Source organism: Rhizobium sp. B230/85, from assembly GCF_019355735.1.
In the GTDB taxonomy this organism is placed as follows: domain Bacteria; phylum Pseudomonadota; class Alphaproteobacteria; order Rhizobiales; family Rhizobiaceae; genus Rhizobium; species Rhizobium rhododendri.
Map to the genome: position 1 here is coordinate 2,173,135 of NZ_CP072156.1, position 55,851 is coordinate 2,228,985.

Sequence of the window (55,851 nt, forward strand, 5' to 3'; positions counted from 1 at the left end):
CATTCAAGGACGATCCCGACGCACTCTTCGATGCTTTTGCCACCGGGCCGACTCATCTTGTGCTGACGCCACATGAAGGCGAGTTCGGCCGTCTTTTCCCGGATATCGCCAAGGATGAGGCTCTCGGCAAGGTCGAGAAGGCAATCGCAGCCGCAAGGCGCTCGCATGCGGCAATCGTCTATAAAGGCGCTGACACGGTGATCGCCGCGCCAGACGGGCGGGCACTGATCAACTGCAATGCGCCGCCATGGTTGGCAACTGCCGGCTCCGGCGATGTGCTGGCGGGGATCATCGGCGGACTTCTGGCGCAGGGCATGCCGGCCTTCGAGGCCGCGGCTGCCGGTGTCTGGCTGCACGGCGAAGCGGGAAACCGGGCCGGCAAGGGCCTGACGGCCGAAGAACTGGTCGGCCACGTGAGGCCGCTCTGACCCGTACTAGGATTTGGCAAGCACGCCCTGCAGGGCAATGGCGCCCTGCGGTGCGTTGACTTTTCCATCGTGGATCATAAAGGCGAAGACATCCCGCGGCTGGACTTTCACCTTGCGCGCAGAATCGATCAGCGGCAGGTCGGCGGGCAACTTGCCTTCTGCCCAGGTCTGAAGGCGCTCCGCCCACTCTTTCAGTTCCTTCGGCGGATAGCAGGTCTTGATTTCATCGGAGCCCTTCTGCAGGCGGCTGTAGACGAAATCGGCGGTCACATCGGCGATCATCGGATAGTCATGATGGTCGGCACAAACCGGGGCCACCTGGTATTTCTCCAGCAGCGCGACGAACTCCGGCACCTTGAACGAATCGTGGCGTACCTCAACGACGTGCCGCAGCGACAGTCCGTCCTGCTTCAGCGGCAGGAGCTTCAGAAAGCCTTCGAAGTCTTCAGCATCGAATTTCTTCGTTGGTGCGAACTGCCAGAGCAGCGGACCCAGCCGGTCGCCGAGCTCGCTGATGCCGGACTTCAGAAACCGCTCCATCGATTCCCCGGCTTCCGCCAGTATCTTGCGATTGGTGACGTAACGCGTCGCCTTCAGGCTGAATATGAAGCCATCCGGCACCTCGGAGGCCCATTTTGCAAAGGTCGCCGGCTTCTGCGTCGCATAGTAGGTCCCGTTGACCTCGATCACCTTCAGCTTGCTGCTGGCGTAGCGCAACTCGTCCTTCTGCTTGAGATCGTCGGGGAAGAACGTCCCGCGCCAGGGCTCGAACGTCCAGCCGCCGATGCCGGTGCGAATGGTGCCTGCCGCTGTCATATGGTTCCCCCGTCTATTTATCGTACCGGTATCCGGCGCTTCGAGTGTCTGTTCGCCGGGAGATCACTCTGCCGCAGCCACGGCCTTCTTGACGGGCCGCCGCTCCAGCAATTCCTTGAGGAAGTGTCCGGTATAGGACCGCTTCTCCTTGACGATTGTCTCAGGCGTGCCAACTGCCACGATCTCGCCGCCGCCGTCGCCACCTTCGGGGCCGAAGTCGAGCACCCAGTCGGCGGTCTTGATGACCTCGAGATTGTGCTCGATGACGACAACCGAATTGCCTTGGTTGACCAATTCGTGCAGCATTTCCAGCAGCTTGGCAACATCGTGGAAATGAAGCCCTGTCGTCGGCTCGTCGAGGATATAAAGCGTGCGCCCGGTCGAGCGCTTCGACAATTCCTTGGCCAGCTTGACACGCTGCGCCTCGCCGCCGGAGAGCGTGTTGGCCTGCTGTCCGACCTTGATATAGCCGAGACCGACGTCCTTCAGCGATTGTAGCTTGTCACGCACCGCAGGCACCGCAGCAAAGAAATCGACGCCTTCTTCGACGGTCATGTCGAGCACGTCGGCAATCGACTTGCTCTTGAAGGTGACGTCGAGCGTCTCGCGGTTATAGCGCTTGCCGTGGCAGACGTCGCAGGTGACGTAGACGTCGGGCAGGAAGTGCATCTCGATCTTGATGACGCCATCGCCCTGGCAGGCCTCGCAGCGTCCGCCCTTGACGTTGAACGAGAACCGGCCCGGCTGGTAGCCGCGCGCCTTGGCTTCCGGTAATCCGGAAAACCAGTCGCGGATCGGCGTGAAGGCGCCGGTATAGGTGGCCGGGTTGGATCGTGGCGTCCGGCCAATCGGCGACTGGTCGATGTCGATGACCTTGTCGATATGCTCGAAGCCATCGATGCGGTCGTGCTCGGCCGGCGTTTCGCGGGCGCCCATGACGCGGCGGGCCGCAGACTTGTAGAGCGTCTCGATCAGGAAGGTGGACTTGCCGCCGCCCGAGACGCCGCTGACGGCGGTGAAGACGCCGAGCGGGATCGCAGCCGTAACGTTCTTCAGATTGTTGCCGCGGGCGCCAAAAATCTTGATTTCCTTGCCCTTCTTCGGCTTGCGTCGCTCTGCAGGCACGGGCACGCCGAGATCGCCGGACAGATAGCGGCCTGTCAGCGAATTCGGGTTCGCCATGATCTGCTGCGGCGTGCCATGCGCAATGACCTCGCCCCCATGGATACCGGCTGCAGGGCCGATATCGACGACATCGTCTGCCTGCATGATCGCATCCTCGTCGTGCTCGACGACGATGACCGTGTTGCCGATGTCACGCAGATGCTTCAGTGTCTCCAGCAGGCGCGCATTGTCGCGCTGGTGGAGGCCGATGGAAGGCTCGTCAAGGACGTAGAGCACGCCCGTAAGGCCGGAGCCGATCTGGGAGGCGAGCCGGATGCGCTGGCTCTCGCCGCCCGAGAGCGTTCCTGAATTGCGGGAAAGGCTCAGATATTCCAGCCCGACATCGTTGAGAAACCGCAACCGGTCGCGGATTTCCTTGAGGATGCGGACCGCGATTTCGTTCTGCTTGGACGTGAATATCGCCGGCAGCGTCTCGAACCAGTCGCGGGCGTTGCGGATCGACATCTCCGAGACCTGGCCGATATGCAGCGTGGCGATCTTCACCGCCAGCGCTTCCGGCTTCAGCCGGTAGCCGGCGCAGACGGGACACGGAGCCGCTGACATATAGCGCTCGATCTCCTCGCGCGCCCAGGCGCTGTCTGTTTCCTTCCAGCGGCGCTCTAGGTTGGGCACGATGCCTTCGAAATTCTTGTGCGTCGTGTAGGCACGCGCACCGTCGGCGTACTGGAACTCGATCTTGTCTTCCGTGCCGTGCACGATCACTTCCTTGGCCTTAGCAGGCAGGTCGCTCCAGCGGCTCGAGAGCTTGAAGCCATAATGCTTGCCGAGCGCCTCCAGCGTCTGATTGTAATAGGGAGACGTCGATTTGGCCCACGGGGCAATCGCGCCATCGCGAAGGGTGCGCTCATGCTCGGGGACGATCATCTCGGGATCGATCTTCTGCAGCGAGCCGAGACCGTCGCAGGAGGGGCAGGCGCCGGCTGGATTGTTGAACGAGAACAGGCGGGGTTCAATCTCTGGAATGGTAAAGCCGGACACCGGGCAGGCAAACTTCTCTGAAAACAGCACCCGTTCGTGGGTCTCGTTCAGCGACTTGTTGGCGGAACCGCCGGCAGAGGTTTCCTCGGGCGGCAATGGCTTGTCGGCAAACTCCGCCACGGCCAGTCCGTCCGCCAGCCGCAGAGACGTCTCGAAGCTGTCAGCCAGACGCGCCGCGACATCAGCGCGCACGACAATGCGATCGACGACCACGTCGATGTCGTGCTTGTACTTCTTGTCGAGGGCAGGCGCATCGGCGATCTCGTAGAACTGTCCGTCGATCTTGACGCGCTGGAAGCCCTTTTTCATGAGCTCGGCAAGCTCTTTCTTGTATTCGCCCTTACGCCCGCGCACCATCGGCGCCAAAATATAAAGGCGGGTGCCGTCGCCAAAGGCGAGCACGCGGTCGACCATCTGGCTGACGGTCTGGCTCTCGATCGGCAGTCCGGTGGCTGGCGAATAGGGCACGCCGACGCGGGCAAACAGCAGGCGCATGTAGTCGTAGATTTCCGTAACGGTGCCGACCGTCGAGCGTGGGTTGCGCGACGTCGTCTTCTGCTCGATGGAGATCGCCGGGGACAGGCCCTCGATCAGGTCGACATCGGGCTTCTGCATCATCTCGAGGAACTGACGCGCATAGGCCGACAGGCTCTCGACATAGCGGCGCTGGCCTTCCGCATAGATCGTATCGAAGGCGAGCGACGACTTTCCCGAGCCCGACAGGCCGGTCATGACGATCAGCTTGTTGCGCGGCAGATCGATGTCGATACCCTTGAGATTGTGCTCGCGCGCACCCCGGATGGAGATGGTCTTCAGTTCGCTCATCGTTTTCCGCTAAATCCCTGTTCAGCCCTTATCTAGTGATGAAGGCCGGCGAGTCGAGGTTGAAATGCGACTCTCCGCCCGCTTTTCGATTCGGTTGACAAAATCATAGCCGCTGACTAGAACAAAGAAAGAACAAAATTCCTTGTGGATGACCGCCGCTTAGATCGCACCGGGCGGGGCCGATGGTTTAAGGTGCGTGCAATTATGTTCCAGGGCCGCCGGTGGGCGCGGCGAGCAGGGTGATTGGTATGGCGGGCAGCGTAAACAAGGTAATTCTGATTGGGAACCTCGGGGCTGATCCGGAAATCCGCCGGACCCAGGATGGTCGCCCGATCGCCAATCTCAACATTGCCACCTCCGAAACGTGGCGGGACAAGTCGTCCGGCGAGCGCAAGGAAAAGACCGAGTGGCACCGCGTGGTGATCTTCAACGAGGGTCTGTGCAAGGTTGCCGAGCAGTATCTGAAGAAGGGTGCCAAGGTTTACATCGAGGGCGCCCTGCAGACCCGTAAGTGGACTGACCAGGCCGGTATCGAGAAATACTCGACCGAAATCGTCCTTCAGGGCTTCAACTCCACTTTGACCATGCTCGACGGACGCGGTGACGGCGCTGGCGAAGGCGGCGGTCGCGGCATGCAGCGCAGCGGCGGTGGTGGCAATGATTTCGGCGGCGGCGGTTCGGGCTACGGCGACGACTACAACCAGTCTTCGCCATCGTCGTCATCCGGTCGCGGCAATGCCGGTAACGCCGGCAATAGCGGCGGTGGCGGAAACTTCTCGCGCGAACTTGATGACGACATTCCGTTCTGAGATTGGACTATCCGATGCACCCTGCGGGGTGCATCTTTCGTTTTGCGGCCGGAATAACAGGGACTTCAGCAATGTCAGACGCACTCGTGCCAAGAAATCCGTCGACATGGAGACGCGTGCTGGCGCTTATCCTCGACCTGATCACCGCTTTTTTCGGCCTGGGTTACCTCGTGGCGCTGCTGACGGGCGGCATGACTGAAGATGGTTTCCAGCTGAACGGCTGGCCGGCAATGCTGCTGTTCGCGCTGGTCATCGCCTATTTCGTCATTGCCAATCGATTTTTCGGCGGCACGATCTGGAAATACATATTGAAGGCGCGCACCTAACCCGCGCACACCCGGTCAGATCGCAAAGGCCGATCGGATGCCATCGACGACGAACTGTGTGGCAAGCGCTGCCAGGATAACGCCGAGGAGGCGCGTCAGGATCGCACGTCCCGTCATGCCCAGGAAGCGGTCGAGACGCTCGGCAATCAGCAGGGCTGCAAATGTCAGTACCAGGCAGGCCGCGATCACGACGATCAACTGCGAGCGATCGACGGAGCTCTGCAGCGATCCAGAAAGCAGGATCGTCGCAGAGATGGCGCCGGGCCCCGCGATCAGCGGCAATGCCAGCGGGAAAACCGAGATGTTATGGATATGATCCCGGGTGATTGCCACCTCGGCCGTCTTTTCCTTGCGGTCCTGGCGTTTCTCGAAGACCATCTCGAAGGCGATCCAGAATAGCAGCAGTCCGCCAGCAATTCTGAATGCACCGATCGATATGCCGAGTACGCCAAGCACGCTTGAGCCGAACAGCGCGAAGGCGGCGAGGATACCAAAGGCAATCAGCGAACCGCGCAAAGCGACCTGCGTCCGCTGGCTGCGGTTCATGCCTGTCGTCAGCGCCAGGAACAGCGGTGCCAGCCCGGGTGGATCGATGGTCACCATCAATGTGGTGAAGGCATTGATGAGACTGTCTACGCTCGCCATAATTTCCCCCGGATCGTCAACTTCACTTATGAAACTGACCCTTAAGCGCTGATCGCCGTTTGGCAAAGCGTTCGCAGCGACGAGCTTTTCCCACATGTCGCAAAAATGTGCTATTGAAACGTTCCAGAGGCTAAAAGCCTGTTCAAAACCGTTGGCGAAATTAGCGCCTTTGTCCGCTTTCCGCTATAAATTCCACAGTGATTCTTAAAGAGATCGTGATCTGTTTTGACTGAGCAATCCACACCCGGTGGCGGGAAGCTCCCGCCTGGTATCGAGCCAATTTCCATCATCGAGGAAATGCAGCGGTCCTATCTCGACTACGCCATGAGCGTTATCGTCAGCCGCGCCCTTCCGGATGTCAGGGACGGTCTCAAGCCTGTTCATAGACGCATCCTTTTCGGCATGTCCGAACTCGGGATCGACTGGAACAAGAAATACGTAAAATGCGCCCGCGTGACCGGGGATGTGATGGGTAAATTCCACCCGCACGGCAACTCGGCCATTTACGATGCGCTGGCCCGCATGGCGCAGGACTGGTCGCTTCGGTTGCCGCTCATCGACGGCCAGGGCAATTTCGGTTCCGTCGACGGTGATCCGCCGGCAGCCGAACGCTACACAGAGTGCCGGCTGCAGAAAGCTGCTCACGCGCTGCTCGACGACCTCGACAAGGATACGGTCGACTTTCGCGAGAACTATGATGGCACGCTCAGCGAGCCGGTCGTGGTGCCCGCAAAATTCCCCAACCTGCTGGTCAACGGCGCTGGCGGCATCGCCGTCGGCATGGCCACCAATATTCCGCCGCATAATCTGATCGAAGTGATCAATGCCTGCATCGCGCTGATCGACGACCCGGCCATCGAGCTCGCCGATCTGATGCAGATCATTCCGGGCCCCGATTTCCCGACCGGTGCCAAGATCCTCGGTCGTGCCGGCATCCGCTCGGCTTATGAGACCGGTCGCGGTTCGGTCATCATGCGCGGCGTTGCAGCCATCGAGCCGATGCGCGGCGATCGCGAACAGATCATCATCACCGAAATTCCCTTCCAGGTGAACAAGTCGACGATGATCGAGAAGATGGCCGAACTGGTGCGCGAAAAGCGCATCGAGGGCATCTCCGACCTGCGCGACGAATCCGACCGACAGGGCTACCGCGTCGTCGTCGAGCTGAAGCGCGACGCCAATGCAGAGGTCATCCTCAACCAGCTCTATCGCTACACGCCGCTGCAGACGTCCTTCGGCTGCAACATGGTGGCACTGAACGGCGGCAAGCCGGAACAGATGACGCTGCTCGACATGCTGCGCGCCTTCGTTTCGTTCCGCGAGGAAGTCGTTAGCCGGCGTACGAAGTACCTGCTGCGCAAGGCCCGCGACCGCGCCCATGTCTTGGTCGGTCTCGCTATTGCAGTTGCCAACATCGACGAAGTCATCCGTGTAATCCGCCAGGCGCCGGATCCGCAGTCTGCCCGCGAAGAGCTGATGACGCGCCGCTGGCCTGCATCGGATGTCGAAAGCCTGATCCGGCTGATCGACGATCCGCGCCACCGCATCAATGAAGACCTGACCTACAATCTGTCAGAAGAACAGTCCCGCGCCATTCTCGAATTGCGCCTTGCCCGCCTGACAGCCCTCGGCCGCGATGAAATCGGCGACGAACTGAACAAGATCGGCGACGAGATCAAGGATTACCTCGACATCCTGTCTTCCCGCGTTCGCGTCCAGACCATCGTCAAGGACGAACTGACGTCTGTGCGCGACGAATTCGGCACACCGCGCCGCACCGAGATTATCGATGGCGGCCTCGAGATGGATGACGAGGATCTCATCTCCCGTGAGGACATGGTCGTAACCGTCTCGCATCTCGGCTACATCAAGCGCGTCCCGCTGACCACCTATCGCGCCCAGCGCCGCGGCGGCAAGGGCCGCTCCGGCATGGCCACCCGCGACGAGGATTTCGTCAACCGGCTTTTCGTTGCCAACACCCACACGCCGGTGCTGTTCTTCTCCTCGCGCGGCATCGTCTACAAGGAGAAGGTCTGGCGTCTCCCCATCGGCACGCCACAGTCTCGCGGCAAGGCGCTGATCAACATGCTGCCGCTCGAAAAGGGCGAACGCATCACCACGATCATGCCGTTGCCCGAGGACGAGGCGAGCTGGGAAAACCTGGACGTCATGTTCTCGACAACGCGCGGTACGGTTCGCCGCAACAAGCTGTCGGACTTCATCCAGGTGAACCGCAATGGCAAGATCGCCATGAAGCTGGACGAGGACGGCGATGAAATCCTGTCCGTCGAGACCTGCTCGGAACATCAGGACGTTCTGATGACCACGGCGCTTGGCCAGTGCATACGCTTCTCCGTATCCGACGTCCGCGTCTTTGCAGGCCGCAACTCCATCGGCGTCCGCGGCATCACCATGGCCGAAGGCGACCGCATCATCTCGATGACGATCGTCAGCCATGTCGACGCCGAGCCGTGGGAGCGGGCTGCCTATCTGAAACGGGCCGCCAATGAGCGGCGCCTGACAACGGGCGAAGCCGAAGATATCGCACTTGTCGGCGAGGAAGTCGTGGAGGAAGGCCAGTTGAGCGACGAGCGCTACGAGGAACTGAAGGCGCGCGAACAGTTCGTGCTGACGGTTTCCGAAAAGGGCTTCGGAAAACGCTCGTCTTCCTACGATTTCCGCATATCTGGCAGAGGCGGCAAGGGCATCCGTGCCACCGACACGTCAAAGACCGGCGAGATCGGCGAACTTGTTGCGGCCTTCCCTGTCGATGACGGCGATCAGATCATGCTTGTCTCCGACGGCGGCCAGCTCATCCGAGTTCCCGTCGGCGGCATCCGCTTCGCCAGCCGCGCTACCAAGGGCGTGACGATCTTCTCCACCGCCAAGAACGAGAAGGTCGTGTCGGTCGAGCGCATCAACGAGCCGGAAGACGATGAGGAAATCGTCGATGTCGCGGAAGATGGCACCGTAGCGCCTCTCGATGCTGAAACTTCAGACAGCGAGACGCCGCCAGCCGGTTCGCCGGATGAAGGCAGTCCCGAATAGCAGCCGACAAGATATGCCACCGATACCAAAAAACCGGGCGCAGCTTTTGCGCCCGGTTTTTCGTTGAGGAAGGGTAATAAAACAATGAAGCCGAACGATGGGAGGATCGTTCGGCTTCATTGTTTGATAATTATTGATGATGAGAGCGTGTGAGAAATCTACTGCAGACTTCCAGATGCAGCAGGCGTTCAGAACGCCTTGTGCTGCTTGGTGATCTGCTTCATCTCTTCGCTTTCGCGACGCAGTGCCGAAACGGTTGACGCCACGGACACGACGAACATGACGCTGATAACGGCAGTGAGCAATGTCAAAATCGTGAACATGGTTGTTTTCCTTCTTCGCAACTCCGTGCGATCAGATCCTTAATATTGGCTCGCCACGTAGGAGTGAGCCGATGCATATGGACCATAGACAGGAGACTGATCGGTCTTCTGACCGTAGAGAGCAACTGTGAAAGCCAGCATGCCGGTAATGACTGTCATCCAGACGACGTTGATGAGGATGACTTTGTCCGGCATGGCTTTTTTCCTTCGTGTTACTGTGTTCATGTCTGTGTTCCGATCTGATAACGTGTCCTTTGGAAATTGGTTCCGCCGGATGTTGACAACTATTTAACGAAGGTTCGCTGAAGCAACTTTGAATAGGTCGTTCATTTACCGTTCATGTTTGCGGCCGCCCGCCGAAGTGTCGCCACGACGTCCAAAGCGAGTGCATTTTCGGGGACTGGAGTGGCCGTCGGCCATTCGATTTCGTAGGTCGAGTTGAACCGGCGAACGAGCATCTCGACGATCAGCGAGCCGATGATGGTGGCGGTAGCGAGAAGGATCAGCATGATCGTCAGCCTCGAAACGGAGCGTTGAACTCACCGTCCTCGTTGCTTTCGACGGTATGGCCCTTTTAATCACGGCCTGCCTGAAACGGCCTTGAACGCCGCATTCATCTTCCATTCAGCCGCCGGTTGCCGTGCCGCAAATGACTTGCGATAGCGCCCCATCCATGACAAAAGGCCAGCGAAACAACCGGCCGGTAGAGAATGACGATAGCTTTCTATCCCGGATCCTTCGATCCGATGACAAACGGACATCTCGACGTTCTCGCCCAGGCGTTGAACGTCGCGTCGACTGTTATCGTCGCGATCGGGGTGCACCCGGGAAAGACACCGATGTTCTCCTTCGAGGAGCGCGCCGAACTGGTCCGGCAGTCGCTGGCCGCCGCTCTTCCCGGCAAGACTGACGCCATTTCGGTGGTCTCGTTCGACAATCTGGTGATCGACGCCGCTCGCAGTCATGGTGCATCGCTGCTGGTGCGCGGCCTGCGCGATGGTACCGATCTCGATTACGAAATGCAGATGGCCGGCATGAACCGCCAGATGGCGCCCGAGCTGCAGACCATCTTTCTGCCGGCCGGCACCGCCTTCCGGCCGATAACGGCCACATTGGTTCGCCAGATTGCAGCCATGGGCGGCGATGTCAGCGCGTTCGTGCCCGCACCGGTTCTTGTCGCCCTGAAGGCCAAGGCGAAACGCTAGGCCCTAACGATTTTCCCAACGGAGCATTCCATGAAGTTCATCCACATCGCTTTCGCCGGACTTATGTACCTGGCATCCCTGACAGGCGCTGCTTCCGCTGCCGACGATAACGACATCACGATCCAGCTGAAGGACGGCCCGGTCGTCATCCAGCTCATGCCGGAAATCGCCCCGAAGCACGTCGCCCAGATCAAGGCGCTGGTCGCCAAGGGTGCCTATGACAACGTCGCCTTCCACCGCGTCATCGACGGCTTCATGGCCCAGACCGGCGACGTCAAGTTCGGCAACATGGCCAAGGGCTATAATGCCCAGCAGGCCGGCATGGGCGGCTCCGACATGCCCGACATCAAGGCCGAGTTTTCCAAGACGCCTTTCGTGCGCGGCACCGTCGGCATGGCCCGCTCGCAGGATCCCAATTCGGCAAACTCGCAGTTCTTTATCATGTTCAAGGACGGACCTTTCCTCAACGGCCAGTACACGGTCGTCGGCAAAGTCGTGTCCGGCATGGAATTCGTCGACAAGATCAAGAAGGGCGAGGGCGACAGTGGTTCCGTTACCGACCCTGACCGGATGATCAAGGTCACCCTGGGCAAGAAGTAAGAAGTTCAAAAGAGGAAAACACAATGGCTGAGATCAAAGATCCGGAAAACACCATCATCCTGGAAACCACCAAGGGCAAAGTCGTCATCCAGCTGCTGCCGGAAGTGGCACCAGAGCACGTTGCGCGCATCAAGGAACTGGCCCGCGAAAAGGCCTATGACGGCGTGGTCTTCCACCGCGTCATCAACGACTTCATGGCCCAGACCGGCGACGTCAAGTTCGGCAAGACCGGCGGCGCAGACTTCAACCCGGCCCGCGCCGGCATGGGCGGCTCGTCCAAGCCAGACCTGAAGGCTGAATTCTCTGCGACCAACCACACCCGGGGCATCTGCTCGATGGCCCGCTCACAGGCTCCGAACTCGGCCAATTCGCAGTTCTTCATCTGCCTTGCCGATTCACCGTGGCTCAACAAGCAGTACTCGGTCTGGGGTCAGGTCATCGAAGGCATGGATAACGTCGACAAGATCAAGAAGGGCGAGCCCGTCAAGGATCCGGATTCGATCGTCACCATGCGGGTTGCCGCCGACGTCTGATCGTGATTACTCCTGAAGCCCGCCCTTCGCGCTCCCGGCGCGGGGGCGGGTTTCACTTTGTCTGGAATTGCCCATGCGCGTAGACCTATTCGATTTCGACCTCCCGGATGAGCGCATTGCGCTGCGTCCCGCCGAGCCGCGTGACAGCGCCCGGCTGCTGATTGTCGATCCCCACGCAACACCCGAATTGTCCGACCATCTCGTCCGTGACCTGCCTTCGTTCCTGCGGGCTGGAGACGCTGTGGTGTTCAACGACACCCGGGTCATTCCGGCCCAGCTCGAGGGCATTCGTCACCGCGACGGCGCGACCAGCCAGCAGGTTTCCGCCACGCTCCACATGCGGATGTCGCCCGGCAGCTGGAAAGCCTTTGCCAAACCGGGCAAGCGCATCAAGACCGGTGACCGCATCCAGTTCGGCAGCGAAACCGCCGAGATCGCCCTTGAGGCAACTGTCGGCGAGAAAGGCGAGGGCGGTGAAATCACCCTGCATTTCGATTTCTCCGGTCCAGAGCTGGATGCAGCGATAGCGGCCGTCGGCCACATCCCGCTTCCTCCCTATATTGCCGCCAAGCGTCACGAGGACGAGCGCGACAGTACCGACTACCAGACGATCTATGCCCGGGAAAAAGGAGCCGTCGCGGCACCCACGGCCGGGCTGCATTTCACCCCGGAACTGTTCTATGCCCTGGACCGGATCGGCGTCGAGCGGCATTTCGTGACGCTGCACGTCGGCGCCGGAACGTTCCTCCCGGTCAAGGCCGATGATACCGACGACCACAAGATGCATCAGGAGATCGGCCATGTCAGCGCAGCGACGGCTGAAGCGCTGAATGCGGTCAAGGCGCGCGGCGGCCGGATCGTCTGCGTCGGTACGACATCGTTGCGACTGATCGAGAGTGCGGCCGCAGACGACGGCACCATCGATCCGTGGTCCGGGCCGACCGGCATTTTTATCACCCCAGGCTACCGCTTCAAGGCGGTCGATATCCTGATGACCAATTTTCACCTGCCGCGCTCGACGCTGTTCATGCTGGTTTCTGCTTTCGCCGGCTTCGAAACGATGCACGCGGCCTACGCCCATGCTATCGGCACCGGCTACCGTTTCTATTCCTATGGCGATGCCAGCCTCCTGTTCCGGAAAGACTAGATGAGCCAGACCTTTCAGTTCCAGTTGAAGAAGACCGATGCAGGCGCCCGTCTCGGTGAAGTCTCGATGCCACGCGGTTCGATACGCACACCGGCCTTCATGCCGGTTGGCACCGTCGGCACCGTCAAGGCGATGTATCTCGACCAGGTGCGCGACAGCGGCGCCGACATCATCCTCGGCAACACCTACCACCTGATGCTGCGTCCGGGCGCGGAGCGCGTCGCCCGCCTTGGCGGCCTGCACGAATTGATCCGCTGGCCTTATCCAATCCTTACCGATTCCGGCGGCTTCCAGGTGATGTCGCTGTCGGGGCTGCGCAAGCTCGACGAGCAGGGGGTCACCTTTAAGTCCCACGTTGACGGCAGTACGCATTACATGTCGCCAGAGCGCTCGATCGAGATCCAGGGCCTGCTGGACAGCGACATCCAGATGCAGCTCGATGAGTGCGTGGCGCTGCCGTGCGAGCCGAAAGAGATCCAGCGCGCCATGGAAATGTCGCTGCGCTGGGCGGAACGCTGCAGGGTGGCGTTCGGCGAACAGCCCGGCAAGGCAATGTTCGGCATCGTACAGGGCGGTGACATTCCCGATCTTCGCATCCGCTCGGCGCAAGGGCTGACCCAGCTGGACCTGAAGGGTTATGCCATCGGCGGCCTCGCCGTCGGCGAGCCTCAGGACGTCATGCTCAAGATGCTGGAGACGACCTTGCCGGTGTTGCCGACGGACCGGCCACGCTATCTGATGGGTGTCGGTACGCCTGACGATATCCTGAAGTCGGTGGCACGCGGCATCGACATGTTCGACTGCGTCATGCCGACCCGCTCCGGTCGCCACGGCCTCGCCTTTACCCGGCGCGGCAAGGTGAACCTGCGCAACGCACGCCATGCGGAAGATATGCGCCCGCTCGACGAACAATCGAATTGCCCGGCATCGCGCGACTATTCCCGCGCCTACCTTCACCACCTGACGCGCACCGGCGAAGCGTTGGGCGGCATGCTGCTGTCATGGCACAATCTCGCCTACTACCAGGAACTGATGCAGGGCATCCGGCAGTCGATCGAGGAGGGCCGCTTTGCCGATTTCATGGCGGAAACGCAGGAGAACTGGGCAAAGGGCGACCTCGAGCGGATCTGAGTATTAGATGCCCTTGCTCGTCGTGTTCGGCACGATCTGCACGCCGTTGATCTTGTAGCCGCCGTCAGGCTGACGAGCCAGCTGGTAGATCGCCGACCAGTCCTGACCGTCGCGGCCGGTGATCAGCACTTCCTGGTAGAGAACGGCATCGTCGCTTTCCGATTTGCTGCGACCGAAGGCATAGTTTCCGGGATGATAGACCGGCTGGTAGCTCTTCTTCACCATCGCGAAGAAGGCGTCCTTGTCCGGAAATTTAGCGGCAATGCCCGGCGCTGCAAAAGAGTAGGCCGCGTCCGCATCGTCGTGAAGAAAGGCCTGTATCTGCTTCTCGATGACCTGCTGGGCCGCCAGCGCAGCATCCGCCGCCGCAGCAGGCGTAAGACCCAAGCAGAAAAGGAAGGCTAGGAAAGCGTAAGGCAGCGTGCGCATGCAAGGACCTCCTGTAGCGGAAGCCCATAGAATAGCGCGTTCAGCGAATTTTAAAAGGGAACATACGTCGTCGCTTATTTAGCTCGTTCGAGCAAAGTACAAACAAGCGATGGTGCTGTACTTTAACATATTGATAGTAGTGAGAGTGACGGCTGACGCGAATGCAGGCCGTCACTCTTCAGTGACGTTTCAGGCTTGGGCGCCTTAGTTCTGGCAGTCCGAAACGATAACTCGGCAATTCGGGCAATCTTGCAGCGCCTTCTTTTCGGCTTCGCGCTTGGTGTCGCCGTAGCCTATGCCGTAGTTGACCTTGTCGCCGACATAGGCGCCGCACGTCTCGAACCAGACGGCAATTTCACAGCTGTCGTTGCCGGCTTCCTTGCAGGACTTCATCGCATCCCGCTCGGCTTCCTTGCGGGTCGAGCCCCAGCCCGTGCCATAGCCGACGTCGCTCGCCGATGTACCCTTGCTGTCGTTGACGGCGAAAGCGCCGAACGCGAATGCAGTGCTTGCCTGAACCGAAAGCAGAAGTGCGATCGACATGCCAAGTGCAGCTTTATAACTCATGATGAACCCCTACAAAAATGGTAACCGCCCTCTCGCGGCGGGGTATCATAGCATCTCACGGGTCATGAAGAACCGAGCCTATACTTCCAGCGCAGCCCATTTTTGGTAGGATTTATTAACCTTATATAGTTTGGAAAAAAACATTTTCCAAAAGTTCTTCAGAAAACTGGAGCAATATCTGGTTTTTCCTGTTCTGTTTGCCGTGAGAAGTAATTGGCAATCAATGCTCCGGAAATATTGTGCCACACGCTGAAGATCGCGCTCGGAACTGCGGCGATCGGCGAAAAATACGCATTGGCAAGTGCTGCACCCAATCCGCTGTTCTGCATGCCGACCTCGATGGCCAATGCCTTGCGTTTCGGCAGCGAAAGTCCGAACGCCTTGGCCGCGAAGAAGCCGAAAAGATAGCCGAGCCCGTTGTGGAGGACGACGACGGCAAAGATCAGCAGCCCGGATTGCGCAATTGCGCCCTTGCTGGCGCCAACGACGGCACTGACGATCAGGACGATGCCGACGACGCTGACCAGCGGCAGCACCGGAATGGCCGCCCGTACGAGCGACGGGACAAACTTCTGGAACAGCAGTCCCAATGCCAGCGGCAGCAATATGACCTGGACGATGCTAAGAAACATCGCGACGGGATCGACCGGCAGGTATTGGCTGGCAAACATCCAGACCAGGAACGGCGTGACAATCGGTGCGGCCAGCGTTGTCACGCTTGTGCAGGCGACGCTGAGGGCGACATCGCCTTTCGCAAGATAGGTCATGACATTGCTGGACGTGCCGCCCGGGCAGCAGCCGACGAGGATCACGCCTGCTGCGACCTCCGGCGGCATCGGGATGATGCGTGTCAGCAGAACTGCAAGTGCCGGCATGATGATGAAGTGCGCGAGGACACCGATTGCGACCTCCAGCGGACGCCTGACGAGCGCCTGGAAGTCATCGAGCGAAAGCGTCAGGCCCATGCCGAACATGATGATGCCGAGCAGGATGACGATGTAGGGCGCAATCAGCTTGAACGTGTTTGGAAACAGAAATCCAAGGACCGCAAACAGGATGACCCAGAGGGCAAACGTCCTGCCGACGAATGCAGACAGCGATACGAGTGTTTTCACGAGAAGCCTCCCAAATAGCAGGGTCTGGCTTGATCGGCATGCCTCCGCCTGTCAAGGTCAGGCCTGGACGGGTTGGTTCTGAAGCAGCACCAGCGACAAATTATGGGCCAAGCAAAAGCTTCACTAACAAAGCGTGGGCAGCGCTCAGATCCGGAAGTCAGTCGGGGACGTATTTGTTCTCGTAGCGGACGCGGAAATTACGCCGGTGAAAATCCTCGCGGAAACAGATGAAGACCAGCTCAAGATCGCCATCGTCATGATTGTGGCCGAGCAGGCTAAGGGCGATGACGATCGTGCCGCTGTAGCCCCGCGTCAAGCGGATGGCGGCATTGCGGATCTCGTTGGCTGTTACCGGGTCGTTCTCGGTGCGGCGATAGACGAGCCAGAAAGGAGCGGTTTGTTTGGCTTCCGCAAGCGCGACGTCCACTTGGTCGCGGAATTCGCCGGTATGCCGACCTCTTTCCGAAGCTGCTGCCCGTTCCATATCCTCGGTCATGACGTTCAGGTAGCCATCCCGGCCGCTGCCGTCGAGGATCGTGGCCTCGACTTTTTCCAACGCCTTGTCTTCACTTAACGCGGTCTTGAACAGGATCGCCATCGAATCGCCTATACTGCATATACGGGGTCAAATTAGCCAGTCTTATGGACCCGGGCCACCGCGAAGCACGAGGTCAGCCGCTCCGTGGACCTTATAAGGAATACAATGGTTCTCGCAATGCAAGGTGTGAGCAAGTCCTACCAGACGGTCGAGGGACCACTGGAAGTGTTGCATTCCATAGATCTCGGTCTGGACGCTGGCCGGAGCCTGGCACTCACGGGCGAATCGGGCAGCGGCAAGAGCACTTTGCTGCATCTCGCAGCCGGTCTCGACAGCATCGATGCCGGTAGCATTGCTATCGCCGGCAACGATGTGACGCATCTGCGCGATGTCGGCCGCGCCGCGCTGCGCCGCAGCGTGGTCGGTCTCGTGTTCCAGCAGTTCAATCTCATTCCCTCGCTCGACGTCGAAGCCAATCTTGCCTTCCACGCCCGTCTTGCCGGACGGCACGACACCGGCTGGCAGAAAGAGCTGACGGAGAGGCTGGGGCTGGCGGGCTTGCTGAAACGCTACCCGGAGCAACTCTCCGGCGGCCAGCAGCAGCGTGTTGCCATAGGTCGCACGTTGGCGGCACGACCAAAGCTGGTGCTGGCCGACGAGCCGACCGGTAATCTCGACGAGGCGACTGGCGACGCGGTGCTCGACCTTATGCTGTCGCTGGTGGCCGAGACGGGAGCCGCGTTGCTGATGGTCACGCATTCGCTGCGCCTCGCCGAACGCCTCGATGCACGCATCCATCTGCGCTCGAGGCGGATCGCCTGATGCTGGCAGTCAGCCTCTCCGCGCTGCTGTCCCACTGGCGCCGCCGACCGATGCAACTGGCCATGCTGCTGCTCGGCCTGTCCCTGGCCACGGCTTTGTGGTCAGGCGTGCAAGCGATCAACGCCGAAGCCCGTGCCAGCTACGACCGCGCGGCAGCCATGCTCGGCCAGGACCGGTTGCAGCAGATTGTCTCCGCCGATGGCGAACTGATGCCGCAGTCCGATTTCGTCGCTCTCCGGCGTGCCGGCTGGCTGGTGTCTCCCGTCATCGAAGGCGACATAAGGTTCGGCACCGTCAGGATACACGTCATAGGCCTCGATCCGGTCAGCCTTCCCGCAGAGGCGCAACAGGTGAACGTCAGCGCAGGCAATGACCTCCTGAGCTTCATCACGCCGCCGGGCCGCATGTATGTCGCGCCGGCAACTGCCACGCAACTGGCCGGCCAGCCGGCGCCGCCGCTGGAGACGGCTAGTGGCCTGCCGCCGGGAACGGCGCTTGTCGACATCGGCATCGCCCAATCCCTTCTGGATAAACACGGACAGATCAGCCGCCTGATCCTCGACCCCCACCAGCCAGCCGGTCTCGCACCGCTGTCGTCGATCGCACCAGGTCTCGTCGTTCACGCGCCGGACCCGCAGGGCGACCTCGTCCGGCTGACTGACAGCTTCCATCTCAACCTGACTGCTTTCGGGCTGCTGGCCTTCGCCGTCGGGCTGTTCATCGTCTATTCGGCCATCGGTCTTGCCTTCGAGCAGCGTCGCCAGACATTCCGGACGCTCCGGTCTCTGGGCCTGTCGGCCCGGGCCTTGATCGCCCTGTTGCTGGCCGAATTGCTCATCCTCGCGCTCGTTGCCGGCCTTGGCGGCGTGGTGCTTGGCTATTTCGTCGCATCGGCCCTGCTGCCTGACGTGGCGGCCACATTGCAGGGGCTCTATGGCGCCGCCGTGCCGGGCACGCTGACGTTGCGGCCGGAGTGGTGGGCAACGGGTATGGCCATTGCCGTCCTCGGCACGCTGGTGTCGTCGGCACAGAGCCTCTGGCAGGTCTGGAGATTACCGCTGCTGGCGCCCGCCCAGCCGCGTGCGTGGGCGAGGGCGTCGGAGGCAGCACTCAAGGTCCAATCGGGCCTGGCGCTCGGCTTTTTTGCGGTCGGCCTGACGCTGGCGCTCTGGGGCTCCGGTCTGGTGGCCGGGTTTGCGGTTCTGGCCGGGCTGCTGCTGGGCTCGGCACTGCTTTTGCCTGTGGTCATGACCTTGATGCTGGCGATCATGCAGCGCCTGGCACGCGGTCCCCTGACACAATGGTTCTGGGCCGATACCCGCCAGCAACTGCCCGGCCTGTCGCTGGCGCTGATGGCGCTGCTGCTGGCCCTGTCGGCGAATGTCGGCGTCGGCACCATGGTCGCGAGTTTTCGCCTGACCTTCATCGGCTGGCTCGATCAGCGTCTGGCAGCCGAACTCTACGTCACCGCGCGCAACGAGGGCGAGGCATCGGCCTTGCGCACATGGCTCGCCCCCCGCGTCGATGCCGTGCTGCCGATCTGGAATGTCGAAGGTACCGTCGCCGGTCGCCCGGCGCAGGTCTTCGGCGTCGCTAATGACCGTATATACCGGGACAACTGGCCGATGCTGCAGGCCGTCCCCGACGTCTGGGACCGGATCGCTGCAGGAAATACCGCGCTGATCAACGAGCAGATGTCGCGCCGCGAGAAACTCAGGGTCGGCGACCCCCTGGTTCTGCCGGGAAACTGGAAGACCACCATCGTCGGCGTCTACTCCGACTATGGTAATCCCATCGGTCAGGCCATTGTCGGTATCGATGGCTTGACGACCCACTACCCCAACGTTTCGCGGCTACGCTACGGCCTGCGTCTCGATCCGGCCAAGACCCCGGCGCTTGTGGATGCGCTTGAGGCGCAGTTTCACCTGCCGTCGCAGAATGTCGTCGACCAGGCGAGCATCAAGGCCAAGTCGCTGGAGATCTTCGAAAAGACATTCGCCGTCACCGGCGCCCTCAATGTGCTGACACTGGGCGTCGCCGGACTGGCGATGTTTGCCAGTCTCATGACCCTGTCAGGCATGCGGCTGTCGCAGATTGCCCCGGTCTGGGCGATGGGGCTGACGCGTCGGCATCTGGTGGCGCTCGAAGTGGCGCGCACCATGGTGCTGGCGGTCCTCACCCTCGTTGCGGCGCTGCCGGTCGGCATCGGTCTCGCCTGGGTGTTGCTTGCCATCGTCAACGTCGAGGCATTCGGCTGGCGCCTGCCGATGCACCTTTTTCCTTCGGACTGGCTGCGGCTGGCCGGGTTTGCGCTGGTTGCAGCGTTGCTGGCAGCGCTCATCCCACTCCGCCGACTGGCGACGCTGTCGCCGTCCGATCTGCTGAAGGTTTTCGCCAATGAGCGTTAGAGCATCGCTGTTTTGCATCGCACTCGCCGTCGGTTCTCAAGGCGGGATGGTCAACGCCCAGGGGTTCGCCGGTCTCGGCACCAGTGCCGATGGCTTCGCCGTCCCCAAGCCAGGTGTGCCCTTCAGCTTTCCGGCAGACCATGGCCCGCATCCGGACTACCGCATCGAGTGGTGGTACCTGACCGCGGATCTCAAGGGGGCGGATGGAAAGGACTACGGGGTGCAGTGGACGCTGTTCCGTTCGGCGCTGTCGCCCGGCGCGAAGGCGAACTGGTCCAGTCCGCAGATCTGGATGGGCAACGCCGCCGTGACCACGCCGACGCAGCATTTCGTCGCCGAAAAGTTTTCGCGCGATGGTTCAGGCGCTGCCGGGGTCACGGCGACGCCTTTTGCGGCGTGGATCGACGACTGGCAGATGAAGACGCGTCCGGATAAACCGGCAGGTGGCGACGCGCTGTCCCACATCGATCTCACCGCCACCGGTGCAAGCTTTCGCTACGATCTCACTCTCGACGCGAAGGGGCCCATCGTTGCGCAGGGCGATGGCGGCTATTCCGTGAAATCGGCCGGCGGTCAGGCAAGCGAATACTATTCGCAGCCGTTCTACGCGGCAAAGGGCACGCTGAAACTGCCGGGTGGCGATGTCGCCGTGACCGGGGATGCGTGGCTCGATCGGGAGTGGTCGTCGCAGCCGCTTTCGGCCGACCAGAAGGGCTGGGACTGGTTTTCGCTGCATCTCGAAAACGGTGAAAAGCTGATGGGTTTCAGGCTGCGCGACAGCGGCGCGGGTTTCACCTCGGCCACCTGGATTGCCGCCGATGGCAAGCCGACGCCGTTACCCAAAGGCGCCCTGACCATGACGCCGCTCAAGACAACGAACGTCTCAGGCCACACCGTGCCGATCGAATGGCGCCTGGATATCCCGGTCCGCAATTTCAGTGTCACGACCAGCCCGCTGAATGCGCAGGCCTGGATGGCAACGCGCTTTCCATACTGGGAAGGGCCGATCAGCTTCCAGGGAACGCAAAAGGGCCGCGGTTATCTCGAAATGACCGGTTACGACTAGCGGACAGCGCTGGCATCCAGATCGGCCTTGGGAACGTCGCGGTGAATGCGTAGCGGCTGTTCGGCGTCGTTGTATTCCTGCTCATCCTCCGCAAGCTCGACTTCGCGGATCCATTCGCGCCAGATCGCAACGATGATCGCCATCAGCACCGGACCGATAAACAGCCCGAGAAAGCCCATCGTCTTGACGCCGCCGACGAGGCCGAAAAACGTCGGCAGGAACGGCAGCTTGATGGGGCCGCCGACCAGTCTCGGTCGCAGCGTCTTGTCGACGATGAAAAGCTCGACCGTGCCCCAGACGAGCAGCGCGACGCCGGCGACCTGGGCACCGCTGCCGAGCAGATAGAGGGAGACCAGCGTGAACGACAGGGGCGCGCCGCCGGGAATGAGCGCCATCACGCCGGTGAGCACGCCGAGCGTCACGGGCGAGGGGACGCCGGCGATCCAGTAGGCGACGCCGAGGACGATGCCTTCACCGATGGCGATGACCGTCATGCCCATGACCGTCGAACTGATGGTGATCGGCACGACCCGCGAGATCCGCGCCCAGCGATTGGGAAAGATGCGCTCGCCGATCAGATCCAGCTGCCGCACGAAACCGATCCCGTCACGATAGACGAAAAACAGCGCGATCATCATGAACAGCAACGTCAGGATCACGTGGAATGCGCCACCGCCTGCCGCAAGGACCGCGCGGTAGATGTTGCCGATGTTGGCGCCGCTGACAACCTGCGCCATTTCGCCGATGGCACCGGGAACGCCGACATAATGCGTCCATTGCTCATTAAGCCACGGCCCGGCGATCGGCAGGTCCATGATCCACAGCGGCGTCGGAGCGCCGAAGCGATTGACGTGCAGCGCCCAGGTGAACCATTCCTTCACCTCGCCCGAGGTGTAGATCACAGCGAAGACGATCGGAAGCACGAGGAAGGCGATGATCAGAATTATGGCGATGGAGGCAGCGATCGTGCGGCGATTGCCGGTGCGGCGCAGGATATCGCGATAGATCGGCCAGGTCGCAAAGCCGATGACGAGTGCTGCCAGCACCGGAACGATGAAGCCGTAAAAGAAGTAGATAGCGGCCAGCGCGATAAGCAGCAGCAACCAGCGCGCGGCCGAGATCGACGGGATCAGCGCCATCCGTGCCTGTGTCGCTGGTCCCAGCCAGCTCGGTTCCCCCGGCTTTTGACGTTCGAACATACCCACCCGGACTTCTGTCTTCATTTCAGTTCAATTGGTTATGGGGCATGAACCAGGCTGATTCAAGGGTAAGGCCCGCAATGGCCTATATTACACCGCCGTGACAGCGATGCGACCGCAAGTGGTTGTGGAGGAGAAAAAGTCTACCTCGCGTCGCTCCCCGATATCGACCCTAGATATCGAGATTTTCCGCAAAGGCTGCGCGCTCCTGGATAAAGCGGAAGCGAGCATCTGGCTTGGTGCCCATCAAGGCATCCACCGCATCCCGGGTCCCCTCGAAGTCGACATCGTCGATCGCCACCTTCAGCAGCGTCCGCCGCGCAGGGTCCATCGTCGTTTCCTTGAGCTGTGCCGGCATCATCTCCCCGAGGCCCTTGAAGCGTCCGATTTCGACCTTCTTGCCCTTGAACACCGTGTTCATGATCTCGGCACGATGCGCGTCGTCGCGGGCATAAAGGGTTTTTGCACCCTGGGTCAGCCGGTAGAGCGGCGGTACGGCAAGGAACAGATGGCCGCCCCGGATCAGGTCCGGCATTTCCTGGTAGAAGAAGGTGATCAGCAGCGACGCAATGTGGGCGCCATCGACATCGGCGTCGGTCATGATGATGATGCGCTCGTAGCGCAGATCCTCGTCGCGATATTTCGCACGCGTTGCGCAGCCGAGGGCCTGGATCAGGTCGGAGATCTGCTGGTTGGCCGAGAGCTTTTCGCGGGTGGCGCTGCCGACGTTCAGGATCTTGCCGCGCAACGGAAGAATCGCCTGGTTGGAGCGGTTGCGGGCCTGCTTTGCCGAACCGCCGGCCGAATCGCCTTCGACGATGAAGAGTTCGGCACCGGCAGCCGTATTCTGCGAGCAGTCGGACAGCTTGCCCGGCAGGCGCAGCTTGCGGACCGCGGTCTTGCGGTTGACCTCTTTTTCCTTGCGGCGACGCAGCCGCTCTTCGGCGCGTTCGATCACCCAGTCGAGCAGCTTTTCGGATTCGGCCGGATTGTCGGCGAGATAGTGGTCGAAGGGGTCGCGCAAGGCATTTTCGACAATGCGCTGGGCTTCGGCACTGGCCAGCCGATCCTTGGTCTGGCCGACGAATTCGGGCTCGCGAATGAACACCGACAGCATGCCGACGGCTGAAATCATCACGTCGTCGGTGGTGATCGCGGCAGCGCGCTTGTTCTGCGTCAACTCCGCATAGTTCTTGAGCCCCTTCAGCAGCGCAATGCGAAGGCCGGCCTCATGGGTGCCGCCTTCGGCGGTCGGAATGGTGTTGCAATAGGAATGTACCTGCGGATCGCCGCCGTACCAGCTGATAGCCCATTCCAGAGAGCCGTGGCCGCTGGCCTTCTCCGACTTGCCGGCGAAGATCTCGCGGGTGACGGTGAACTCCTTGCCCATCGTCGCCTGCAGATAGTCTTTCAGGCCGCCCGGAAAATGGAAGACTGCCTTGTCGGGAATATCGGAACCTTCCGGCAGCATCCCGGCATCGCAGCTCCAGCGGATCTCGACGCCACCGAATAGGTAGGCCTTGGAGCGGGCCATGCGGAAAACACGCGCCGGATCGAACTTGGCGTGATCGCCAAAGATCTGCGGATCGGGATGGAAGCGCACGCGCGTGCCGCGACGATTGTGGATATCGCCGAGTTCCTCGAGACCGCCCTGCGGAATGCCGCGTGAAAAGCGCTGGCGATAGAGCTTCTTGTTGCGGGCAACTTCGACTTCCATGTCGTCCGAAAGCGCATTGACCACGGAGACGCCGACCCCGTGCAGACCGCCTGAGGTCTCGTAGGCCTTGCCATCGAACTTGCCGCCCGCATGCAGCTTGGTCATGATCACTTCGAGTGTCGACTTGCCCGGCACCTGCGGATGGTTTTCTACCGGTATGCCGCGGCCGTTGTCGCTGACGGTCAGGTAGCCCTCGACGTCGAGATGGACCTCGATGAAATTGGCATGGCCGGCGACAGCTTCGTCCATCGAATTGTCGATGACTTCGGCAAACAGATGGTGAAGCGCCTTTTCGTCAGTACCACCGATATACATGCCGGGACGCATGCGGACGGGTTCGAGGCCTTCGAGCACCCGGATCGCCGAGGCATCATAGCCGTCGGATGACGATTGCGTCGGCGGCGCCGGGCGAGGGGCGGCTGCGACTTCCGGCTTCTTTGGGGCATCTGCCTTCTTGGCGACTTCCGGGGCTGCGGCGATCGTCGAGACTGCGGAAAAGAGATCGTTGCTGTCATCCATAAGCGTGTTCAAATCTTAAAGTGAGAGTAATCCCCGCGAGCGGTGGCAGGCCAGAGCGAATCGATGGCGTAGCACGCTCGACTGATCCGGATTCTGGCAGAAATCTTGCAAAAAAGCGACGCAGGCAGATTCCGGGACCAATTGGAAAAAAGATTTGCGTCGGCCATCGCCGAATGGCAAGCCACAGTTCTTCAAAGGGTCCCATCGGCATGCCAATGTCCACAGTTCATTTCTTCAAGATCGCTGCCACCGTCGCGTTTATCGCCTTCCTGTCCACGAATGCGTCTGCCGTGCAATTGAAGCCGTTCAAGGACGAGCTGTTTTCCAGCCAGACCATTGTCGAGAGCCATGATAACGGTGCGTTCGAAACCATCGACTACCAGGAGATGCGCGACATCAACGGCCGGGACATCGTTCCAGAGCGCCGCGTCAAGCCGGCCTATCTCGGGCTCGGCGTCCGCTGGAAGCAGACGGACGAGACGCTTGCTCTCGGTGCACGCAAACTCGATGTCACCAGGGTGGGACCTGCGACCGGCCAGGCCTTCACAGTGATCTTCGTCCACGGTCGAGCCGGCGACCGGCGGCTGGGCTCGAACGACTATATGTTCGGCGGCAACTTCAACCGGCTGAAAAACCTCGTGGTCGACAATGGCGGCAGCTACTATGCGCCGACCATCGGGACGTTCGATGCCGAAGGTGTGGCCGATGTCGCCGCGCTGATCCGGGCAGTCTCCGAACAATCAGGCGGAAAGCCTGTCATCCTCTCCTGCGCCTCGATGGGCAGCATCGTCTGCTGGGGGATCACGCGGGATGTCGAGAGCGTCAAGCGGCTTTCCGGGATGGTGATGATGTCAGCCGTGACTGACCCGACCTTCGCCAAGAGCCCGTTCTACAAGGCCCGGCTGCCGATCTGGTTTGCCCATGGCAGCGCCGACAATGTCTATGCGGCTGCAGACCAGCAGGCGCAGTTCGAAAAGCTTATCAAGGCAAAGTATCCGGCCCGCTTCACGCTCTATACGAACGGCACCCATGGAACGCCATTGCGCATGCTGGACTGGCGGAAGACCCTCAACTGGCTGTTTTTACCCTCGCCATGATCGCAGTTTTTGCTTTCGGTCGGAGCGACGGCTGGCAATCGGGATGGCGTAATGGCGCGCAACTTTCATTTTGCCGATTCTTTTGCTAGGTCCGCATGCAAAGCGACGGGAGGAGAGGCGCCATGACACAGAAGATACGTCCGCTATTGGCGGGCAACTGGAAAATGAACGGCACGCGGGACAGCCTGACGGAGATAAAGGCTATTGGCGATGCGATCGATCAGGCCCAGGCGGAGAAGGTCGAGGCACTGCTCTGCCCACCGGCAACGCTGCTCTATGTGGCGACCGCACTCTGCGACGACAGCCCGCTGGCGATCGGCGCCCAGGATTGCCACCAGCACCGCATTGGCGCCCACACCGGGGATATTTCCGCTGAAATGATTGCGGATTGCTTCGGCACCTATGTGATCGTCGGTCACTCCGAGCGGCGCCGGGACCATGGCGACAGCAGCGAACTCGTGCGTGCCAAAGCGGAGGCCGCACATGCGGCGGGACTGACCGCCATCATCTGCGTCGGCGAGACTGCCGAAGAGCGTCAATCCGGCCATACCATCGATGTTCTGAAGCGGCAGATCGAAGCATCGGTCCCGCGCGGCTCGACGGCGGACGATACCGTCATCGCCTATGAGCCGGTCTGGGCCATCGGAACCGGTCTGGTGCCGCAGGAAGAAGAGATTGCCGCCGCCCATGCTTTCATGCGCGCCGATCTCGTGGCGCGGCTGGGACGGACTGGCAAGAGCATGCGGCTCCTCTACGGCGGCTCCGCGAACCCTGCCAACGCAGCTGTCCTCATCGGCATAGATAACGTCAATGGCTTGCTGGTCGGCGGAGCGAGCTTGAAATCGGTCGATTTCATCGCGATATACAACGCATATCTGAAACACACGGCCTGACGCTGGCCGCCTCCTGCCGTTTTTGGGCTGCAGGGGCGGGCCACGATGAAAAGGCTTGGAATAGGCGAGAGGCTCATGTAAAGAGCCGCGAGCTTTTCTTCTTATGCCCGTATACGCGGGCGGGACTGGACCTATGCAGACCGTATTGATTGTCATTCATCTCATGATCGTGCTTGCGCTGGTCGGAGTGGTTCTTATTCAACGCTCCGAAGGCGGCGGCCTTGGCGTCGGCGGCGGGTCGGGCTTCATGTCCGCCCGTGGCGCTGCCAATGCGCTGACCCGGACAACGGCGATCCTTGCGACGCTGTTCTTCATCACGTCGCTCGGTCTCGGCGTCCTGTCGCGCTATGAAGGTCGCCCGACCGACATTCTCGACCGGATCACGCCGGCTGGACAGACGAAGAGCGGCGGCATTCTCGACTCGCTCGGCGGCGCAAAGCCCGCGACAGGCACCGCGCCTGCTGGTACTGCACCGGCAGGAACCGCGCCAGCAGGAACGGCACCCGCTTCGCCTTCCGGCCAGGCTGCCCCGGCAACGCCAGCACCGGCGCCGACCGGCGTACCCACGGGTCAATAACAGACCCTGAAACAATCCTCCGGCAGGTATCAAAACCTGCCGGTTTTATTTTGTCCATCCTCCGCCTCGTCTTCAAAAGTTCTGGAAAAGAATTTTGGGGCTGGCGGAATCATTTGTTAAAAGGTAACCGGTGGCTCCCATGGCGCGATATGTATTCATCACCGGCGGCGTGGTTTCCTCTCTAGGCAAGGGAATTGCGGCCGCTGCTCTCGGAGCACTCCTGCAGGCCCGCGGTTATAGATGCCGCCTGCGCAAGCTCGACCCCTATCTCAACGTCGATCCGGGCACGATGAGCCCGACACAACACGGCGAAGTCTTCGTGACGGATGACGGCGCAGAGACCGACCTCGACCTCGGGCACTACGAGCGCTTTACAGGCCGCTCCGCCACCAAGACCGACAACATCACAACCGGTCGCATATACAAGAACATCATCGACAAGGAACGGCGCGGCGACTACCTCGGCGCCACCGTCCAGGTCATTCCGCACGTTACCAACGAGATCAAGGATTTCGTTACCGAAGGCAACGACGACTACGACTTCGTCATCTGCGAAATCGGCGGTACTGTCGGCGATATCGAGGCGATGCCGTTCATGGAGGCCATCCGCCAGCTCGGCAACGACCTGCCGCGCGGCACGGCCGTCTACGTCCACCTGACGCTGATGCCGTACATTCCGGCTGCCGGCGAGCTGAAGACCAAGCCGACCCAGCATTCCGTCAAGGAACTGCAGGCGCTGGGTATTCACCCCGACATCCTGCTCGTACGCGCCGATCGCGAGATTCCGGAAGCCGAGCGCAAGAAGCTTTCGCTGTTTTGCAACGTCCGCCAGTCCGCTGTTATCCAGGCGCTGGACGTTGCCAATATCTATGATGTGCCGACGGCCTACCACAAGGAAGGTCTCGACAACGAAGTGCTGGCCGCCTTCGGTATCGAACCGGCACCGAAGCCGCGTCTCGAAGCGTGGGAAGAAGTCTGCAATCGCATCCATACGCCCGAAGGCGAGGTGACCATTGCCATCGTCGGCAAGTACACCGGCCTCAAGGATGCCTACAAGTCGCTGATCGAAGCGTTGCATCACGGCGGCATCGCCAACCACGTCAAGGTCAAGCTCGAGTGGATCGAATCGGAAGTCTTCGAAAAGGAAGACCCGGCTCCCTATCTCGAAAAGGTGCACGGCATTCTCGTGCCCGGCGGCTTCGGCGAGCGCGGATCGGAAGGCAAGATCCACGCGGCCCGATTCGCCCGCGAGCGTGCAGTTCCCTATTTCGGTATCTGCTTCGGCATGCAGATGGCGGTCATCGAGGCGGCCCGCAACCTGGCCGGCATCGAGCACGCCTCGTCGACGGAGTTTGGCGCGACCAGCGAACCGGTCGTGGGCCTGATGACCGAATGGATCAAGGGAAACCAGCTGGAGAAGCGCGCGGCCTCAGGTGACCTCGGTGGCACAATGCGCCTCGGCGCCTACAAGGCGGCGCTCAAGAAAGGCACGAAGATCGCGGAGATCTATGGATCTTCGGATATTTCCGAACGCCATCGCCATCGCTACGAGGTCAATGTCGATTACAAGGACCGGCTGGAAAGCTGCGGCCTGGTATTTTCGGGCATGTCACCGGACGGCGTGCTGCCGGAGACAATCGAGTACCCCGATCATCCATGGTTCATCGGTGTCCAGTATCATCCTGAGCTGAAGTCCCGTCCTCTCGACCCGCATCCGCTGTTCGCAAGCTTCATCGAGGCAGCACTCGAACAGAGCCGCCTGGTCTGAGGCGACAAGGACATTACGGACAACATTCGAAGCCCGGCGAAAGCCGGGTTTCTTTTTGAGCCGCATCAGATTTTTCGCGGGGCTTACGTCATTTGCCTCTCGTCTCGCTTTTCTTTCCATGGCAGTTTGCGGTGCAGTGCCAGAGGAAAGTGAAGTTTGATGCCCAATCCGTTTGACGACCGGAAAGACCGTGCCCGGACGAAGATCACCATGACCTACATCCTGCTGATCGGCTTCAATATCGGTGCGTGGGTTTGGGCATGGTCGGCCTTTTCGGACCGCCCAGCCTTGCTCGGCACGGCGTTCCTTGCCTACATGCTTGGCTTGCGGCATGCCTTCGATGCCGATCATATTGCGGCCATCGACAATGTCGTGCGCAAGCTGGTGCAGGACAACAAGTCACCGGTTTCCGTCGGCTTCTTCTTTTCGCTCGGTCATTCCAGCATCGTCGTGCTGGCATCGATCGCCATCGCGGCAACTGCTTCGATGATGCCGCTCGGCGCTTTCCGCGATGTCGGCGGCATTATCGGCACATCCGTTTCAGCGCTGTTCCTGGTCGTTATCGGCGTTGCCAATTTCTTCGTGCTGCGCGGCATCTGGGCAGCTTTCCGTCGTGCAAGGCGCGGCGAAACGATCGTCGAGGAAGACTTGGATGCGCTGTTGTCGAACAGCGGCTTCCTCGCGCGCATCTTCCGGCCGATGTTCAAGATCGTCACGCGCTCATGGCACATGTATCCCATCGGCTTCCTCTTCGGCCTCGGCTTCGACACGGCTACGGAAATCGGCTTGCTCGGGATATCGGCGACGCAAGCCGCGCAGGGCATGTCGTTCTGGACGATCCTCGTTTTCCCCGCGCTTTTCACGGCTGGCATGTCGCTGCTCGACACCACCGACAGCGTCCTGATGACACGCGCCTACGGCTGGGCCTTCATCAATCCGATCCGCAAGCTCTGGTACAATCTGACAATCACCGCCGCCTCGGTCGCCGTGGCGATCTTCATCGGTGGCATGGAAGCACTTGGCCTTATTGTCGATAAGCTCGGGCTCGAGGGTGGCATCTGGCGCACCATTGCCGACCTCAACGATAATCTCGCCAATTTCGGCTATGCCGTCGTCGGTATCTTCGCCGCCAGTTGGTTGATTTCCACCTTGGTCTACAAGGCGCGTGGTTACGACGACGTGACACTGAACCTTGCCACTGGGCAATCCACCACGAACTGACGAATCCGCCTCATTCGTGAGTGCCTTCCGGGGCGGCTCCGGATCCACCAATATGGCAGACCCGGATATGACTGACCGACCGTCAGGCGGCCTTCGGCAATGGTCCTGTATAGCGCGACTGCGGGCGGATGAGCCGGCCGTCAAGCACCTGCTCGCGGGCATGGGCAATCCAGCCGACCATGCGGCCGATGGCGAATACGCCGGTGAATGCCTCCCTCGGGAAACCGAGCGAATCGAGCAGCATTGCCGTGTAGAATTCGACGTTGGTCTCGATAGGCCGGTCCGGCTTGCGTTCGCGCAATAACGCCAGTGCGGTCTGCTCCACCGCCTCCGCCAGCTCCATCCGCCGTCCATCCACCTGTCCGGCCGCAACGATCGGCTTAAGCGCCGCCTTCAGCGCATCGGCGCGCGGATCGCCCACCCGGTAGATGCGATGGCCGAACCCCATCAGCCGCTCGCCCTTGTCGAGTTCGGCAGCGATCCACGCACGGGCGTTGGCAGGCTCGCCGATGGCGTCCAGCATGTCGAGCACCGGCCCCGGCGCGCCGCCATGCAGCGGTCCCGTCAAGGCTCCGAGCGCACCGAGCACGGAGGAAGTGAGCCCGGCCTGGGTCGAGGCGATCACACGGGCTGCAAAGGTCGAGGCGTTCAATCCGTGGTCGGCGATTGTGACCAGATAGGCATCGAGTCCCGCCGTCTGTTCTGCGCTGGGCGTGATGCCGGTGAGCATTCTCAGAATATCCTCGGCCTGCGAAAGGCTGGGATCCGGGCGTATCGGCGGCTTGCCGTCCCGAAGTCGCAGCACTGCCGGCAGGAATACAGCGGGTGCTGCCATCAGCCTCACCGCCGTGGCATGGTCCGCGCCATCCGGTACGCGGGCAAGCAGCGCCCGGATAGCCTCGACCGGCGGCAACCTGAACAGGCCCGGTTCGCTCTCGGTTACGATATTGAACATTGACACCCGCGCGTCACCGATAAGTGACCTTCGTCCATCGACATCGGTCGTTTCCGGAAAAAGCCCCGAAAGCAACAGCTGGGCAACGTCCTCGTAGCGGCTCGTTGCCACGAGGTCGTCCAGCGACACGCCACGTATCACCAGTCGACCGGCGAGCCCGTCGACATCCGACAACCGGGTTTCTGCGGCAATGACATCGTCCAATCCACTTTTCATCGTCTTCTCCTTTGACTATGCGAGATGATCGGCGCCATTTGTATTGACGTCAATCTTGATGCTTTCGATCAATATGAGGATGCCATGTCGTGGCTGACTGCAGAGCAGGCGTTGCAACTGCTCGGAACGAAACAGCAGACCTTGTACGCCAATGTCAGCCGGGGTCGCATCCGTGCCAAGCCCGATCCGGCCGAGGGCCGCCGCAGCCTTTATTTTCGCGATGACGTGCTCCAGCTCGCCAACCGCCAGGCCGGTCGCCGCAAGAGCGAAACTGTCGCTGCCGAAGCAATCCAATGGGGCGATCCCATGCTGCCCTCGGCGGTCTCGACCGTTTCCGATGGCCGGCTGTTTTACAGGGGCAGGGATGTTGCAGCGCTGTCGGAGAATGCGACGCTTGAGGAAGTAGCAGCCTTGCTCTGGGATATGCGCCGTCCGCTGTCTTCCCTGGCACAGAATGGCGTCTCGAAAGACGGCGCGACAATCGCATCGGCTTTGGTTGCACTGGCAGGTCGGGCGACGCGGGATCTACCGTCCATGGAGAGATCCCAGTCCGCGCTGCAGGCCGACGCGCAGAGCGTGCTTGCCACGGTCGCAAATGTGCTCGCTCCCTGGTCCGCCGACCAGCCCCTGCATAGACGTCTGGCGGAAAGCTGGGGCCGCCCTGCCGCAGCGTCGATCCTTCGCCGCGCGCTGGTGCTGTTTGCCGATCACGAACTGAATGCCTCGACCTTTGCCGCCCGCGTCACAGCCTCGACAGGCTCCTCCCTGTCTGCGGCGGTCTTGTCTGGCCTGGCGACGCTGACTGGGCCGCTGCATGGCGGCGCCTGGCAGGCTGTGAAGGTACTCGTCGGCAACGCCGAAGAGCTCGGTGCCCACGAGGCGGTCAGCCGCTATCTGGCTCAGGGGCGCAAGCTGCCGGCCTTCGGGCATCGCCTTTATCCGCACGGCGATATCAGGGCCACCACGCTGCTCCGACATTTCGAGCTCCCTACTGCCTTCGCCGACCTGCAGGAGGCGGCCGAGAAAATCGTCGGCGAGCGCGTCAATGCCGATTTCGCCCTCACGGCGCTTGCCGTCGCCTACGACCTGCCACGCGATGCCCCGATGACCATATTTGCGCTGGCGCGGACGGTCGGGTGGCTGGCACATGCGATGGAGCAGGCTGTCGGTGGGCGGCTTATCCGACCACGCGCTCGTTACATCGGCCCCACATTGGAGGCTTGAGCCCGCGCCCCAATGGCAGTAGGAAGATGTAATTCAAACGATTAGGGTTGCTCACGTATTCTTGATGTTTCGCAGCTACGCTTGCCTGCTAACCCTCGACGCCGTAATTTGCGAGCACTAAGGCCTGTCGCAAAATCACCCTATACACTTGACCGGAGCGACCGCTCCAAAACCGTCCCAAGGAGACGTGACTATGCAGATTGGTATGATTGGCCTCGGCCGCATGGGCAGCAACATGGTGCAGCGGCTTATGAAGAGCGGCCACACGGCCGTCGTCTTCGACGCGCGCGCCCAGAGCGTCGAGGACCTCAAGGGCATGGGCGCCACCGGCAGCTCCAGCCTTGAGGACTTTGTCGCCAAGCTGGATAAGCCACGCGCCATCTGGATGATGCTGCCGGCAGCCATCGTCGACAACGAACTGACCAAGCTGGTGCCGTTGCTCGAAGAGGGCGACATCATCATCGATGGCGGCAACTCCTACTATCATGACGACATCCGTCGTGCGGCGATGCTGAAGCAGAAGGGCATCCACTATGTCGACGTCGGCACCAGCGGCGGCGTGTTCGGCCTGCAGCGCGGCTATTGCCTGATGATCGGCGGCGAAACGCCGACCGTCCAGCACCTGTCGCCAATCTTTGCAACGCTTGCGCCTGGCATGGGCGACGTGAAGTCGTCCGCCCAGCGCAGCGAAGTCGCTGCTGCCAAGAGCACGGCGGAGCAGGGCTTCCTGCATTGCGGTCCGCATGGCGCCGGTCACTTCGTCAAGATGGTCCACAACGGCATCGAATATGGCCTGATGGCTGCCTACGCAGAAGGCTTCAACATCCTGCGCCACGCCAATATCGGCATGCAGCAGGCCGAGGCCGACGCCGAGACAGCGCCGATGTCGAACCCGGAATTCTACCAGTACAATCTCGACATCCCGGAAATCGCCGAAGTCTGGCGTCGTGGCAGCGTCATCACCTCTTGGCTGCTCGATCTGACGGCAGATGCGCTGCACGAAGATCCGGCCCTGTCGCAGTATGCCGGCCGCGTTTCGGACTCCGGCGAAGGCCGCTGGACGATTTCCGCGGCTATCGACGAAGGCGTTCCGACACCGGTCCTGAGTGCGGCCTTGTTCAGCCGCTTCTCTTCGCGCGGCAATGACGGCTTTGCCAACCAGGTGCTGTCAGCCATGCGCGCCGGCTTCGGCGGCCACCACGAAAAGCCACCCGTCAAGTAAGCGGGCCGGCAACAGACGCACTTCCATCGGGCGGCGAAAGTCGCCCGATGTGATTCTGGCAGTTCGCTCGCGAGGGCGTCAGCCCTGCAGGTCCGGCCGCAGCAGGAGAATGGGGCAGGGCATGCCGGCCGGCATCGCCGGAGCATTTGGGGGCCGTACGATCAGGCAGTCTGCCTGGGCGAAGATCTTCATCATCGAGGAATCCTGCTTGCCGAAAGGCTCCGTAAGCCAGCTGCCATCGCTCGATTTGGAAAGCGTTGCGCGTAGATAGTCCTGACGCTGATTGTTCGCCGCAAGTGGTTTCGCCGTCAGCGAAGCTGCCGCGCGCTGGATCGGCGGCAGACTGGCAAGTTTGCGGATCAGCGGCTCCAGGAACAGGATGCCGCAGACAAGGCTCGACACCGGATTTCCGGGCAGGCCGAGCACATGTGCCGCTCCGAGGCTGCCGACCATCAGCGGCTTGCCCGGCCGCATGGCGATGCGCCAGAAGTCGAGTTGCATGCCGGATGCCACAAGCGTTGCCTGCACGAGGTCATGGTCTCCCACGGAGGCACCGCCAAGCGTGACGATAACGTCGGCACCGGCGTCGCGCGCACGTTCCACAGCCGCCGTGATTGCCGCGCTGTCATCCGGCGCAATGCCGAGGTCGAGGATATCGGCTCCGGCTTGTCGAGCGAGAGCTGCGATGCCGAACGTGCTTGAGGCCAGGATCTGCGATGGACCGGGGATTGCGCCGGGCGGCAGCAGTTCATCGCCGGTGGCAAGGATCGCCACCAGCGGTTTGCGGAAGACGGTCAGCGTCGCATGGTTCATGGCTGCTGCCACAGTCAGCCGGGTGAAGTCCATGACGGTGCCGTGCGGCAGCACGATCTCGCCATCGACGAAGTCCTGACCGCGTGGGCGCACATGCTGGCCGGAGCGTACCGGATAGGTCGAGCGGATGCTGCCGTCGGTCGCCTCGACATCCTCCTGCAGAAGTACGCTGTCGGCCCCCTCAGGCAGTGGCGCGCCGGTGAAGATGCGCACCGCCTCGCCACTGGCGACTGTGCCTTCGAACGCGTGGCCGGCGGCCGAGATGCCGATGACTTTCAGACTGGTATTCGGTGCAGAGAGATCGGCCTGCCGGATCGCGTATCCGTCCATCGCGGAGGCGTTGAAAGGCGGCTGGGTGAGGCGGGCGGGAAGGTCTGTCGCCAGTACACGGCCGGAGGCATCACTGAGGGTCACAGTCTCGTGCTCGGCGACAGGCCGCACCTTGTCCAGCAAGCGCGCCTGCGCTTCGGCAACAGGCAGCAAGCTCATGGGGATGGGCCTGCAAGCCGGAAGTCGCCGGATTTGCCGCCGGACTTTTCCTCGAGCCGGATGCCGCCGATTTCCATCAGCCGGTCGGCCGCCTTGGCCATGTCGTAGATTGTCAGGCAGGCAACAGAGACGGCGGTCAATGCTTCCATTTCGACGCCGGTGCGTCCCGTAAGCTTGGCAGTTGCCATCACACGCAGTCCGGGAAGGCTGTCGTCGGGCGTGATCTCCACACCGATCTTCGTCAGCATGAGCGGATGACAAAGAGGAATAAGGCTCGATGTCTGCTTGGCGCCCATGATCCCTGCCAGGCGCGCCGTGCCGATGACGTCGCCTTTCTTGGCGTTACCCTCGAGAATCAGCCGGAGTGTCTCAGGCTGCATCTTCACATGGCCCGAAGCCGTTGCACTGCGCATGGTCTCCGCCTTGTCGCCGACATCGACCATGTGGGCTTCGCCGGACGCATCGATGTGCGTGAGGCTGCCGTGCTCTGCCGCCATGCTATTCGGCCGCCAGCGCGGCGGGTTCGCCTGTCAGGAGGGTTCGCGTTGCCGCTGCCACATCGTCCTTGCGCATCAGGCTTTCGCCGACCAGGAAGGTATCGATCCGGCATGCCTGCAGCCTGAGGCAGTCGGCGTGGGTGAAGATGCCGCTTTCGCCGACGATTATCCGATCCGCGGGCACCATCGGTGCCAGTCTTTCGCTGGTGGCAAGGCTGACCTCGAAAGTGCGCAGGTCGCGGTTGTTGATGCCGATGAGCGGCGACGACAGTTTCAGCGCACGCTCCATTTCCGGCTCGTTATGCACTTCCACAAGCACATCCATCCCGAGTCCGAAGGCTTCGTCCTGAAGGCGCTCCGCATCCTCATCCGAAAGCGATGCCATGATCAGAAGAATGCAGTCGGCACCCCAGGCGCGAGCTTCCTGCACCTGGTAGGTCTCAAACATGAAATCCTTGCGCAAGGCGGGCAGGCTGCAGGCGGCGCGTGCGGCGGTCAGGAACGCCGGGGAGCCCTGGAAGCTGGGGGCATCGGTCAGCACGGAAAGGCAGGCAGCTCCGCCCGCGTCGTAGGCCGCAGCCAATGCCGGCGGATCGAAGTCGGCACGGATCAGACCCTTGGACGGGCTTGCCTTCTTGATTTCGGCGATGAGGCCGAACAGGCCAGCCTCATGCTTTGCCACGAGAGCCCGGTGGAAGCCGCGCGGCGGCGTCTGGTCCGCCTGCATGGCCTTGAGGTCGGCAAGCGAAACCGATGCCTTTGCGGTCTCGATTTCCTGGCGCTTGTAGATTTCGATTTTTTTGAGAATGTCGGTCATGGCGAGCGCCCTTCCTTCAGTCGCCGTCGTTCGAGACGGCAATCAGCCTGTCGAGAGCGGCAGCCGTAGCGCCACTGTCGAGCGATTTTGTGGCAAGCCGCATGCCGTCGATGACGGTCCCGGCCTTGCCGGCCACGACCAGAGACGCGGCGGCGTTGATCAGCGAGATATCGCGATAGGCATTTTTTTCGCCGGAGAGCACGGCACGCAAGGCGGCCGCATTGGCAACGCCGTCGCCGCCCTTGAGGTCGGCCAAGACGGCAGGCTGCACGCCAAAATCACCGGGGCGGAGTTCGAACGTCCTGATCTTGCCGTCTTCGAGTGCCGCAACCTGCGTCATCCCCGTCGTGGTGATCTCGTCAAGGCCGTCGCCATGGACCACCCACACATTTTCTGCACCGAGATCGCGCAGCACTTCGGCCAACGGCACCACCCATTGCGGTGCGTAGACGCCGAGCAATTGCCGGCGAGCGCCAGCGGGGTTCGACAGGGGGCCGAGAAGATTGAAGATCGTCCGGGTGCCGAGTTCCACCCTGGTCGGGCCTACGTGGCGCATCGCCGAATGGTGTATCTGGGCAAACATGAAGCCGATACCGGCGTCGCGGATGCAACGGCCTATATGCTCCGGCGAGATGTCGAGCTTCACACCCAGCGCCGAAAGGCTGTCGGCTGTGCCGGCTTTCGAGCTTTGCGCGCGGTTGCCATGCTTGGCAACCGTTACGCCGCAGCCTGCGACGATCAAGGCGGCAAGGGTGGAAATATTGTAGGTGCCCATGCCGTCGCCGCCGGTGCCGACGATGTCGATGGCATCGGCCGGAGCTTCCACAGGCAGCATCTTGGCGCGCATCGTGGTGACGGCGCCGACGATCTCGTCGACGGTTTCGCCTTTCATCCGCAGCGCCATCAGGAAGCCGCCGATCTGCGACGGCGTCGCCTCGCCGGACATCAGGATCTCGAAGGCCTGCCGCGCCTCGTCGCGCGTCAGACTTTCATGGCCGGCGACTTTGGCAAGCAGTGGCTTCAGATCGGCCATCGAGGTCGGTTCCCTAGCTTAGCGCTGCACGGCCTGAGCCGCGGCCTCGCGGTTTACGGTCACGCCGTATTTCGTCTGCAACTCGGCAACCATCTGGTCGAGGATATCGTCACCGGCAGCGTCTGCAATCCTGGAAATCTGCTGGTCCTGGTTGGCAAGGACATCCGTGGCTGGCGGCGTCGTGTTGACGTCGGTTACCTTCAGCAGGATCTGCGTCGTGTCGTCGCCGCCGACGGCGCTGGCAACCGTATCGACAGGTCCGGAGAATGCTGCCGACACACCGGCGCTGCCAAGGACGCTGTCGTCCATGTTGCGCGTCACGTTGGTCTTGTTTTCGACGGCAATGCCAAGCGGCGCGGCAATATCGGCGAGCGACTTGCCCTTCTTGGCCTCATCCTTCAGGGCGGTGGCCTTGGCGGCGAGGGCGACCTTCTGCTGTTCCGCGGTCCAGTCGGCAGCGGCCTTGTCATGCACCTCGGCAAGCGGACGATCGTGCTCAGGGGTCACGTCCAGTACGTCGAACCAGACATAGCCGTCGCTGCCGATGGGAACGGGAAGTGCCTGGACGCCGACATCGGTCTTGAAGGCTTCCGTGAGCAGCTTCTGGCGCTCGGGAATATCCTTGACCTCGTTGCCGGCCTTGTCGAGGCCGGTGGCGTCGACGGAATCGACCGTCACGGGCTTCAGTTTCAGTTGCTGCGCTGCCTCGACCAGTGTCGCGCCGGAGCCGCGTGCATCTTCGAACTTGTCGTGCAGGTCGGCGATCTGCGAGGATGCTGCAGCAATCGCCATCTGCTTGCGGAGGTCTTCCTTGACGTCCTCGAACGACTTGGCGCTTTCCACCTTGATGTTGGTGACGCGCAGGATAACCGGTCCGAACGATCCCTCGATGACGCCGGTCGTGCCGCCGTCCTTGGTGACAGCGAAAGCCGGTTCCGCGATGGCAGAATCCGGAACGCTCGCCTTGTTGAATGTACCGAGCATGACGTCGCTGGCGGTCTTGCCCTGATCGGTTACCAGCTGGTCGAAGGTCGTGCCGGTTTTAAGGGCGACGGAAGCCGCGTCCGCCAGGTCCTTGTTGGCAAAGCTCAGCTGTTCGATCGTCCGGGTCGCCGGGATCGTGAAGCTTTCCTTGCGCTTTTCGAATTCGGCGCGCACGGCATCGTCCGTGATGGCGGCGGTATCAGCAATGTCGGCTGCCTGCAGCTTCACGTAGGAGAGTTTGCGATACTCCGGCGCGCGGTACCGCGACTTTACGCCTTCGAACCACTTCGCCAGCACGTCGTCAGCCGGGGCCTTGACCGGATCGATGTTCGCATTTGTGAGGATCAGGTAGTCGATGCTGCGGCTCTCGTCGTGGAACTCCTTAAGGCCGGCAACCAGCGTTTGCGGTGCCTTGAAGCCGTTGGATATGGAATCGACGATCTGGCCGCGAACCGCGACCTTGCTGCGCTCATTGATATAGTCGTCCTGGCTGATGCCGGCATTGGCGAGGCGGCTTGTGAACAGGCCGCGGTCGAATTGACCTGTGTTCGACTTGAATGCCGGGTCTTCGCCGATCAGTTTGGCGAGCCGGTCCTGCGACAGTCCGAGGTTCATGTCGGCTGCCAGCTGGTCCAGCGAGGCGCCAGCGACGAGCTGGGAGTTGGTCTGCTGTTCAAGCCCGAAGGCGCGGGCCTGCTCCGGCGACAGCTGCGTTCCGAACTGCTGGCTCAGCGCCGAGAGCTGGCGTCGATAGGCGAGGCGGTATTCCGCAGCCCCGATCTGCTGGTCGCCGACACTGATGACGGTCGATCCGGTGCTGCCGCCGATCAAGGACCGCGACACGCCCCAGATCCCGAAGGATGCCACTAGCAACAGCATCAGGCCCTTGGCGACCCAGGTGCGGGCCAATTTTCTCAGCAGTTCAAACATCGGAATGCTAACCTCAATACGGAACGGCCTCGCAAATCAGGCGAAGCATTGGCTGTTCCTTAGAGCAATCCGCACGGGAATTGAAGAGCATCCGCCGAAATCGCAAAATGCGCGGAACCAATGCCGATACTCGGCGTTTATCGGGCACAAACAAAGGAGCTGAAAAATGGCTGAACTGAAAACCGCTTCCATCCAATCCGCAGCAGCACGTGTCGAAACAGAAGCAGCAGCGCAAGACCTTTCCGCGCAGATCACCGCGCTCAAGGAAGATCTGGCCAAGCTGTCCGAAAGCGTTGTGGCGATCAGCCAGGGTGCCAAGACGGTTGTGACAGAAGAAGCCGCTCTGGTGACCTCTCGCGTCCGCGACAAGGTCCGCGAAGAGCCGCTTTTCGCTCTCGCCGTGACCGCAGGTGTCGCCTACGTCGTCGGCCTTCTCAGCCGCCGCTAAAACAATCAAATCTAAGCTAACCAGAAAGCCGGCGGTAATCGCCGGCTTTCTTGCGTTTATGGCTTTTTTGAATACAGCTATAGCGATATAGAACGTTTGACTTATTATGTATCAGGGTATAGTAAGCATGCTACCGAATAGCAGGCTTTGCGCCCATGACAATCTTCTCTTTCCACGCTTTACCTGAATACGTTTCAGCCCGCCGCCAACTGTGCGAACCGGCTGTCGTCCTGAAATCCTGCTCCGACAGGCTGCCTGGCCATAACAGACCGGCGTCGAGGGGCAGTTGCAGGCATTTCCGCATCGTCCCGACTTCTTGACCAATCCCCGCACCAACCACGTTGCCAGCGGCCCTTCGGCCCTGTGCCAGCAAGAGACTTCCCATGGCTGAACGACTGCCTCTCCCCAGATCCGCCAAATTCGAAAAGACCATCCGTGTCGTCACGACGGACGAGATTGCCGAAGGACCCTCCGGCAATCCGACAGCGGCGCCGACAGCTATCGCTCCGCCTGCAGCAGCGCCCGTTGCGACGCGCCGACGCCGTGGTGCAACGCGGCTGATCCTGTTTGCGGCGCTCCCCATCGTGCTCGTCATCGGCGGCTATTTCTACGTCACCGGCGGGCAGGTGATGTCCACCGACAACGCCTACATCGGCGCCGACATGGTCGGGGTTTCCACCGATGTCAGCGGCTTCGTCGCTGCCATAGAGGTGCATGAAAATGAACAGGTGAAGAAGGGCCAGGTGCTGTTCAGGCTGAAGCCCGATTCCTTCCAGATTGCGCTGGAGGGTGCCAAGGCCCAGCTCGGCGTTGCCCGCAACCAGATCCTGAACCTGCAGGCCAGCTACCAGCAGACCCTGGCGGAGATTGCCCAGGCCGAGGCCGACCTGCCGTTTTACCAGACCTCTTTCGATCGCCAGCAGAGCCTGATCAACAGTTCCGCAGCCTCCAAGGCCGCCTTTGATTCGGCCAAGCACGACCTAGACGCCGCCAAGCAGAAAGTAGCGGTCGCCAAAGCCCAGGCCGCCACAACACTGGCTCAGATCGGCGGTGACCTTAATCAGCCACTCGAGCAGAACCCCACCTATCTTCAGGCAAAAGCCGCCGTCGACGACGCGCAGCGGCAACTCGACGACACCGTGGTTCGGGCTTCCTTCGATGGCACCGTCACCAATGTCGACAGCCTCCAAGTCGGTGGCTACCTCGCGGCTGCTCAGCAGGGCTTTTCCCTGGTGTCGTCGAACGACATGTGGATCGCCGCCAGCCCGAAGGAAACAGAACTGACCTACGTCAAGCCGGGCCAGAAAGTCTCCATCTCCGTTGATTCCTATCCGGGCACGGTCTGGACGGGCACTGTCGCCAGCATCAGCCCCGCCTCGGGCTCCAGCTTTTCGTTGCTGCCGGCGCAAAACACCACCGGCAACTGGGTTAAGGTGGTCCAGCGCATCCCGATGCGGGTGAACATCGACGATGCCGCCGGCAAACCGCCGCTTCGGGTCGGCATGAGCACGGAAGTGGACGTCGACACGGGCCACGCTCGTGGCTTGCCGGATTTTGTCGCAAAACTGCTGGGCCGTTCCGATGGCAAGGGTCATGAGTAACCCATCCGACGGCGCCGCGCCCGTCATCGCCAACCGCGGCGCAATCACCGCCTGTGTCATTCTCGCGGTCATCATGCAGGCGCTGGATACGACGATCGCCAATGTGGCATTGCCGTATATCCAGGGCAGTGTCGCAGCCAGTTCCGACCAGATCAACTGGGTGCTGACCTCCTACATCGTCGCTGCCGCCATCATGACGCCGCCATCGGGCTTCCTGTCCGCCAAGTTCGGCCGCAAGCGTGTGCTGCTGACGGCAATCGCCGGCTTCGTGGCCGCCTCTGTGCTCTGTGGCTTTGCCCAGTCTCTGGTGCAGATTGTTGGCTTCCGCCTGTTGCAAGGTCTTTTCGGCGCGGCTCTCGTGCCGTTGTCGCAGGGTATCCTGCTGGACATCTACTCCGTCGAGGAGCGCGGCAAGGCCATGGCGCTGTTTGGTGTCTCGGTGATGGTTGGTCCGGTGCTCGGCCCCGTCATCGGCGGCTGGCTGACAGACCATATCAGCTGGCGCTGGGTGTTCTACATCAACGTGCCGATCGGCCTTGTCGCCTTTATGGGCATCGTCGTCTTCGTCAAAGAGACGAAGGTCGACGCGCTGGCTAAGCTCGACGTTTTCGGCTTCAGCATGCTGAGCCTCGGCATAGCTTCGTTGCAGCTCTTCCTCGACAGGGGCGAGCAACTGGACTGGTTTTCATCCGGCGAGATCATCGTCGAAGCGCTGGTCTGCTTCTGCGCCTTCTACCTGTTCGTGGTCCACACATTCACCACAGAGAAATCCTTCGTCAACCCGCGTCTCTTTCTCGATCAGAATTTTTCCGTCAGCATGTTTTTCATCTTTATCGTCGGTGTCACTTATCTGGCATCGCTGGCGCTGATGACGCCCTATTTGCAGACCCTGATGGGCTATCCTGTCGTCACGGCGGGCATCGTCATGGGACCGCGTGGCCTCGGCACCATGGTCTGCATGTTTCTTGTCGGGCGCCTCATCGGCAAGGTGGATACGCGCTGGCTCTTGCTGCTGGGGCTCGGCCTCACGGCCTGGGCGATGTACGAGATGACCGGCTGGACACCCGATGTCTCGCAAACGACGATCATCGTTGTCGGCTTTGTCCAAGGCGCCGGTTTGGGCTTCCTGTTCGTACCGCTGACCACCGTCGCATTCGCGACCCTGCCGGCGCACATGCGCGGCGAGGGGACAGGGCTGTACAATCTATCGCGCAATATCGGCTCCAGCGTCGGCATCTCCATCGTCTCGGCGCTGATCATCCGCAATACCCAGAGCAACCACGAATCGATTGCTGCCTACGTGACGCCGTTCAACCACGCGTTCGACGCACCAGCCGCCCAGGGCCTAAGCCCGCTGACCGCGATTGGCCGCGCCAGCTTGGACAATATCGTTACCCTGCAGGCGACGATCATCGCCTATATCGACGACTTCAAGCTGCTGATGCTGATGTCGCTGTTTGCCATGCCGCTGGTCATCCTGCTGCGCAAGCCGGCTGCACCGCCGAAGGTCGACCACAGCATTGCCATGGAATAGCAAATGCCGGAGCCTGCCGATGCGGCATCAGCCAAATTTACGGCTGACAAAGCGCGATCCCGCCGCGCCGAACCGCCAGGGAGCCGCGACATTGCGCGTGATGCCGATCCGCGGCCCAGAAACGATGGGCGTCTCGGAACCCGCAGCGAGTGTGAACGGCGGCTGGTCAAGAGGCGCTCCGTTGTGTGCAAGTTCGATGCCCAGCGCCTGGCTGAGCTTGCCGGGACCGCTGCACAGTTGCGCAAGATTATCCGTGCCGCGTCGCCCTGCCATCCTGTCAAGACCGGTGTTCGGTTCCAGCGCACGGATCAGCACCGCGCTACCGGGCAGGCAGACGAAGTTGATGCACCAGTGAATTCCATAGGAGCGGTAGACATAGGCATGCCCGGCCGGGCCGAACATCACGGCGTTGCGCAATCCCGGTCCGCGGAAGCTATGGGAGGCTTCGTCGTCCAGCCGATAAGCCTCCGTTTCGACTATCAAGCCGCCGACGCCGTTGGCGCAAAATTGCCAGCCGATGAGATCGCGCGCGACCTCCACGACATCCCGCCCGAAAAAGGCAGCCAGGCTGTTGCTGAGCATAAGACACAAACCTTTGATCGATGGAGGTCACCCTGCAACTGCAGACGTTGAGCACGTGCGTGTATAGTAACCCGCTCCAATCGAAGTCAACGAACCCCGGGCCCTGCGAGCTCAGGTTCAACTTGCCGAGTTGCTGCTCAAACTGGGAACATATTAGCGTTTTGCGTCTTTCCACGCAGGAGGCTGCGGATGGCTAAGTTCTATTTCAACATAAGCGATAACGAGGGCTTTTCCGCCGGTGACGCGCCCTTCGAATATCCGACGCTGACTGCGGCCATCGACCAGGCTAAGAGCGTGCTGGCAGAGATGGCGATCGATGGGATCCCAGAGGGCAACGGCCGTCGCCTCTCCGTGGAAGTCGCCAATGACCGCCGCCAGCCCGTTGTCCGGTTCACGATTGTGCTGATGGTCGACTATTCGCCCAGCGATAGCGCCTGACGGGTTTTGCGGACGTAGACATTGCAGCCCGATATGACAATCGATGACGCTCTGACATCAAAATTGTGAATATGAACGCACGATGAACAAAATTGGCGTTCATACGTTACAACTGATAGAAAAAGGAGCGTGTCGCCATGTTCATGTCTATTCTTCCAACGAGCGGTTTTGTCGGCGCCCAGATGGCTGGCCTTTGTGCAGCAGTTTCCTCAGCTTTGGCCTACGCATCCGGCCTTGACGGAGCCCGTATTGAAGTCACCCAGGATCGAGGCGTCATCTATCTCGACGGCTCCGCACCGAGCCTTACGGCACTCGAAGCCGCAGTCAACGTTGCGCGCGAGATCGCCGGCAATTCAGTCTGCAACCGCATCGAGCCAGCCTACTGAGCCTCACCACCGGCGACAGGCTCCTGATATTCGCGTAGACCGATCTACTGCCGCCTGGCCGCACCCTTGTCAACGACCTCGAAGATTGCCCTGAGCCGATCCAGGTCGTTGGCCTTCAGCGTTTCCATATCCCCGGTCGGATTGAGGGGCTTGAACCATTCTATCGCCTCCCGCAGCACTGTCGCGTAGGGCTCGCGGTATTCGCTAAGCCCTAGCACCCATTCTCGGACGGTTTCGCGCTCCATACGGGACGCGGCATAGCGAGCATGGACGGTCTTGGCGGAACTGATGAGGTCGTCGACGTTTTTCATGGGCACTCCTCGGCTGACCGTCAATGGACCGGCGGGTCCTGGTCGTCAAGGAAAGTCCGTATTCCCTCGCGCTCTATAGTCGCCAGGAATTCATCGAAGGCATCGCGGTCGGTGGAGAAACCCTCTTCCCACATGGTTCGTCCATCCGCAGCATCGGTCACCTCCATCTTCCAGTCGAGCGTGGTGCCAGCTGCACGGAATATGTCGACGCGCACCGTGGTGCCGCTTTCCGAAAACTCACCGGAAAGCTCCGAGTGCTCAAGTCTATCTTCGTTCCGAATCATCCGATCTTATCCTCCTGCTTTTCGCTTCCTAACATGCCCGAAAGGCGAATTCTCGACGGTTGGGAATCGCCAAAAGAAGAGCCCGATGCGCTGGGCGCATCGGGCTCTTACATTTGATAACGGCCGCCTTTTATTCATCACCTTGTGCAGAATTAGGGCTGTTCGCGGGTGCCGTTTGCATTGGTGCGCTGATCGTCATCTTCCAGATCCGTTGAGACCATATACGTGTCCGAATGCTCGCGGGCCGCCTCGCGCATCGCGCGCGGGCTCGCGAGATCGTCACCCTCGATGGTCTCGGAACCGGCCTTGCCGCCGGTTCCGGCTTCAGCGTCGTAGTCGCGCTCGGCTTCCGCCCAGTGCTCCGAGTGAGCGCCGTCCGGCTGTCCGTTGCGTTCCCAGATTGCGTGTGCGCGGCGTTGGATTTCTGTTTCGCGGTTATCACTCATCATCATTCTCCCGTTGATGCGTATAAAACATGCACGGCGTCAAAGCGTTCCAAAGAAACGGAAGTGTGAATATATACAGTACGGATAAAGCGGTGTTTGCAGGCGCAACGCAACATCAAAGTTCCGCGTTAAAACTATCGCCTGTATAGCCAGCGAGCGCGTCAAAAAAAGGATCGATGGCATGGCACTCGAGGTCTGCGCGCATTGCGACTGGAGCAAGCACAGCGGAAAGCGCTGGATGTCGGCCGCCATTCGGGCGGATGGCAAATGGATTGTCGCCGCTCCGGAGCTTGTCGGCGATACCGCCACCTTGTTTCAGAGACTGGCAGGACGTTCCCACCAGTCCGGCTCGCTGCTGGTAGGGTTCGACTTCCCGATTGGGCTCCCCAAAGCCTACGCCGCAGATGCCGGCATTGCCTCGTTTCGCGAAGCGATCGCACAGTTCGGGAAGGGTGATTGGTCCGATTGGTATGACGTCGCCGATCAGCGCCACCAGATATCCCATCGACGGCCGTTCTACCCGATGCGGCCAGGCGGAACGGAGAGAGCCCATCTCTACGACGGACTTGGTATCCTCAAGAGCGATGATTTGTTGCGAGAATGCGAACGGGCGACGCCCTACAGGCCAGCCGGCTGCTCATTATTCTGGACACTGGGCGGCAATCAGGTTGGCAAGGGTGCGATATCGGGATGGCAGGAGATCATTGCGCCGGCGCTCGACGACGTTGGCATCTGGCCATTCGATGGAACGCTCGCAGAGCTTACCTCCTCCAGGTCTGTGGTGATCTGCGAGACCTACCCGGCCGACGTATACAGCCTGCTTGGAATTGCGAAAAATTGGGGAAGCAAGAGGCGTCGGGAGGATCGACGGCGCGTCGGTCCCGGCATTCTGGAGTGGGCGAAAGCGCGTCAGGATATCGACACGACGGCAATCGTCGACTGCCTGCGTGACGGCTTCGGAGACGACAGTTCCGGAGACGATCGCTTCGATGCGGTTGTCGGGCTGCTCGGAATGCTCGAAGTCGTCACCGGCCGCCGCCTGGAAGGCTCACCGGACAGCGATAGCGTAACGCGGGTCGAAGGCTGGATACTCGGACATCTTCGTTGACATTTGTCGGCGCAGTGGCCGCTGCGGATCGCTAAAGATCCGCACCGGTTTCCTGGTCGATCTCGCTTGTTGACGCTGCCTATTCGGCGGCGACGGCGGTGGTGGATGCTGCCGCTTCGATCTCGCGCACAAGCGGGATCACATGGCGGCCGAAATACTCGACCTCTTCCTGGAAATGCAGAAAACCCAGCAGGATGAGATCGGCACCGGCGCGCTTCAGGTCGACGATTCGCTCGGCCACCTGCCGTGGCGTGCCGATCAGGTTTGAGCGAAAGCCGTCATTATACTGAACGAGGTCCTCGAACGTCGATTTCGCCCAGTTGCCTTCGCCCTCGGGGGAGGCCTTGCCGGCATTCTTGACCTCATGGGCGAATGCCTTGACGGCGTCGATGTTGGCTTTGTCGATGATCTCGGCAAGCACTACCTTCGCCTCTTCCTCCGTCTCGCGGACGATGGCAAACGCATTGACGCCGACGCGAACGGAATGGCCATTGGCCTTCGCTTTCCTCTGGATATCGTCGACCTGCTTGCCGATTTCCTCCGGCGTATTGCCGTTGGTGAAATACCAGTCGGAGACACGCGCGGCCATGTCGCGCGCTGCCCGAGACGAACCGCCCTGAAAGATTTCCGGCTGCGGGTCGAGTGGTTTCGGCTTCAGCGAATAGTCGTTGAAACGATAGAAGTCGCCGCTGAATGTGAACTTGTCCTCGGTCCAGATGCCGCGCAGTGCGCGAATGAATTCTTCCGAACGGCGATAACGCTCGTCGTGGTCGAGCCAGTGTTCGCCGATGGCATGAAACTCTCCGCGAAACCAGCCGCTGACGACATTGACCGCGACGCGACCGTTGGTCAGGTGGTTGATCGTAGCGATCTGCTTGGCCGCAAGCGCCGGGTTCCAAGGCCCCGGCAGCAGTGCTGCAATGACCTTCAACGTCGTCGTTGCTGCGAGCAGGGCATGGCTGAATGCCACAGATTCATGCTGGAATTCCGCGCCGTATCCAGCCGTGAAGCGGATCTGGCTGAGCCCATATTCAAAACCCGCCGCTTCTGCGATCTGCGCCAGCTTCCTGTTATAATCGATCGTCCAGGACGTTCGCTGTTCGATATCGGACGTCACCAGCCCGCCCGAGACATTCGGCACCCAATAAGCAAACTTGACGGGGTCGGAGTTGTGAAAAGTCATCGCATTATCCTCCTTCATGCAAATCAGGCTCGGGCGCGTCGCGAAGGCCTTTGGGTGGAGTTTCCTCCTGAACCCGGCGGTGCACGGAACGCCACAATCGCAACGTCCACCCTTGGAGACTTGCATAATCTACCAAATCGATAGAACTAAAAGGAGGCCGAGTACCAATAAACGAAGTCTTCAGAGAAAATTGCCCGGCTCGCATCGCTTTCCAGGAGAATATCAATCTCGAATCCGTCAGACGCCACCTCTGGATGATCGCCAGGACTGAATACGGCACAAATATCGCATCGTCTCTGCCCGGCCATCCCGAAGCGTCCTCTTATTGCCCGCAAAGCCGCGTGATCAAGGTGAGGGCGACTGAGCCAAATCCGGCCAATTTCGTGTGAGGAGATACGATTCTCCGCGCAAGCCACCAACCAATGGCAAGCCAAGAACGTGCCGCCACCAGACTATTGCAACGCACTGATATTTGGACGCGAACGAAAGACCAACGCTGCAGGAGTGGTGGCGTTAGTTTGTTTGACGAGGTGGAAACGGACAAAATAAGAGATTGGCGCACCCGACAGGATTCGAACCTGTGACCTTTGGAATCGGAATCCAACACTCTATCCAGCTGAGCTACGGGTGCATGCCGTGGGCGGAGCTTACCGCCTGTCCGATGGCAGGTTCATAGCCCAGGTCGCGTCAGGCATCAATGCGGAAAATGCGGAAAAGCTGTCAACGACGCCAACAGTTTTTCGCAAAAGACAAGGCCGCGACGTTTTGGTTCGCGGCCTTGTGCTTTCAAGCCTGGCGATCACGCCGTCTTCATGGCGCCGGGGCCTGGAGTGGCCTTGGGCGGCACCTTGCCGAGGATGATCATGCCGAGCACTTCGTCCTTGGTGACATCCTCAGTACGGGCATGGCCCACCACCTGGCCGTTCTTCATGACGGAGACGCGGTCGGCGAGATCGAAGACATCGTGGATGTCGTGGCTGATAAGGAAGATACCGATGCCTTCCTTTTTCAGTTGCTTGATGAGTTCGCCAACTTGCGCCGTCTCTTGCGGTCCGAGCGCCGCCGTCGGTTCGTCCATGATCAGGATGCGGGCGTTGAAGAGGATAGCCCGGGCAATCGCCACAGACTGCCGCTGGCCGCCGGACAGCGCCTTTACCGGCTCCTTGAAGCGTTTGAAGTTCGGGTTCAGCCGGCCCATCACTTCGCGGGCGGACGCTTCCATTGCCACGTCGTCAAGGGTTCCCCAGCGCGTCTGCAGTTCGCGGCCGAGATAGAGATTGGCAGCGGCATCGACGTTGTCGGCGACGGCGAGCGTCTGGTAGATCGTCTCGATGCCGAATTTCTTGGCATCGCGGGGCGTGCGGATGTCGACGGGCTCGCCGTTGATGAAGATATCGCCGCTGTCGCGCTTGTAGGCGCCGGACAGGATCTTGATCAGGGTCGACTTGCCGGCGCCGTTGTGGCCGAGCAGGGCGACGACTTCGCCCGGATAGAGGTCGATCGAGGCGTTGTCGACCGCGTGGATGCCGCCGAAGGAAATGGAAATGTTCTTCAGTTCCACAAGCGGAGTGTTGTGATCCGTCATAGCTGGAATTCCTCTTACTTGGCCCGCGAGCGATAGACGGTGTCGAGCCAGACGGCGATCACCAGCACGACGCCGACGACGACGTTCTGGATGGGCGTATCGACATTGGCGAGCCCCATGCCCGACTGCAGAGACTGCATGACGAGGGCGCCGAGCATGGCGCCTGCCACCGTGCCGGTACCGCCGGCGAGCGACGTGCCGCCGATGACGGCCGCAGCGATGGTGTAGAGCTCATAGGTCGTGCCCTGCGAGTTGGCGGCGGCATTCAGCCGAGCGGTCGAGATCGCGGCGGCGACGGCGGCGAGAAAGCCCATCAGCGTGAATATCTTCACCGTGACCCAGCGCGTCTTGATGCCGGCGAGTTCGGCTGCTTCCGGATTGCCGCCGATGGCAAACACATAACGACCGAAACGCAGCCGCGTGGCGATGAACGTCATGATGATCCCGGCGGCGACGGCAATCAGGACGGGAACAGCAATACCGTAGGGGATATCGAGGCCGCCGTCAGGCCAGGCGATGCCGTGGTCGTTGGCGTACTTCTTGGCGATGCCGACCGGCCAGTAATAGATGGTGAAGACATAGATCGTGCCCAGCACCATGGCCGAGCCGAGGATGGCGAGGAAATATTCGGCCCAGACGGGGCGCCGGGGAAAGTTGAAGCGCTTGCGCTGGCGCCGCGAGCCGGCAATGCCGACCACGATCATCAGGCAGGCGACGATGCCGATGACCCAGCTCCAGGTGGCGCCGATGGAGCCTTCCGCGCCGCCGCCCATGATCCGGAAAGTGGCGTCGAGCGGCGCAACGGTCTGGCCCGACGTGACATACCAGGCAAGCCCGCGCCAGGCGAGAAAGCCGCCGAGCGTGACAATGAACGAGGGAACGCCGAGGAAGGCGATAATGATACCCTGCAGGAGCCCGATCAGGGCGCCGGCAGCCAGTCCGCAGATCAGCGCGATGACCCATGTCCAGTGGCTGTCGAAGCCGAGATAGGTCGGCAACCATTTTGCCTGGACGACACCCATGATCATGGCGACGAAGCCGAGCAGGGAGCCGACGGAAAGGTCGATATTGCGGGTGACGATGACCAGAACCATGCCGGTCGCCAGGACGGCGATCTCGCAGGTCTGTACAGAGAGGTTCCAGAGGTTGCGCGGCGTCAGGAACAGGTGCCCGGTATAGAGGTCGAAGCCGACCCAGATGATCAGCAGTGCGCCGACCATGCCGAGCATGCGGGTATCGATCTCGGTGGCACGCAGGAAGCGCGTGAGCGCATTGGTCTCCGTGGCGCGCGCACCGCCCGATGTTGTGGACTGGGTCATGTCGGCCATTGCTCTGCCGTTCTCCACTGTTGAGCGCAGACCGTCGACACTTTGCGTTTCACTGGCATAAGTCTGGCGCTGTTCTCGAATATGCGTCCCGGCCGATGGATGGACAATCTCTCGGCATAGGTGCCGGCACGCGCGGTGACGACCTCAGTGACGCAAGGGTTGCGGCAGTGGCCATAGCGTCCTTGCAGACATGGCCGCGCCGGTGGCGATCGGCGCCGCACCGGTTATCGGGCGGCGCCTCACTTGCAGTTTGGGTCAGCGGTTACTTGCAGGCAGCAACGGCGCCGGCCTTGACGCCCTGGCAGGCTTCGGCCTTGGAAATCCAGCCAGCGTCAATGACGACGTTGAGGTTATCCTTGGTGATGGCGACAGGCGTCAGGAAGACCGACTGCATTTCGACATGCTTAGGACCGCCGTTGAAGCTCTGGACGCCCTTGATTTCGGTCATCTTCTTGCCACCGGCAAGATCGAGAGCGATTTCAGCGGCGCGCTTGCCGAGTTCGCGGGAGTCTTTCCAGACGGATACGGTCTGGGTGCCGAGCGCGATGCGGTTGAGGGCCGCCTTGTCGGCATCCTGGCCGGATACAGGCACGGAACCGGCAAGGCCCTGTGCGTCGAGCGCGGCAACGGCGCCACCGGCAGTTCCGTCGTTGGAGGCAACGACCGCGTCAACCTTGTTGTTGTTGGCGGTCAGGATCTGCTCCATGTTGCGCTGTGCATTCTGCGGCAGCCAGCCATCGGTATAGGCTTCGCCGACATTTTTGATCTTGCCGGCATCCATGGCAGCCTTGAGGACTTCCTTCTGGCCTGCAAACAGGAAGTCTGCGTTCGGATCGGAAGACGAGCCCTTGATGAAGACATAGTTGCCTTCAGGCTTGACCTTCAGCACGTCGCGGGCCTGCATGCGGCCGACTTCCTTGTTGTCGAAGGTGATGTAGAAAGCAGCCGGATTTTCGATGAGTCGGTCGTAGCCGACGACCGGAATACCTTCGTCTGCGGCTTTCTCGATTGCCGGGCCGATGGCGTCGCTGTCCTGGGCAAGCACGATCAATGCCGTGGCACCCTGCGAGATCAGCGATTCGACGTCGGTCAGCTGCTTGGAAGCAGAGGACTGGGCATCTGCGGAAATGTACTTGGCGCCCGCTGCGGCCAGTGCCTTCTTAATTGCGGCTTCGTCGGTCTTCCAGCGTTCTTCCTGAAAGTTCGACCAGGAAACGCCGACGACGAGATCCTTGGCGAAGGCGGTCGTCTGCATCGTCAAAACAAGGGCTGCGCCAGCGGCGAGCCTAACAAAAGTTTTCATAATACCCTCCCGAGTGAAACGCGACCGCACGCACCTGTAGAGCTCCCGCCCGGCCGCCGCGAATGTGCTGTCGAAAAAACTCCTTTTTTCTCGACAGTCGAGAAATTAAGTGTCAGAGAATTTTAAGGCTGTCAACACTGCACGACCAGGTTTTGTCGGCGATCAAGATCCAACCGCAGGTTCGTTATGCGCGACTGACAGGGAGAGGGGAGAGACACCTGATGCAAGGCAAGTCCAGTGCCGAGTGGGTGCGCCGGCGCAACAGCGTCATGGTGCTCAGGGCACTGCGCCGCCACGGGCCGCTGGCTCACACGGAGCTCTCGGATCACACGACTTTGTCGTCCGGCACGATCTCGGCAATCACCGCCGATCTCGAGCGTGCCCAGATCATCGTCAAGACCGAGCAGCAACTGGCAGGCGGCCGCGGCCGGCCGCGCGTGGCCTTTGCCCAGCGCCGCGACTGCGGCTATCTGGTGGTGCTCATCATCTCGTCGGATGCGGTTCAATATTCGTTGGTGGATTATGCCGGCACCTTGCTCGATCGATTTTCCGAAGGCCGGTCGCAGGACGGAACGGGCATTGCCCGATTCGTCGAATCCATAAGGGCAGGGTTATCCAGAATTGTCGCCCGCTCGAAGATTGCGTCGCAGGACGTGCTCGTCATCTCGATCAGCAGCAAGGGCCTGGTAGACGGTCTTGAGCCGGTGCTGCGCTGGTCGCCAATCTTCGGGGAGGAACAGATCGACTTTGCCGCAGTTCTCGGAAACGATTGGCCGGCGAAGATCATTCTCGGTAACGAGACGCTGCTGGTGGCCGATGCCGCCGGACAGCGCGAGGAGCAGGGCCGGGGTTTCGAGACGCTGGCAGCCCTGTCGCTTGGCCACAGCATCGGGCTCGGCATCGTCAGGCGCACCGCCAATGGCGACCGCGAGGTCGCGGCACCTAATTTCGGCCATATGCTGCATGAGCCGAATGGCGGCCTCTGTCGCTGCGGGTCGCGCGGCTGCATCGAGGCCTATGCGGGTTTCTACGCCATCCTGCGCAATGCCTTTGCCGTGCCGCTCGACACCATTCCGGCCAAGTTCGTACCGGTCGCCGAACTCGACAAGATCGCAGCCAGCGCCCGGCAGGGAAATCGTCGCAACCGCTTTGCCTTTCACCAGGCAGGCCTGGTGCTCGGCAATGGCCTGTCGCGGGTGCTCAGCCTTTACGAGCAGATGCCTATCGTGCTGACGGGTCCGGGAACGCGATACGTCGATCTATTGCAGGAGGGTATGGAGGAGGGTTTGCGGCAGTCGCAGATCGTTCGCATGGGAGGCCTGCCGGAAATGAGGATCATGGCAGACGAACAGGCGCTGGTCTTCGAGGGCCATCTGCGCCGGGCGCTGGATGCGATAGACGGCGACATCGTTGCATTGCGGGCGATTGCCGATGTCGAGATCAAGGATCGGGCAGGGTAGGCACCCCAATATATCGACGCCGGATAGTGGCCCGGCGTCGATCGATAGCTTGAGCGGATAATCTCAGGCGACGGAAATCAATTTGCCTTCCTTGACCGAGCGCACTGCCGCGTCGGCAAGTTTCAGCGCGGCGAGGCCATCGGCGCCGGACGGGCTGATGTCGGTGCCTTTCTCGACGGCGCTGATGAAGGCGGCAATCTCGTTGGCATAGGCTTCCGTATAGCGCGTCATGAAGAAATCATGCAGAGGCGGACGGGTGTACCCGTCGCCATTGGCAACCTCGATGGAGAAGGGGCGCTGGTTCTCAGCGGCCACCATGCCCTTCGAGCCGTGGATCTCTATGCGCTGGTCATAGCCGTATGTGGCACGGCGCGAGTTCGAGATCATCGCCTGCTTGCCGGATGCCGTCTGCAGCAGCACCGAGACGCTGTCGTAATCTCCGGCCACGCCGATTGCCTTGTCGATCAGCACCGCTGCCGTCGCGCTGACGGATACCGGCTCTTCGCCGAGCAGGAACCGCGCCATGTCGAAATCATGAATGGTCATGTCGCGGAAAATGCCGCCAGAGCGCTTGATGTAGTCGACGGGCGGCGCACCGGGATCGCGGGAGGTGATCGTCACCATCTCGACGTCGCCGATCTTCCCATCGTCGATCGCCTTGCGCACGGCCATGAAATGCGGATCGAAGCGGCGATTGAAGCCGACCATCAGCTTTCCCTTGGTCTTTGCGACGACGTCGATGCACGCCTCGACCCGGGCGGTATCGAGGTCGATTGGCTTCTCGCAGAAGACAGCCTTGCCAGCGCGGGCAAAACGTTCGATCAGGTCTGCGTGTGTATCTGTCGGGGTGCAGATGACCACTGCGTCGATATCTGCTGACGATTCGATCGTGTCGATGGTGCGAACCTCGCAGCCATAGGCCGAAGCTATCGCATTGGCTGCGGCCGCAAAGGGATCCGCTACCGCCACCAGTTTCGCATCACCGTTGGCGCTGACTGCCTTGGCGTGAACCTTGCCGATGCGGCCGGCGCCGAGCAGTCCAAATCTTACCGTCATTTTCCATCCTCCCAGATTCGGAACAAATAAACCGTCTTGGTCTCATTCTGGAATTTTCATTCCATCTTCCTGTGCCGTCGTCAAGCGCCCGGGGTTTCACAATCGCGAAATTCAGCTTATGGACGGTGCCGAACAAACAAGCGGACAACAGCCTCATGAAAATGATCGACCCGAGCCATCGATTCTACCGCCCAATCTATGTGCGTATCGGCATCGTTGCCCTCTGCCTTGGCTGGGCAATCATCGAGGCAACCTTCGGCGAGCCGATCTGGAGCATGGCCATCGGTGCCGTAGGCGCCTATGCGGCGTGGGTTCTGCTGTTGAACTATACGCCAACGCCGGAAGAAATCGCACCGCCGCCGCCGCCGCGTGACGATGCAGGTCCAGAAGCCTGATCTGTCTAATAGCCTGATCTATTTGAAAAGTCTGGCGCGGATCTCGATGCGGCGCAGCGCCTCGTCGATCAGCAGGTTGGCGATTTTCATGCGCGTCGTCGCCTGTTCCTTGAACAGCGGGTTGACGCTGTCGGGATGGTTGGCCTTGGCAAAACTGCGGCGCTTGTCGTTGAGCGTCTGCAGCGTGTCCGCAGCCGAAATTCCAAGTTCCGCAGCAACCTCCTGCGGCAGGATACGCGCCAGGTGGACCGGCATCACCGGTGCGGCGCATTCCTCCGGCTCTATGTCTTCCGTCGCGGTGGACGGCGCCTCAGGCGCGGGCGGTTCTCGTTCGGGCCCGAGGTTGTCGAGATAGGCCTGGTCAGGTCGCGCCTCGGATACGGACACGCCATCCCGCACATCAGCCGCGAAGCTGGAATTCAGGCCTTGAATTCGGTGCGCCGAAGCCGGCTGAGCGAAAACTGCTTCTTCATCCTCGGCGTCGAGACGGTCGAGAACGGATTGAAATATGGATTGTCCAAACAGCATGATGTCTCCCAATCCGCAAAGCCTACGAAACGAAAGTGGTGTCTGGCTGGTCGGTCAGATTGCAGCGCGCCGGCTTTCCTGCAGGATCATGTCATAGAGTAGTAGGGCGCTGGGTGGCAGGGCGCGTTCGCGCGCCGTGATCAGGCTGTAGGGCTTTACATCGATGGCGAAATCGATCGGCAGGATACAGGCCTCGCCTGCCTGTGAACTCTGGCCGCAGATGAAATCGGCCATGTCGCGAGCGATCGGCGAAATCGCATCTGTCTTGCAGACGACGGCAAGTGTCAGGACCACCGAAGACGTGTTGACGATATTCTCCGGCAACGCCACGCCGGCGGATATGAAAATATCCTCGAGCCTGCGGCGCAGCAGCGTACCCGGCGGCTGGAACACCCAGTCCTGGCCGGTGAGATCCGCAAGCCCGACGACGCCCTTTTTGAGCAATGGATGCCCCTTGCGCACGATCAGGCAGGCTTTTTCGATGCCGATCTGATGGGCGGTGAACAGCCGCGGGTTCAGCTCGTCCGGAATGCGGCTGATGATGAAGTCGTGCCGGGCCGCCAGCAATTCGCGGGCGAGAACGTTGCTGTTGTCGACCTGGATATTGATTTCGATGCCCGGATAGGCCTCTGTCACCCGCTGTATCGCCGGGACCACCAGGCTGATGGCCGGAGCTGCCACGGCACCGAGATGCACGGACCCACCCTTGCCGGTACGCAACTCGGCGATCTCGCGGCTGGCCTCCCGCAGTTCCAGCAGG

The 55,851-nt window shown here is 61.1% G+C and carries 56 protein-coding genes and 1 tRNA gene (2 of these 57 cut by a window edge); 27 read left to right on the forward strand and 30 right to left on the reverse strand.

Going from position 1 to position 55,851, the window contains the following annotated elements:
• Window positions 1-428 carry the 3' portion of an NAD(P)H-hydrate dehydratase gene (locus J5289_RS10585; protein ID WP_209183707.1) on the forward strand. The gene continues 1,048 nt to the left of window position 1, outside the view, so 428 of the gene's 1,476 nt are visible here — the last part of the coding sequence; the start codon falls outside the window, past its left edge; the stop codon is at window positions 426-428.
• A gap of 6 nt (window positions 429-434) precedes the next feature.
• On the opposite strand, the gene J5289_RS10590 is transcribed toward J5289_RS10585, so the two are convergent.
• Together J5289_RS10590 and uvrA are read right to left on the reverse strand one after the other, a co-directional pair.
• Entirely contained in the window at window positions 435-1,244 is an 810-nt protein-coding gene (locus J5289_RS10590) for a DUF72 domain-containing protein (RefSeq protein WP_209183708.1), read from the reverse strand.
• 63 nt (window positions 1,245-1,307) lie between these two features.
• On the reverse strand, window positions 1,308-4,232 hold the full coding sequence (gene uvrA, locus J5289_RS10595) for an excinuclease ABC subunit UvrA (RefSeq protein WP_209187457.1): 2,925 nt from the start codon (window positions 4,230-4,232) through the stop codon (window positions 1,308-1,310).
• 248 nt (window positions 4,233-4,480) lie between these two features.
• Here uvrA and J5289_RS10600 point away from each other — a divergent pair, with 248 nt between their 5' ends.
• On the forward strand, window positions 4,481-5,041 hold the full coding sequence (locus J5289_RS10600) for a single-stranded DNA-binding protein (protein ID WP_111215778.1): 561 nt from the start codon (window positions 4,481-4,483) through the stop codon (window positions 5,039-5,041).
• A 71-nt stretch (window positions 5,042-5,112) separates the two neighbouring features.
• A complete protein-coding gene (locus J5289_RS10605) occupies window positions 5,113-5,367 on the forward strand; it encodes an RDD family protein (RefSeq protein WP_209183710.1) in 255 nt (84 codons plus the stop codon).
• 15 nt (window positions 5,368-5,382) lie between these two features.
• Here the strand turns inward: J5289_RS10605 and J5289_RS10610 are convergent, their stop codons facing one another.
• A complete protein-coding gene (locus tag J5289_RS10610; RefSeq protein WP_142822645.1) occupies window positions 5,383-6,012 on the reverse strand; it encodes a MarC family protein in 630 nt (209 codons plus the stop codon).
• 225 nt (window positions 6,013-6,237) lie between these two features.
• Between J5289_RS10610 and gyrA the strand changes: the two genes are divergently transcribed.
• A complete protein-coding gene (gene gyrA / locus J5289_RS10615) occupies window positions 6,238-9,060 on the forward strand; it encodes a DNA gyrase subunit A (protein WP_209183711.1) in 2,823 nt (940 codons plus the stop codon).
• Window positions 9,061-9,248: 188 nt separating this feature from the next.
• Here gyrA and J5289_RS29195 read toward each other — a convergent pair whose 3' ends face one another.
• The 3 genes from J5289_RS29195 to J5289_RS10625 form a co-directional block, all read right to left on the reverse strand.
• A complete protein-coding gene (locus J5289_RS29195; protein WP_257623361.1) occupies window positions 9,249-9,383 on the reverse strand; it encodes a hypothetical protein in 135 nt (44 codons plus the stop codon).
• A 39-nt stretch (window positions 9,384-9,422) separates the two neighbouring features.
• Complete coding sequence (locus J5289_RS10620; RefSeq protein ID WP_162854755.1) at window positions 9,423-9,578, reverse strand: hypothetical protein; 156 nt, start codon at window positions 9,576-9,578, stop codon at window positions 9,423-9,425.
• A gap of 131 nt (window positions 9,579-9,709) precedes the next feature.
• Window positions 9,710-9,892 (reverse strand): hypothetical protein, encoded by a 183-nt coding sequence (locus J5289_RS10625; RefSeq protein WP_142822647.1) that lies wholly within the window; start codon window positions 9,890-9,892, stop codon window positions 9,710-9,712.
• A 201-nt stretch (window positions 9,893-10,093) separates the two neighbouring features.
• On the opposite strand from J5289_RS10625, the gene coaD reads away from it, so the two are divergent.
• From coaD to tgt, 5 genes are all read left to right on the forward strand, one after another.
• A complete protein-coding gene (coaD, locus tag J5289_RS10630; RefSeq protein WP_142822648.1) occupies window positions 10,094-10,588 on the forward strand; it encodes a pantetheine-phosphate adenylyltransferase in 495 nt (164 codons plus the stop codon).
• Window positions 10,589-10,618: 30 nt separating this feature from the next.
• Entirely contained in the window at window positions 10,619-11,188 is a 570-nt protein-coding gene (locus J5289_RS10635) for a peptidylprolyl isomerase (protein ID WP_209183712.1), read from the forward strand.
• 23 nt (window positions 11,189-11,211) lie between these two features.
• Window positions 11,212-11,721 carry a peptidylprolyl isomerase gene (locus tag J5289_RS10640; protein ID WP_209183713.1) on the forward strand — a complete coding sequence of 170 codons (510 nt, stop codon included), beginning with the start codon at window positions 11,212-11,214 and terminating at the stop codon, window positions 11,719-11,721.
• A 73-nt stretch (window positions 11,722-11,794) separates the two neighbouring features.
• Entirely contained in the window at window positions 11,795-12,868 is a 1,074-nt protein-coding gene (gene queA / locus J5289_RS10645; protein WP_209183714.1) for a tRNA preQ1(34) S-adenosylmethionine ribosyltransferase-isomerase QueA, read from the forward strand.
• Complete coding sequence (tgt, locus tag J5289_RS10650) at window positions 12,869-13,999, forward strand: tRNA guanosine(34) transglycosylase Tgt (protein ID WP_142828847.1); 1,131 nt, start codon at window positions 12,869-12,871, stop codon at window positions 13,997-13,999. It begins immediately after the preceding gene.
• Between the two features lie 3 nt (window positions 14,000-14,002).
• Here the strand turns inward: tgt and J5289_RS10655 are convergent, their stop codons facing one another.
• From J5289_RS10655 to J5289_RS10670, 4 genes are all read right to left on the reverse strand, one after another.
• A complete protein-coding gene (locus J5289_RS10655) occupies window positions 14,003-14,428 on the reverse strand; it encodes a DUF4864 domain-containing protein (RefSeq protein ID WP_209183715.1) in 426 nt (141 codons plus the stop codon).
• A gap of 204 nt (window positions 14,429-14,632) precedes the next feature.
• Window positions 14,633-14,995 carry a DUF4189 domain-containing protein gene (locus tag J5289_RS10660; protein WP_209183716.1) on the reverse strand — a complete coding sequence of 121 codons (363 nt, stop codon included), beginning with the start codon at window positions 14,993-14,995 and terminating at the stop codon, window positions 14,633-14,635.
• A gap of 158 nt (window positions 14,996-15,153) precedes the next feature.
• A complete protein-coding gene (locus tag J5289_RS10665; protein ID WP_209183717.1) occupies window positions 15,154-16,110 on the reverse strand; it encodes a bile acid:sodium symporter family protein in 957 nt (318 codons plus the stop codon).
• Window positions 16,111-16,267: 157 nt separating this feature from the next.
• A complete protein-coding gene (locus J5289_RS10670; protein WP_209187458.1) occupies window positions 16,268-16,708 on the reverse strand; it encodes a hypothetical protein in 441 nt (146 codons plus the stop codon).
• A gap of 105 nt (window positions 16,709-16,813) precedes the next feature.
• On the opposite strand from J5289_RS10670, the gene J5289_RS10675 reads away from it, so the two are divergent.
• From J5289_RS10675 to J5289_RS10685, 3 genes are read left to right on the forward strand one after another with little or no spacing between them, the layout of a single operon-like run.
• Window positions 16,814-17,470 carry an ABC transporter ATP-binding protein gene (locus tag J5289_RS10675; protein WP_209206563.1) on the forward strand — a complete coding sequence of 219 codons (657 nt, stop codon included), beginning with the start codon at window positions 16,814-16,816 and terminating at the stop codon, window positions 17,468-17,470.
• Window positions 17,470-19,878: an FtsX-like permease family protein gene (locus J5289_RS10680; RefSeq protein WP_209183720.1), complete on the forward strand. Its 2,409-nt coding sequence runs from the start codon at window positions 17,470-17,472 to the stop codon at window positions 19,876-19,878. Before J5289_RS10675 ends, J5289_RS10680 begins: the two co-directional genes overlap by 1 nt.
• Entirely contained in the window at window positions 19,868-20,944 is a 1,077-nt protein-coding gene (locus J5289_RS10685; protein WP_209183721.1) for a lipocalin-like domain-containing protein, read from the forward strand. The genes J5289_RS10680 and J5289_RS10685 overlap by 11 nt, the downstream gene beginning before the upstream one ends.
• On the opposite strand, the gene J5289_RS10690 is transcribed toward J5289_RS10685, so the two are convergent.
• The gene (locus J5289_RS10690; RefSeq protein ID WP_202617119.1) at window positions 20,941-22,149 is read right to left on the reverse strand and encodes an AI-2E family transporter; all 1,209 of its coding nucleotides are present in this window, start codon (window positions 22,147-22,149) and stop codon (window positions 20,941-20,943) included. The two genes, J5289_RS10685 and J5289_RS10690, sit on opposite strands and share 4 nt — an antisense overlap.
• 166 nt (window positions 22,150-22,315) lie before the next feature.
• Window positions 22,316-24,379, reverse strand: coding sequence for a DNA topoisomerase IV subunit B (gene parE, locus J5289_RS10695; RefSeq protein ID WP_142822660.1), 2,064 nt, complete (start codon window positions 24,377-24,379; stop codon window positions 22,316-22,318).
• Between the two features lie 209 nt (window positions 24,380-24,588).
• On the opposite strand from parE, the gene J5289_RS10700 reads away from it, so the two are divergent.
• The 5 genes from J5289_RS10700 (at window position 24,589) to J5289_RS10720 (ending at window position 29,935) form a co-directional block, all read left to right on the forward strand.
• On the forward strand, window positions 24,589-25,476 hold the full coding sequence (locus J5289_RS10700; RefSeq protein ID WP_209183722.1) for an alpha/beta hydrolase: 888 nt from the start codon (window positions 24,589-24,591) through the stop codon (window positions 25,474-25,476).
• A 122-nt stretch (window positions 25,477-25,598) separates the two neighbouring features.
• A complete protein-coding gene (tpiA, locus tag J5289_RS10705) occupies window positions 25,599-26,369 on the forward strand; it encodes a triose-phosphate isomerase (protein WP_209183723.1) in 771 nt (256 codons plus the stop codon).
• A 133-nt stretch (window positions 26,370-26,502) separates the two neighbouring features.
• The gene (gene secG, locus J5289_RS10710; RefSeq protein ID WP_209183724.1) at window positions 26,503-26,946 is read left to right on the forward strand and encodes a preprotein translocase subunit SecG; all 444 of its coding nucleotides are present in this window, start codon (window positions 26,503-26,505) and stop codon (window positions 26,944-26,946) included.
• Window positions 26,947-27,085: 139 nt separating this feature from the next.
• Window positions 27,086-28,714, forward strand: coding sequence for a CTP synthase (locus J5289_RS10715; RefSeq protein WP_142822664.1), 1,629 nt, complete (start codon window positions 27,086-27,088; stop codon window positions 28,712-28,714).
• Window positions 28,715-28,870: 156 nt separating this feature from the next.
• On the forward strand, window positions 28,871-29,935 hold the full coding sequence (locus J5289_RS10720) for a HoxN/HupN/NixA family nickel/cobalt transporter (RefSeq protein WP_209183725.1): 1,065 nt from the start codon (window positions 28,871-28,873) through the stop codon (window positions 29,933-29,935).
• Between the two features lie 82 nt (window positions 29,936-30,017).
• Here J5289_RS10720 and J5289_RS10725 read toward each other — a convergent pair whose 3' ends face one another.
• Window positions 30,018-31,106: a citrate synthase/methylcitrate synthase gene (locus J5289_RS10725; RefSeq protein ID WP_209183726.1), complete on the reverse strand. Its 1,089-nt coding sequence runs from the start codon at window positions 31,104-31,106 to the stop codon at window positions 30,018-30,020.
• Window positions 31,107-31,190: 84 nt separating this feature from the next.
• Between J5289_RS10725 and J5289_RS10730 the strand changes: the two genes are divergently transcribed.
• Window positions 31,191-32,330 carry a citrate synthase family protein gene (locus tag J5289_RS10730; protein ID WP_209183727.1) on the forward strand — a complete coding sequence of 380 codons (1,140 nt, stop codon included), beginning with the start codon at window positions 31,191-31,193 and terminating at the stop codon, window positions 32,328-32,330.
• Between the two features lie 193 nt (window positions 32,331-32,523).
• On the forward strand, window positions 32,524-33,552 hold the full coding sequence (gene gnd, locus J5289_RS10735) for a phosphogluconate dehydrogenase (NAD(+)-dependent, decarboxylating) (protein WP_142822668.1): 1,029 nt from the start codon (window positions 32,524-32,526) through the stop codon (window positions 33,550-33,552).
• Between the two features lie 78 nt (window positions 33,553-33,630).
• On the opposite strand, the gene glp is transcribed toward gnd, so the two are convergent.
• The 5 genes from glp to J5289_RS10760 are packed head-to-tail and all read right to left on the reverse strand — an operon-like array spanning window position 33,631 to window position 39,115.
• Window positions 33,631-34,854, reverse strand: coding sequence for a gephyrin-like molybdotransferase Glp (gene glp, locus J5289_RS10740; RefSeq protein ID WP_209183728.1), 1,224 nt, complete (start codon window positions 34,852-34,854; stop codon window positions 33,631-33,633).
• The gene (moaC, locus tag J5289_RS10745; protein WP_209183729.1) at window positions 34,851-35,351 is read right to left on the reverse strand and encodes a cyclic pyranopterin monophosphate synthase MoaC; all 501 of its coding nucleotides are present in this window, start codon (window positions 35,349-35,351) and stop codon (window positions 34,851-34,853) included. The genes glp and moaC overlap by 4 nt, the downstream gene beginning before the upstream one ends.
• A 1-nt stretch (window position 35,352) precedes the next feature.
• Window positions 35,353-36,168, reverse strand: coding sequence for an indole-3-glycerol phosphate synthase TrpC (gene trpC, locus J5289_RS10750; RefSeq protein ID WP_209183730.1), 816 nt, complete (start codon window positions 36,166-36,168; stop codon window positions 35,353-35,355).
• A gap of 16 nt (window positions 36,169-36,184) precedes the next feature.
• Window positions 36,185-37,201, reverse strand: coding sequence for an anthranilate phosphoribosyltransferase (trpD, locus tag J5289_RS10755; RefSeq protein ID WP_209183731.1), 1,017 nt, complete (start codon window positions 37,199-37,201; stop codon window positions 36,185-36,187).
• 18 nt (window positions 37,202-37,219) lie between these two features.
• Window positions 37,220-39,115, reverse strand: coding sequence for a peptidylprolyl isomerase (locus J5289_RS10760; protein ID WP_209183732.1), 1,896 nt, complete (start codon window positions 39,113-39,115; stop codon window positions 37,220-37,222).
• 166 nt (window positions 39,116-39,281) lie between these two features.
• Between J5289_RS10760 and J5289_RS10765 the strand changes: the two genes are divergently transcribed.
• From J5289_RS10765 to J5289_RS10775, 3 genes are all read left to right on the forward strand, one after another.
• The gene (locus tag J5289_RS10765; RefSeq protein ID WP_142822674.1) at window positions 39,282-39,563 is read left to right on the forward strand and encodes a hypothetical protein; all 282 of its coding nucleotides are present in this window, start codon (window positions 39,282-39,284) and stop codon (window positions 39,561-39,563) included.
• Between the two features lie 383 nt (window positions 39,564-39,946).
• Window positions 39,947-41,164, forward strand: coding sequence for an HlyD family secretion protein (locus tag J5289_RS10770; RefSeq protein ID WP_209187463.1), 1,218 nt, complete (start codon window positions 39,947-39,949; stop codon window positions 41,162-41,164).
• Window positions 41,157-42,698 carry a DHA2 family efflux MFS transporter permease subunit gene (locus J5289_RS10775; protein WP_142822676.1) on the forward strand — a complete coding sequence of 514 codons (1,542 nt, stop codon included), beginning with the start codon at window positions 41,157-41,159 and terminating at the stop codon, window positions 42,696-42,698. Before J5289_RS10770 ends, J5289_RS10775 begins: the two co-directional genes overlap by 8 nt.
• Before the next feature lie 27 nt (window positions 42,699-42,725).
• On the opposite strand, the gene J5289_RS10780 is transcribed toward J5289_RS10775, so the two are convergent.
• Entirely contained in the window at window positions 42,726-43,280 is a 555-nt protein-coding gene (locus J5289_RS10780) for a DNA-3-methyladenine glycosylase (protein ID WP_209183734.1), read from the reverse strand.
• Window positions 43,281-43,469: 189 nt separating this feature from the next.
• Between J5289_RS10780 and J5289_RS10785 the strand changes: the two genes are divergently transcribed.
• A complete protein-coding gene (locus J5289_RS10785) occupies window positions 43,470-43,718 on the forward strand; it encodes a hypothetical protein (protein WP_111215685.1) in 249 nt (82 codons plus the stop codon).
• A gap of 137 nt (window positions 43,719-43,855) precedes the next feature.
• The gene (locus tag J5289_RS10790; protein ID WP_142822678.1) at window positions 43,856-44,104 is read left to right on the forward strand and encodes a BON domain-containing protein; all 249 of its coding nucleotides are present in this window, start codon (window positions 43,856-43,858) and stop codon (window positions 44,102-44,104) included.
• 44 nt (window positions 44,105-44,148) lie between these two features.
• Here the strand turns inward: J5289_RS10790 and J5289_RS10795 are convergent, their stop codons facing one another.
• The 3 genes from J5289_RS10795 to J5289_RS10805 form a co-directional block, all read right to left on the reverse strand.
• The gene (locus tag J5289_RS10795; RefSeq protein ID WP_209183735.1) at window positions 44,149-44,415 is read right to left on the reverse strand and encodes a hypothetical protein; all 267 of its coding nucleotides are present in this window, start codon (window positions 44,413-44,415) and stop codon (window positions 44,149-44,151) included.
• Window positions 44,416-44,435: 20 nt separating this feature from the next.
• Window positions 44,436-44,699: a hypothetical protein gene (locus J5289_RS10800; protein ID WP_209183736.1), complete on the reverse strand. Its 264-nt coding sequence runs from the start codon at window positions 44,697-44,699 to the stop codon at window positions 44,436-44,438.
• A gap of 152 nt (window positions 44,700-44,851) precedes the next feature.
• A complete protein-coding gene (locus J5289_RS10805; RefSeq protein ID WP_257625344.1) occupies window positions 44,852-45,151 on the reverse strand; it encodes a DUF2934 domain-containing protein in 300 nt (99 codons plus the stop codon).
• A gap of 175 nt (window positions 45,152-45,326) precedes the next feature.
• Between J5289_RS10805 and J5289_RS10810 the strand changes: the two genes are divergently transcribed.
• Entirely contained in the window at window positions 45,327-46,253 is a 927-nt protein-coding gene (locus J5289_RS10810; RefSeq protein WP_209183738.1) for a DUF429 domain-containing protein, read from the forward strand.
• Window positions 46,254-46,332: 79 nt separating this feature from the next.
• Here the strand turns inward: J5289_RS10810 and sfnG are convergent, their stop codons facing one another.
• The 5 genes from sfnG to xylF form a co-directional block, all read right to left on the reverse strand.
• Complete coding sequence (gene sfnG, locus J5289_RS10815; protein ID WP_209183739.1) at window positions 46,333-47,436, reverse strand: dimethylsulfone monooxygenase SfnG; 1,104 nt, start codon at window positions 47,434-47,436, stop codon at window positions 46,333-46,335.
• A gap of 554 nt (window positions 47,437-47,990) precedes the next feature.
• Window positions 47,991-48,067 (reverse strand) — tRNA-Arg (locus tag J5289_RS10820).
• Between the two features lie 168 nt (window positions 48,068-48,235).
• Window positions 48,236-49,021: an ATP-binding cassette domain-containing protein gene (locus tag J5289_RS10825; RefSeq protein WP_209183740.1), complete on the reverse strand. Its 786-nt coding sequence runs from the start codon at window positions 49,019-49,021 to the stop codon at window positions 48,236-48,238.
• A gap of 14 nt (window positions 49,022-49,035) precedes the next feature.
• Window positions 49,036-50,349, reverse strand: a complete 1,314-nt coding sequence (locus J5289_RS10830) for a sugar ABC transporter permease (protein WP_142822685.1) — start codon at window positions 50,347-50,349, stop codon at window positions 49,036-49,038.
• Between the two features lie 262 nt (window positions 50,350-50,611).
• On the reverse strand, window positions 50,612-51,652 hold the full coding sequence (xylF, locus tag J5289_RS10835) for a D-xylose ABC transporter substrate-binding protein (protein WP_142822686.1): 1,041 nt from the start codon (window positions 51,650-51,652) through the stop codon (window positions 50,612-50,614).
• A gap of 221 nt (window positions 51,653-51,873) precedes the next feature.
• Between xylF and J5289_RS10840 the strand changes: the two genes are divergently transcribed.
• The gene (locus J5289_RS10840) at window positions 51,874-53,112 is read left to right on the forward strand and encodes an ROK family protein (protein WP_209206562.1); all 1,239 of its coding nucleotides are present in this window, start codon (window positions 51,874-51,876) and stop codon (window positions 53,110-53,112) included.
• A gap of 63 nt (window positions 53,113-53,175) precedes the next feature.
• Here J5289_RS10840 and iolG read toward each other — a convergent pair whose 3' ends face one another.
• Window positions 53,176-54,168: an inositol 2-dehydrogenase gene (gene iolG / locus J5289_RS10845; RefSeq protein ID WP_142822688.1), complete on the reverse strand. Its 993-nt coding sequence runs from the start codon at window positions 54,166-54,168 to the stop codon at window positions 53,176-53,178.
• A gap of 155 nt (window positions 54,169-54,323) precedes the next feature.
• Here iolG and J5289_RS10850 point away from each other — a divergent pair, with 155 nt between their 5' ends.
• Complete coding sequence (locus J5289_RS10850; protein WP_209183741.1) at window positions 54,324-54,563, forward strand: hypothetical protein; 240 nt, start codon at window positions 54,324-54,326, stop codon at window positions 54,561-54,563.
• A gap of 18 nt (window positions 54,564-54,581) precedes the next feature.
• On the opposite strand, the gene J5289_RS10855 is transcribed toward J5289_RS10850, so the two are convergent.
• Both J5289_RS10855 and J5289_RS10860 read right to left on the reverse strand, forming a co-directional pair.
• A complete protein-coding gene (locus J5289_RS10855) occupies window positions 54,582-55,091 on the reverse strand; it encodes a hypothetical protein (protein WP_209183742.1) in 510 nt (169 codons plus the stop codon).
• A 54-nt stretch (window positions 55,092-55,145) separates the two neighbouring features.
• Window positions 55,146-55,851, reverse strand: partial view of a LysR family transcriptional regulator gene (locus J5289_RS10860; RefSeq protein ID WP_209183743.1) — the 3' portion only. It continues 299 nt past the right edge of the window; only the last 706 of its 1,005 coding nucleotides appear in the window; its start codon lies beyond the right edge, outside the window; it ends in the stop codon at window positions 55,146-55,148.

Excerpts from the sequence above, each read along its gene's own strand:
- J5289_RS10625 (WP_142822647.1), bottom strand. The coding sequence starts at position 9,892 with ATGCTGATCCTTCTCGCTACCGCCACCATCATCGGCTCGCTGATCGTC.
- J5289_RS10805 (WP_257625344.1), bottom strand. The coding sequence starts at position 45,151 with ATGATGATGAGTGATAACCGCGAAACAGAAATCCAACGCCGCGCACAC.
- J5289_RS10850 (WP_209183741.1), top strand. The coding sequence starts at position 54,324 with ATGAAAATGATCGACCCGAGCCATCGATTCTACCGCCCAATCTATGTG.
- J5289_RS10660 (WP_209183716.1), bottom strand. The coding sequence starts at position 14,995 with ATGAGTTATAAAGCTGCACTTGGCATGTCGATCGCACTTCTGCTTTCG.
- J5289_RS10785 (WP_111215685.1), top strand. The coding sequence starts at position 43,470 with ATGGCTAAGTTCTATTTCAACATAAGCGATAACGAGGGCTTTTCCGCC.
- sfnG (WP_209183739.1), bottom strand. The coding sequence starts at position 47,436 with ATGACTTTTCACAACTCCGACCCCGTCAAGTTTGCTTATTGGGTGCCG.
- J5289_RS10810 (WP_209183738.1), top strand. The coding sequence starts at position 45,327 with ATGGCACTCGAGGTCTGCGCGCATTGCGACTGGAGCAAGCACAGCGGA.
- J5289_RS10715 (WP_142822664.1), top strand. The coding sequence starts at position 27,086 with ATGGCGCGATATGTATTCATCACCGGCGGCGTGGTTTCCTCTCTAGGC.
- J5289_RS10765 (WP_142822674.1), top strand. The coding sequence starts at position 39,282 with ATGGCTGAACTGAAAACCGCTTCCATCCAATCCGCAGCAGCACGTGTC.
- J5289_RS29195 (WP_257623361.1), bottom strand. The coding sequence starts at position 9,383 with ATGTTCACGATTTTGACATTGCTCACTGCCGTTATCAGCGTCATGTTC.
- J5289_RS10840 (WP_209206562.1), top strand. The coding sequence starts at position 51,874 with ATGCAAGGCAAGTCCAGTGCCGAGTGGGTGCGCCGGCGCAACAGCGTC.
- J5289_RS10795 (WP_209183735.1), bottom strand. The coding sequence starts at position 44,415 with ATGAAAAACGTCGACGACCTCATCAGTTCCGCCAAGACCGTCCATGCT.
- J5289_RS10760 (WP_209183732.1), bottom strand. The coding sequence starts at position 39,115 with ATGTTTGAACTGCTGAGAAAATTGGCCCGCACCTGGGTCGCCAAGGGC.
- J5289_RS10600 (WP_111215778.1), top strand. The coding sequence starts at position 4,481 with ATGGCGGGCAGCGTAAACAAGGTAATTCTGATTGGGAACCTCGGGGCT.
- J5289_RS10725 (WP_209183726.1), bottom strand. The coding sequence starts at position 31,106 with ATGAAAAGTGGATTGGACGATGTCATTGCCGCAGAAACCCGGTTGTCG.
- iolG (WP_142822688.1), bottom strand. The coding sequence starts at position 54,168 with ATGACGGTAAGATTTGGACTGCTCGGCGCCGGCCGCATCGGCAAGGTT.
- moaC (WP_209183729.1), bottom strand. The coding sequence starts at position 35,351 with ATGGCGGCAGAGCACGGCAGCCTCACGCACATCGATGCGTCCGGCGAA.
- J5289_RS10640 (WP_209183713.1), top strand. The coding sequence starts at position 11,212 with ATGGCTGAGATCAAAGATCCGGAAAACACCATCATCCTGGAAACCACC.
- J5289_RS10800 (WP_209183736.1), bottom strand. The coding sequence starts at position 44,699 with ATGATTCGGAACGAAGATAGACTTGAGCACTCGGAGCTTTCCGGTGAG.
- J5289_RS10605 (WP_209183710.1), top strand. The coding sequence starts at position 5,113 with ATGTCAGACGCACTCGTGCCAAGAAATCCGTCGACATGGAGACGCGTG.
- J5289_RS10825 (WP_209183740.1), bottom strand. The coding sequence starts at position 49,021 with ATGACGGATCACAACACTCCGCTTGTGGAACTGAAGAACATTTCCATT.
- J5289_RS10700 (WP_209183722.1), top strand. The coding sequence starts at position 24,589 with ATGCCAATGTCCACAGTTCATTTCTTCAAGATCGCTGCCACCGTCGCG.
- J5289_RS10590 (WP_209183708.1), bottom strand. The coding sequence starts at position 1,244 with ATGACAGCGGCAGGCACCATTCGCACCGGCATCGGCGGCTGGACGTTC.
- J5289_RS10610 (WP_142822645.1), bottom strand. The coding sequence starts at position 6,012 with ATGGCGAGCGTAGACAGTCTCATCAATGCCTTCACCACATTGATGGTG.
- J5289_RS10685 (WP_209183721.1), top strand. The coding sequence starts at position 19,868 with ATGAGCGTTAGAGCATCGCTGTTTTGCATCGCACTCGCCGTCGGTTCT.
- J5289_RS10730 (WP_209183727.1), top strand. The coding sequence starts at position 31,191 with ATGTCGTGGCTGACTGCAGAGCAGGCGTTGCAACTGCTCGGAACGAAA.
- queA (WP_209183714.1), top strand. The coding sequence starts at position 11,795 with ATGCGCGTAGACCTATTCGATTTCGACCTCCCGGATGAGCGCATTGCG.
- J5289_RS10855 (WP_209183742.1), bottom strand. The coding sequence starts at position 55,091 with ATGCTGTTTGGACAATCCATATTTCAATCCGTTCTCGACCGTCTCGAC.
- J5289_RS10670 (WP_209187458.1), bottom strand. The coding sequence starts at position 16,708 with ATGGCGATCCTGTTCAAGACCGCGTTAAGTGAAGACAAGGCGTTGGAA.
- tpiA (WP_209183723.1), top strand. The coding sequence starts at position 25,599 with ATGACACAGAAGATACGTCCGCTATTGGCGGGCAACTGGAAAATGAAC.
- trpD (WP_209183731.1), bottom strand. The coding sequence starts at position 37,201 with ATGGCCGATCTGAAGCCACTGCTTGCCAAAGTCGCCGGCCATGAAAGT.
- tgt (WP_142828847.1), top strand. The coding sequence starts at position 12,869 with ATGAGCCAGACCTTTCAGTTCCAGTTGAAGAAGACCGATGCAGGCGCC.
- J5289_RS10680 (WP_209183720.1), top strand. The coding sequence starts at position 17,470 with ATGCTGGCAGTCAGCCTCTCCGCGCTGCTGTCCCACTGGCGCCGCCGA.
- J5289_RS10655 (WP_209183715.1), bottom strand. The coding sequence starts at position 14,428 with ATGCGCACGCTGCCTTACGCTTTCCTAGCCTTCCTTTTCTGCTTGGGT.
- J5289_RS10775 (WP_142822676.1), top strand. The coding sequence starts at position 41,157 with ATGAGTAACCCATCCGACGGCGCCGCGCCCGTCATCGCCAACCGCGGC.
- glp (WP_209183728.1), bottom strand. The coding sequence starts at position 34,854 with ATGAGCTTGCTGCCTGTTGCCGAAGCGCAGGCGCGCTTGCTGGACAAG.
- secG (WP_209183724.1), top strand. The coding sequence starts at position 26,503 with ATGCAGACCGTATTGATTGTCATTCATCTCATGATCGTGCTTGCGCTG.
- J5289_RS10830 (WP_142822685.1), bottom strand. The coding sequence starts at position 50,349 with ATGGCCGACATGACCCAGTCCACAACATCGGGCGGTGCGCGCGCCACG.
- gnd (WP_142822668.1), top strand. The coding sequence starts at position 32,524 with ATGCAGATTGGTATGATTGGCCTCGGCCGCATGGGCAGCAACATGGTG.
- parE (WP_142822660.1), bottom strand. The coding sequence starts at position 24,379 with ATGGATGACAGCAACGATCTCTTTTCCGCAGTCTCGACGATCGCCGCA.
- trpC (WP_209183730.1), bottom strand. The coding sequence starts at position 36,168 with ATGACCGACATTCTCAAAAAAATCGAAATCTACAAGCGCCAGGAAATC.
- xylF (WP_142822686.1), bottom strand. The coding sequence starts at position 51,652 with ATGAAAACTTTTGTTAGGCTCGCCGCTGGCGCAGCCCTTGTTTTGACG.
- uvrA (WP_209187457.1), bottom strand. The coding sequence starts at position 4,232 with ATGAGCGAACTGAAGACCATCTCCATCCGGGGTGCGCGCGAGCACAAT.
- J5289_RS10635 (WP_209183712.1), top strand. The coding sequence starts at position 10,619 with ATGAAGTTCATCCACATCGCTTTCGCCGGACTTATGTACCTGGCATCC.
- J5289_RS10675 (WP_209206563.1), top strand. The coding sequence starts at position 16,814 with ATGGTTCTCGCAATGCAAGGTGTGAGCAAGTCCTACCAGACGGTCGAG.
- coaD (WP_142822648.1), top strand. The coding sequence starts at position 10,094 with ATGACGATAGCTTTCTATCCCGGATCCTTCGATCCGATGACAAACGGA.
- J5289_RS10780 (WP_209183734.1), bottom strand. The coding sequence starts at position 43,280 with ATGCTCAGCAACAGCCTGGCTGCCTTTTTCGGGCGGGATGTCGTGGAG.
- J5289_RS10790 (WP_142822678.1), top strand. The coding sequence starts at position 43,856 with ATGTTCATGTCTATTCTTCCAACGAGCGGTTTTGTCGGCGCCCAGATG.
- J5289_RS10620 (WP_162854755.1), bottom strand. The coding sequence starts at position 9,578 with ATGCCGGACAAAGTCATCCTCATCAACGTCGTCTGGATGACAGTCATT.
- J5289_RS10770 (WP_209187463.1), top strand. The coding sequence starts at position 39,947 with ATGGCTGAACGACTGCCTCTCCCCAGATCCGCCAAATTCGAAAAGACC.